Consider the following 57,671-nt stretch of genomic DNA (forward strand, 5'->3'; position numbering starts at 1 on the left):
GATCAGGCGGTCGGCGGCACGCGTCATCGCGACATAGAGCAGGCGGCGGTATTCATCCTCGGTATCGCCGATCATCGCCTCACGGGCCGCGATGACGGCAGGCGGATCCTCGGCCTTCCGGCCGGCCCAGACCACGACACCGGGCGCGTGGGGATCGGCATTGCCCAGCGGCAGGTTAATGAGCTTCAGCCGCTGCGTATCCGAAGGCGAGGTCGTGGTGTCCACCAGAAATACGACGGAAGCCTCAAGCCCCTTGGCGCCGTGTACCGTCATGACGCGGACTTCGTCGCGCGAGATCTCCATGTCGCGCTTCACTTCGAGATCGGCGGTGCGCAGCCACGCCATAAAGCCCTGCAGCGAGGCCGGCGCCTTGCGTTCGTAGCTCAGCGCCAGCTCCAGAAATTCATCCAGCGCATCGTTCGCCTCGTGCCCGAGCCGCCGCAGGATTCGCGCGCGGCCGCCGTCACCGCCGAGCAGCCAGGCATAGAACGCGAATGGCGTCTCGCTGGCAAAACGACGCTCGCATTGTTCGAGCCGCCACAGCGTGTCGCGCAGCCGGCCGTCCGTCGGGGCCCGCTCAGTGAGTGCCGCGCGCAACGATCCCTTGCGTTGCCAGGCGATCTTGAACAGGTCGTCGTCGGAAAGTCCGAACAACGGGCTCTTCAGCGCCACCGCCAGCGCCAGATCGTCCTGCGGCAGCAGCAGCGCGTCGGCGAGGTTCATCAGGTCGATGATCGCAATGTGCTCGGTCAGCTTGAGGCGATCGGCACCGGCGACCGGGATGCCGGCATGCTTCAACGCCTGGATCACGGCGTCGAACGCGTTGCCGCGCCGGCGCACCAAGACCAGCATGTCGCCATAGCGCAGCGGACGGCGGTCGCCCTTGCTGCCGGTCATGGCGCCGCTGCCGACCAACGTCTTGATCTCAGCCTGAATGCGCCTCGCCAGCTTCACCTCGGGGCTGGTTGCGGAGACGCCGTCGAACGGCGCGCGCCAGCCTTCGATGTCCTGCCGGTCATCGGCTTCCGCTAGTTCCCAAAGATCGATCTGGCTTGGCCCAGCGTCGGCAAGCGCGTGATGGATCGGATTGCCGACATCGACCGCATGAATGCTGCGATAGATGTCCTGCTCGCGAAACACCTGGTCGACCGCATGCAGGATCGCCGGCCCCGAGCGGAACGAATAGGTAAACGACACCGGATCGAATTTCAGTCCGGCGCCCTCGAACTTCCGCTGCAAGGCGCGGCGGCGCAGGTCGAATTCGCGCGGGGCCGCGCCCTGGAACGAAAAGATCGATTGTTTCTCGTCGCCGACCGCGAACACTGTTCTCACCACGCCATCGCGCGCGCCGGCGCCCGAGGTGAATTCGGAGATGATATGCGCGACAATGTCCCATTGCCGTGGGCTGGTATCCTGCGCCTCGTCGATCAGCACATGGTCGACGCCGCGGTCGAGCTTGTAATGTACCCAGCCCGAGGAAACGCGGTCGAGCATTTCCAGCGTCTTGTCGATCAGATCGTCATAATCGAGCAGGCCGCGTTCCTGCTTCTCGCGGCGATAGTTCGCCGCCGCAGCGGTTGCGATATGCAGCAGCGCTTCGGTACGGTCGCGCGCCACCAAGGCGCGGCGCCGTTCGATCAGGGGGAGGACGCGACTGGCTTCAGACTCCATCAGCCGGCCAACAGCCGGATTGTTGTCACAGAATTTCTTCGTCACCACCGACTTGCGGGGCGTGCGCTCGGTGTCGGTGAGGAACAGGGTGAGATATTGGTCGACCTGCGCCGCGTCGCTGAACACCAGCGCATCGCGCAGCCGCGCCGCCTGATCCTGATCGGATTTGCTGCCGGTTTCCAGAACCAGCGCAATCTCCGGCCATCGCGAGCGCGGCAGATTTGGTCCATCGATGATATCGCGCTCGACATCTTCGACGCGGTCATTGGGATCAACGCCGAGTGCGGCTGAAATTTGCGCGGCGGCGGCCTGCGCGCTTCCGGCGGCATCCGTCCAGGCCATGAAATGATCGCGGCTGAGACAGGCTTCGCGCACCACATCCTTGAAGGTGACGTCGGCGGCACTGGCCATGGCCGTCATCAGCGCGCGCCCGGTCGCGCTGTCAGGGTTGTGCGACGCTTCGAGGAAAACCGCGAGATTGGCGCGTTCCATCATCTCGTTCTGGTCGCGCTCGTCGAGCACGGAAAACCGCGCCGGCACGTTGGCCTCGAACGGGAATTGCTGCAGCAGCCGCGTGCACAGCGCGTGGATGGTCTGCACCTTCAGTCCGCCCGGCGTCTCCAAGGCGCAGGCAAACAGTTTGCGCGCCGACCTGCGCAGGCGTGCGCTGGGATGGGGAATGCCGGCCTCGCGGATCGCCGCATCCAGCGCGTCGTCGTCGAGCGTCACCCAATGGCCGAGCGTGGTGAACACGCGCTCCGCCATGTTGGCGGCAGCAGCCTTGGTGAAGGTGATGCAGAGAATTTTTTCCGGCGCCACGCCGTCGAGCAAGAGCCGGATCACCCGCTGCACCAGCACATGCGTCTTGCCCGAGCCCGCATTCGCCGAAACGAAAGCAGACGCCGCCGGATCGGAGGCGCGCGCTTGCGTCGCGCGGACAGCGTCGGGAATGATACGCCGGGCCTTCACCATTCCTCGATCCCCAGGCCGCCGGCCGCCGACCATTCCTTGATGCGGGCGAGATCGTCATACGCGCCGTAGCGGTTCGACCACATCGACAGGTTCAGCGAGGTATATGGAGTCTCCTCGATCTCGAACTTGCGGATCAACGCTTCGAGCTGCTCGCGGGCATAGTCGGCCGCTTCGTCCGGCCGCTGCGGCGTGTCGTTGTTCCTGATCTTCAGCTCCAGCGAGCGCTGCTCGCCGGGTGGATTATTGCCGCTGAGCCTGACATAGACGAGCTCACCGACGGATGAACCGGCGTGAATGTTCTCAAAGCCGCCCTCGCGCAGGATCGCGGCCTCCAGCGTCAGTTGCGGCGACAGACCCATCCGCACCTGCTTGCCGGTCGGCGGTTGTCCGGTCTTGTAATCGAGAATCGCAAAACTGCCGTCATGGCGCTGCTCGATCCGGTCGGCGCGCGCGGACAGCGTGAAGGTGCGCTCGTTATCGAGCGGAATCTTGATCTCGCCCCTGATCTCCGCGGTGATTTTCTCGATGTCGTCGCGCCGCGCCTTTTCCCATTCCGCAAACCAAGCGGCGATGCGCTGAAACCGCGGCCACCACAGGGCGCGTGCCTCGGGACGTTCCATCAGCGGCGCGAAATATTTCTCGCCGATGCCGCGCAGCGCCAGCGCGGGCTGTGGGGGAAGAGCGTCGGCGAACCTTTGCGTGAACTCGCCGAGCGCGTCATGGATCGCCGAGCCGCGATCGGCCGCCGACAACGGCATGTCGACGGGATCGAGCGGGTCGAGCCGCAGGATGTATTTTGCGTAGATCGTATAGGGATCGCGCAGCCAGTCCTCGATCGCCGTGACCGACAGCTTTAGCGGTCGCGTCGCGACGGGCGGCTTCGGCGCGGGCTGCTCGATCGGCTTGACCTCGTCGGGCTGGTCCAGTTCGGCGGCGAAGCGGACGTAATTTTCCCCGGCACGTTTCGCCTCTTCCCAACGCGCTTCGCTGGCCACCGCTTCCAGCCGGTGCAGAAAACGCGAGGCGACCGCCGGCGCGCCGCCGACTTTTGCCGAATGGGTGAGAATCACATCTGGCGTGCCCAGCAATTGCGCGAAGTCGTGCGCCGAGAGGCCGATGCGCCGCTCCGGCAGATCGAGGCCGAGTTCATGGCGCATCGGCCGGCTCAGCCACGGATCGACCCGCGGCGCCGGCGGCCATACGCCTTCGACCAGCCCGCCAAGGATGACGCGGTCGGATTCGGTCAGCCGCGCTTCGAGCTGGCCGTAGATCTGCAGTTGCGCGTTGGCGGATTCCGGCCGCCGCACCATGCGGTCGGCATAGGCGGTCTGAAACACGTCAGGATAATCGCCGAGTTGCACCATGAGGCCGCTCGGTTTTTGCTCGGCAAGCAGATCGTCAAACGCCGCCGACAACGCAGCGCCTTGCGCTTCCTCGAAGACGACGGCAACACCGTTTTGATCGGACGACAGCGCGATCAGGATGTCGCGATGGCGCAGCGCCAGCTCGGCAAAATCGTACGGTTTTGATGAGCCCATGACTTCCAGCGGCGACAGCGCCCTCTGCAACGCCGCGATCAGCGCCTGGGCCTGATCGAGCTCGTCATCCCTTAGTTTCGCGCGCGGCTCGGAAGCATGAAGCGAGGAGGTTTCCTTGCGCCGGAGCTTTCCGAGTTCGACGCGGAAGCGATCGAAATCGCGCGCCAGGCCGGCGGTTCCTGCCTGCGGCCGGGTGCCGCGCAGCAGCGCCAGTTCGAGGGTTTCGATGGCATGCTTGAATGCGCCGGATGCGCCACCAAGTCGAAACAGCGGATGCTTTAGCAGCGCGAGCAGCGTCGGCGGCTCCAGCCCCTGGGCGGCGGCTTCTGCGGCGAGGCGGGCAAAGACGCCGCTTGGCGTGTCCATCAGCGCGTCGCCGCCGGAATCGTCGAATTCGAGATTCCAGCGCCTCAGGGCCGCCATCACCCGCCGCGCCAACGCGCGGTCCGGCGTTACCAGCGCGGCTGACTTACCGAGGTGCCGCGCCTCGCGCATCGCGACCGCGATCGCCAGCGCCTCCATCTCCGAGTTGGGCGCTTCGACGACAGCGAGATTTGCCATGCCGGCAGCGATACTGGCAGATACTTCCGGCTGCGCCAGCCGGTCGTGCCATTGCTCGGTCGCCGTCGACGGGCGCATCGTCTCCGATACCAGCACTTCCCGGCCCTGCTGCGCCGGCGTGCCGAGAATTTCGACGTCGCTTCGCTTGACGCCAAAGCGATCCAGCAATCCATGCATCGCGAATTGCGGGTGGTTCGAGGAGGGCTGCGTGGTGAATTTGCCCTGCGCGTCCCTGACGCCGCCAATCGTCTGCCAGGCTTCCTCATCGAGATCGGTGTCGAGCCCGGGCAGCACCACCGCACCGTGCTTCAGGTGGGCCACGGCATTGAGGAATTTTGCGGTTGCCGGCATCGAACCGGTCGAACCTGCCGCAACCACCGGCCCTTCATGATGCGCGGTCAGGCGCGCGGCTTCCGCCTCAATCAGGCGGTCGCGCCGCTCGGCGGGTTCGATTCTTGCGATTTCCTTTAGGTGCTCCGGCCACGCCTTGCGCGCGATGCGCAGGAATTCGAGCGAGTGCTGCCAGTATTTGTCGAATTGGTCGGGCACCAATTTGTCGAGCGCCTCCCAGGCGACGCCGCGCGTCACCATGTCGTCCATCAGCCGCGCCAGGTCGCCGGCCAGCGCCAGCGTCGAGGCTGGGCCGCCGACCACGAGCGGCGCCGATACCGGACTTTTCGCCCAGGCCGCCACCAGATGCGCCAGCGTCAGGCGACGTTCGAGTTCGCCGAGCCGCGGCGGAATGTCGAGCGGCGCCACGCCGCTGAATTGTTCGGAGCCTTCCGCAAACGCCAGTTCGTCCTCGTCGATGTCGCCGAGGGCTACGATGCGCGGCAGAATCGCTGCATCGGTCTTCAGTTCATCGAGAAAGATCTCCCGCGCCAGCCGGCCGGCGCGGCGGGTCGGCAGATAGAGCGTCGCGCGCGCCAGATTCAGCCGATCCTTTCGCGCCTCGAATCCCTCGACCAGCCGGCCGTCGACCAGCGCCGCGATGACGGTGCGCAGGAACGGTGCGGAGATGGGAACGCTGAAAACGCGCATGGGCTTCCTGATTCGGGATCAGGCGCCAATATAGGGAGGTAATACGGGAAGGTCATGCGGGTGGGGGTGGCATCCCCGCTACCCACTGCCAAAGCAGGAGCTGATGTTGGGCCGCGACAGATGGGCCGGCATGGGCGCTAGTCGTAAGCTTCAGCTAACCTGAAGGGTTCGAAATTTCTGTTGGGCATCTGGGGCTTCGAGGAGCCGTAGTGCTCTGGAAACTTCCGCTTTCGGGGCACCGCACACATGGCTTGAGCTGCTGTCGGATCGACCCGGTCGCGATTGACCCCGAGCAGACCTCCTAGTTGGTGGCTTTGCCATAGCTTGGAATAGCTGGCGTCGCTGGTAATCGGACTTCACGTATCGTAAGCCCATTTGAATCGGCGGGACACGAAAGATACGGGCTGAAGCGGATTGGGCTATTGCGATTGCACCTTGGTGGGATGTTGTACGCGGCTCGCGGCTGAACCGCCTCCGCGAAAATGCGCTGCACGTTATCGGGGGCCGATGCCCACGCCTTCGTCGGCCGTTCGCCTCAAGAGGCTACGGTCAGTTTTGATGCCGTTGACCGGATGGAACGAACGTTGGACCAACTAGCATCTGTGAGAACTGCCAGAATTACATTCGCGCGGCCAGAGGCCAGAACTGGTGTTCATCATTTCGATATTATAGTGATCTTTTGGTCAAGGATTCGCGCGGACACCAGCGAGAGTGAAGAGAGGCGAATCTGGCCGGCGCTTAAATGATCCATCCACGGTACCAACGAATGTCATACAACCGCTTTTTCATAGTAACATTTGTACTCTGTTGGACAATCATCGCTTTTGGCCGTTCGTCGTTTGGCGCGCCGGTCCGTTTAGGCATAATGGGCGATAGCAACTCGGATGAATACCGTGCCGACGAAAACAATCGAGGCGGCATATATGCCTCGACAACCCTCAACTGGAGCGAGCAACTGCAGCGCTATCGCGGCATTGAGATAGGCTCATGGGGCAGTTGGAGCGGCACGCGCCGCAGCGGGTACGAATACAATTGGGCGCTTACTGGCGCGACCGCGGAAGATGTTGTCAAAACCGGCCAAGCCGCGGGCCTAGCCCAACAAGTCGCTGCCGGTAAAGTTAATACAGTAGTCCTTTACGTCGGTGCCAACGATTTTGCGATCTGGAACAACACCTACGCCAACATTTACAACGGTGTACTCGCTGGGCAATCCTTGAAGGATTACATCAATAGAATCGTGTCCAGTGTAGCAATCGCGATAGACACAGTACGCACCACCGAAGCGGTCAACATGATCGTTGCTAACCTCCAAGACCGCGGCCAGAGTCTTGGTTTTATTGCCCACTTTCCTGATCCGGCCAAGCGGCAGGCCGTGACCAATGCTATAATTGCTGTCAATGCCGGAATAGACAATGTGGTCCGGGCGCGTCGGAATGTGGCGCTTGTTGATCTCTACAACTACGTAGACTCCCCAAAGTATAAATCGCGCATCAACCTCGCTCGCGGCACTGTTACAGTTGGCCGCGAACAAATTTCATTCGCCACGCCTGGCGACGAGCCGCATCACGCGATGTTATCCGATGATGAGCATAGCGGCGCAGTTGTTCAGTGCTTGTTGGCAAATTACATTTTTATCGGTCCGCTTAATTCGAAGTTTGGTCAACGGATAAGGCCATTTACCGACGAGGAATGCCTCACCAACGCAGGGATTTTGGTTCGCGGCAGATGACAACGTTTTTGATACCCTCGTCTAATTGTAGGGCCTCGGCGATCGTCCCAGCTCCACCGATCATTTAATTACGGGCGAAGAATCGAGCCACGCGGCGGCGGGCGTGTTTTGCCTGTCGTCCATAACCAAACATATCGATTGGAGGCATTGCTATTGGGACGTCATGGTGGCGAGACGCGCGTGCAAGTCGTAGGAAACTTCAAACGCCGCGGTTTTCGCGAAACCGAGGTGAAGAACAATGCCGCCATCGCCGCCAAGACGCGCTACGCAGCGCTGCGCCTCGCTTTGGGTAGGAATCGGGCGTCCGCCGCCATAGTAACCGAGAATCCGCGCCGGCCGCGTGGTGCCATGCCTGGCATCAGCCGCTCTCGAGAAACTCCGGATCGGTGACGTTGTGCACGGAAGCCAACGGGACACGCGCTACCCTTCGCAGCCCGCGACAGCGCCGGTGCGTTAATCTTAATATGCTCTTCCCGCGTATCTCGTGCGCCTGAGAAATCCGACGCGGCCGTCCTGGCATGGTTCTGGCTACGCCCTTGGCGGAGCCCCTGTCTTGTCCCGTTTCGGGCCAAGGGAGACGGCGACAGCCGCGCCGATGAACCAGAACTACACACTGGCGTCGCGGCCGCAGACCAGCCGGGTCCCGCGCGGGTGGGCCGTGCTCTCGCGCTCGGCACCTTCTCCGGCTCGATCTTGCTGACCGATGTGTAGAGGAAGGAAGAATGGAATGTCAACTAGGAGGAGAAAAGCGATCCGCAAGACTGCACCGATTTTTGGTGCGGCCGCCGCTGCGGGGTTGTTCTCCGTGATGGGAACAGCAATGGCGGCGGATACTTCGGCTCAGCCAGTCAGTCACATCGTTCTGTCTGACGAAGCAGAAGTCACTTTTGTCGGTTGGAACAACGGCAACTCCCATTCCTATCCAGCGCGCACCCGTCGGGCCTGGGGTAAGGATGCTGGTGCCGTATGAGTGCCAATCGCACAAGCAAGAACGGGATGAACGGCGGCAACGCCGTTCATCTTTCAAATTTGAAGATCGTCAACGGCTGTCTCGCGTTCGATGTTTGCTCCGGCAAATTTCATCGCATTAACGAAAGCGCAGCATTTGTCATCAGCAAACTCAAACGACAGACACCCTTAGGAGCGCTCATCACCTCCTATTCGCAGCGCTACGAAATAACGCCAGCTATCGCTGCGCGGGACATCGAACTGTTCTTGAATGAAATATCGGTGGTACGATGACCAAGCAACTAAGGATCGCCGTCAGTGGCTTGCACCGTGGCGATAACCCACAACCCGGTCCCGCAGTTATTCGGAGCATTCGTCGCCGGTATCCGTCCGCTCAGATAATCGGTCTGTCATACGATCCGCTTGAGAGCGGAATCTTTAGCAAATCGGATGATGGCGTTGATGCGGCGTTTCTGATGCCGTTTCCAAATAAAGGCCCCAATGCTCTTATCGAACGTTTGGATGAAATCTCCCAAATCTATCCGCTCGACGTAGTCATTCCGTGTTTAGATTCGGAGCTTCCCAACTACCTCGACCTGTCCGACGAGTTCAAATCTCGCGGAATCAAAACGCCCCTGTTGACCAAGAAATCCTTTGATCGGCGTAGCAAAGAAAATCTATTCCAACTTGGAAAAGCAGCCGGCGTTCGTGTGCCACGAACAATTGTCGTCACTGATCTAATGGCTGCCCACAAGGCATGTGAGAAAATCGGATTTCCTCTGTTCCTGAAAGGCAAGCAATACGGCGCAGGACGAGTAACATCGCCTGCTGAAGTCGCCTATGTGTTTCATTCGCTTATGGCTGCGTGGGGTGGACCTGTAATCGCACAGTCCGCAGTCCATGGCAGTGGCGACGAATACGATGTGATCGGTCTGGGTGACGGGCGGGGCGGCCTGCTTGGTTCCTGTGCTATTCGCAAGATCATGTTGACCGGCAACGGCAAAGCGTTCGGTGGAATCGTTGTTGCCGATCCGGCTCTCCAAGAGAGCGTGGAAAAAATCATCAAGAAACTAAAATGGTGGGGCCCCTTCGAGCTTGAATTTGTCAAGGGTAAACAAGGTCACGAGCTAATCGAAATGAACCCACGGTTTCCGGCTTGGACTGACTTTCCGTCCCAGATCGGATGCAACCTCCCAGCCATGCTGGTTGACATGCTTTTTTCCCTCCCGGTAGCACCGGCCTCTCCGTGTGAACCAGGACGAATGTTCATTCGTCATAACCTTGATCTTGTGGGAGACATTTCGCAGTTGGCGGAGTTGTCCAACGGCTCCCTGATCAGAGACGCACGACCGAATCTGTTGCAATCTTTGGAGCCTGTGAACTAATGCGTGCCTCGCAATCAAAAACGTATTCGCCACCGACCATAACGGGGGAGTTGGGTCGCGGTGACGCCGTCGTCGCCCGCAACTCTCACAATCGGAACGTGCTGCCGTTTTGTGATCAAATCGACGGGGTCAAGATTGACGACCTTGTCAACCGCTTCGGCTCGCCTCTTTTCGTCTTCTCCGAACGCACGGTGATTGAGACGGCGCGGCGCGCTAAAAAAGCCTTCAACGACGTGTATCCGAATACGACGTTTGGTTGGTCTTACAAGACCAACTACCTCAAAGCGATCTGCAACATCTTCCACAAAGAGGGGTGGATCGCCGAAATCGTTTCTGATTTTGAGTATCAGAAGGCCGAACACGCTGGCGTTCCGGGTAGGGACATTATCTATAATGGTCCCTGCAAGTCGCGTGAGAGCCTTGAACACGCCCTGCGTCAAGGCTCCCTGGTTCAAATTGACAATTGGGACGAGCTTCGAGCGATCGAAGAAATTGCGTCTACAATGCATCGCCCCGTCGATGTTGGCGTCCGTATTTGGATGGACACCGGTTTGACTCCGGCTTGGTCCAAGTTTGGATTTGCATTGGCCAACGGCGAGGCGGCACGGGCTGTGTTGCGTGTTATCTCAAATCCACATTTGAATCTGCACACTCTGCACAGCCACATCGGTACCTATGTTCTGGAACCGAAAGCCTATGCCGTTGCGGCAGAGCGACTTGTTACCTTGCGAGAGATGGTCTTTCGCAAGACCGGCCATCTTGTGCCTTGCATTAATCTCGGTGGCGGTTTTCCTTCCAGCAGCTTGCTGCACGAAATGCCCGAGAACACTAAGGCGCCTCCGATTGAAGAATATGCTGAGGCGATTGCGGGCGTCCTGAATGCGCTCCCTCGCGTACGACGCCCACAATTGCGACTCGAAACCGGTCGCCACCTTATCGATGACGCAGGCTACTTGATTGCTTCCGTTGTCGCCGTCAAAGGAGCCGAACGCGATAAGGCTAAGCCCAGTTCAGGAAAGCAGACTCGCGGCGGCTATATCGTCGATGCCGGGGTGAACCTTCTCTACACTTCGACGTGGTTTAAAGTCGGCGTGATGCCCACTACGCCGAGTGATCCGCTGCTCACCAACGCCGTCAAACTCTATGGCTGTCTGTGTATGAACATAGATGTAATTCGGCAAGAGGTCGAGCTTCCGCCGCTTGAGGTCAATGACAAGTTGGTGCTCCATCCGGTTGGAGCTTATAACTTAACTCAGTCAATGCAGTTCATTGGCTTGCGACCCGCGGTAGTTCTTATCGGCCTTGATGGTTCCGTTAATGTGATCCGTCGCCGTGAGACGCTAATTGATGTCGAAAGTGGGGAGCAAGTTCCCACGCATCTCCAACTCAAAGCAACGTAGAACTACCGCGAAATCCACACTACTCTCGCCCGACGCCCCTGAAGAAGTATTAGGTTGTACCGATCGTGGCGAGTTACCTGGAAATAATTCTATCTGAGGATAGACCGAATCGACACAGGTCCGCGATATCGATTTCCATACCGTGATATGTCAGCATTTGGCCCATCGCGAAATTTTCCGTCATGCAAAACTCGGTTGCTATCGGGGCATGACGGACATCGAGCAAGCCTCACCCCGTTCAATTTGGCTGAAGCTGCCTACGAGCAGCAGGTGCCCATTCTACTTTGCATGGGGTTGTTTTCGAGATTTTTTGTCTGGGTCCTGCGGACGGACCGCCGAACAGGATCAGGCCACACTCTCCAGAAACGCCTCTTCCGCCGCCTGTACCGCGTCGGGGGTTCCGACATGCATCCAGACGCCGTCGAGCCTGAGGCCGAACAGCCGCTCCTGCTCGTTGGCGCGGTCGAACATTTTGGTCAGCGAAAACTCGCCCTTGGGCGCGTCGGCAAACAGCGACGGTGACATGATCGCCGCGCCCGCATAGACGAACGGCACCACCTGGTGTTCGCGCCGCTTGCGCAATGCGCCGTCCGGCAGCATGGCGTAGTCGCCGCGGCCGGCATAGCCGATGCTGCTCGTGGTCGGTGCCATCAAGAGCAGGATGTCCATGCGATCCGCGTCGAAGGTTTCGGCAAGCCGCTCCAGGTTGGGCCGCACGCCGTCGATCCACATCGTGTCGGCGTTGAGGTGGAAGAACGGCTCCTTGCCGAGCAGCGGCAGTGCTTTTACCACGGCGCCGCCGGTGCCGAGCACCTCGTCGCGCTCGTCGGAAATGACGATGCGCGGGCGCTTGCGGTTCGCGGTGTGCTGGATGATCTGGTCGGGCAGGTAATGCACGTTGACCACGGCCTCGCCGACGCCGGCACCGGCGAGCTTGTCCAGCACGTGATCGAGCAGCGGCTGGCCGGCGACGCTCACCAGCGGCTTCGGCATGTGGTCGGTCAACGGGCGCATGCGCAAACCGAGACCGGCGGCAAGGACCATGGCTTTGGTGGGCGAAACGGACATTTTTGGAGCTTCTCGAACCATCAAATCGCGCCGCGGATCATACCACGGCGATTCGCTTGAACCCAGCAACCATGAGGCCTTAGTAGCCGCACATGACGGCCGTACGACGGCCGCTGACGCAACCAAACGTCAGGCGTCGGCGTCCTCGCCGCGCTTGGCCGCTTTCTTCTTCTTGTCGCTCTGCTTCAGGAAGTTGACGCCGATCTGATCGCCATTGACCCAGGCCAGTTCACAGCGCCGATAGGCCAGTCCCGTCGACGACAGCAGCAGGAAGAATTCCTTCAGATGCAGGCCCTCGACCGAGCCTTCGACGGTCAGCTTGGCGCCGGTTTCGGAGACGTCCTCCATCACGCAATCGCGCCGCCAGGTGCCGTCGATTCCCATCATGTGCGCCGCAAAGCCGCGCTCGAATACGACTCGATCTCCCCTGCGCCGTTCCGCCCCCGCCATGGCCGTCTTCCCGATTCAAAATGCTGGTCCACGCCTGCGCAGCATGGCCGGTTCAGATTAGATGCGGGTTGGCTAACAGGAGGTAAATCAGGGCTGCGGCGGCGGCACGTTGGCGGCATACCATTCGCGAAACGCCGCCAATGCCGGGTGCGCCAGCGAGCGGTTCAAATAGGTCCAGATCCGGGGCTGGTGGCGCAGATATTGCGGCTTGCCGTCGCGCCCGTTGAGCCGGGCGAAGGTGCCGAGCAGGCGCGTATTCCGTTGCGCCGACATGATGGCATAGAGCTCGGCAAAGCTGGCCGGATCGAACTGGTCATCTACCGCGCGGCGTGCCTTGATGTAGCGGGTCAAGAGCGACAACTCGAGTTGTTCGGGGACGTCGATGCGCGCGTCCTGCAGCAGCGACACCAGATCGTAGGCGGCGGGGCCGAGCACGGCATCCTGGAAGTCGATGATCCCGACGCGTAAAATCCCGGTGCGCTCGCCAAGCCAGATGATGTTGGGCGAATGAAAATCGCGCATCACCCAGGTTCGCGGCGCAGCCGCCGGCTTTTCCAGCAGCGTTCGCCACATCGCGACGAATTCGCCGCGCCGTTCCTGGCTCACTTCAGCGCCGCGATCCGGCAGATACCATTCAAGCATCAGCCCGATTTCGACCAGCCATGCATCGATATCGTAGACGGGAATTTGGTATGCGCCCTGGGGCGTCAGCGGCGCCGTTTCGGGCAGGGGTTTGCGATGCAGCTCAGCCAGCATGTCGGTCGCCGCCTCATAGCGCTCGGCGATCGGCCGCGGCGGGTCGCCTTCGACGATGCCGGCGCTGCCGAAATCCTCGGTGATCAGGAATCCGGAATCGAGATCGGCGTGACGGATCGCGGGCGCCGAGAAGCCGTGCGCGCGCAGGCCATTGTCGATAGCGACGAACGGCTTGACGTCCTCGGCGAGATGAACGGCTGCGCTGTAGGATTTTCCGTCATAGATCGCCGGGCCGTCCGGACGGCGCGGCGAATTCATCAGGATGGATGTGCCGTCATCGTCGACCAGACGCGCATAGGAGCGCGTCGAGGCGTCGCCGGGCATGCGCTCGCGCGCTGCATCCAGGAATCCCGCCTCGGTGAGAAATTTGCGCAAGCTGCTTAGTCTCGCCACTTGCGCCGTCGCCTTGCCGTGGCCGGTGATCTCGGCGGCGCGCGCACTCGATCCGAGCGCGGGGCGGTGGCTGAAAGCGATGTCGATGCGGTCTTCGGGCAGCGCGTCGGGTGCGCGCTCCGGCCATTCGACCAGCGCCAGCGTGCCTTCGGGCAACGGTGACAAGCCGATCTCCTCCAGCTCGCTCGAATCGTTGATGCGGTAGAGATCGGCGTGGACAATTGGAAACGGCAGCTCGTAGCTCTGCGCCAGCGTGAATGTCGGGCTCGGCACTTCGAGTGCAGGATCGTCGGCGAGATAGCGGATCATGGCGCGCGCCGCCGCGGTCTTTCCCGCGCCGAGATCGCCCGACAGCGTAATGACGTCGCCAGGGCCGACCAACAGCGCGAGGTCGGCCATCAGATGCGCCGTTGCCGCCTCGTTTGCCAACGCCACTGTAAATGTCGCAGGCGCGGTCATTCGGCGGCGTTACGGTGGGCGTTCTGGTCGATCGGGAAGTCGCAGGTGACGGTCGTGCCTTTGCCGACGACCGAATCGACGCGCACCTTGCCGCCATGCAGTTCGACGAACGAGCGCACCAGCGACAGGCCGAGCCCGGCGCCGCGGTGCCGCGAGCCGTGCGAGTGGCTCTCGAACCAGTCGAATACCTTGTCTTTCACTTCGGCGGGAATGCCGGGGCCGGAATCGGAGACGGTGAAGATCACGCGATGCTCGGTTCGTCGCGCGCTGATCGTGACCGCGGCATCGTGCGGCGAGAACCCGACGGCGTTGGCGAGAAGATTATAGAGCACCTGCACCACGCGCCGCTCGTCACCGGTGAAGTTGCCGATGTCCGGATCGATATCGACCTTGAGCTCGATGCGGTCGGTCGCCAGCCGGTCCTGGATGCCTTCGGCCGCTGCCTGAATGGCTTTTTCGATATTGACCGGGCCGAGCTCGAGCTTCATGGCGCCGGCATCGATGGTGGCGAGATCGAGGATGTTGTTGGTGAGCGCGAGCAGCGCGTTGGTCGACTTGGTGACGTAGTCGAGGTACTCGGCCTGCTTTGGCGTCAGCGGGCCGGTCGAGGGATCGCTGAGGAAATGGGCGAAGCCGATGATGGTGGTCAGCGGTGCGCGCAGCTCGTAGGACACGTGGTGGACGAAATCCACCTTCATCTGGTCGGCGGCTTCCAGCGCCTCGTTGCGCTCGCGCAGCGCGCGCTCGACATTTTCGGTGTCGGTGATGTCCTGGAACGTCAACAACGTTGCGCCGTCGGGCAGCGGCATGGTCATGCAATCCAGCACGCTGCCGTCCTTGCGCTCGAGTTTCAGTGCCACCTGCGCCCGGTTCTCGATCGCGGTGATCGCCTCGCGCAGCGCCCGCCAGGTCAGCGCGTCGTCGAACAGCGGCTTGCACCACGCTTCCACGGTCTCGATGTGGGGCTGTTCTTTGAGCGATTCTGCCGACAGCTTCCACATTTTCAGGAAAGCGGGGTTGAACAGTTCCACGCGGCCATTGCTGCCGAACACCGCGACCGCTTCGGCTAGATTGTCGAGCGTTTCGTGCTGGACCCGGGTCAACCGGTCGTAGCGGCGTGCGAGATCGAGGCTCTCGGTGACATTGTCGAAAAGATAGGTGACGCCGCCTTCGAGGTTGGGCGTGGTGACGACGCTGACGGCGCGGCCGTCGGGCAGAAACCAGGTGTAGTTCTCCGGCTCGACGGCGCGATAGGCTTCGTGGAGCTTGGCCTTCCAGGCGCGGAAGTCGGGCTGTTCCGGCAGTTTGCGGGCTGCGCGCAGACGGTCGAGTACGCTCGAATCGTCGGGATTGGAATCGAGGAAGGCCTGATCGAGGCCCCACAGCCGCCGGTAGGACTCGTTGTAGAAGGCAAGCCGCCGCTGGCCGTCGAATACCGCAACCCCTGACGACAACTGATCGAGGGTGCGGCGATGGGCTTCCGCCATCCGCTCCATGGCGTCGCGCAACTGGGTCGCCTCGCTGGCGTCGATGGCGATGCCGGCGCTGCCGCCGCCCAGCCTGAGCGCCTGAACGTCATAGACGCGCCGCTCGCCGCCGACCACGATCGGCAGCCGCGCGGTATAGGTGGAATTGTCGCTCAGCACCCTGCCCATCTCGGTACGATGGTCGTTCTCCAGAAGTTCGAGGTTGCGGTGGATCGTGTCCGCGACGCTTGCACCTTCGGTGGCCCGCACATAGGCGGTGTTCGCGTAACGCAGATTGCCCTCCGCGCTCTTGGCCCAGATCGGCCAGGGCGCCGCGGCGGCGAAGTCGCGCAGCAGCTCGGTCTCCTCCAACAGCGTCCTGTAGCGGAGATTGGATTCGGCGAGTTCACGGCGCAAGCCACCGAGTTCGCGAATCCGCACAATCGCTTGCCCCCCAATGGCGCGGCCCATCGCTTCGATCGCGCGGCCGTTCGAGGTGGAGAGGTTGAGCAGAAAGCCTTCGCCGGCTTCGCGCAGCGCGTCGACCGCATGGTCCATCTGCAGCGCCGGTTCCGGCGGCAGCCAGGTTCCAAAGGCAAGAATGCGTTGCGGCGAATTCGACAGCGCGTCCTGCGAGATCAGAAGCGAGGCATCGCCGCTGATCTGGGGCCGGTTGTCGCCCGCGGCCCAGGCGATCAGGATCTGGGGCTCGGCGAACAAGAGCGCGCGCAGCCGATCGGCCTGCACCTGCAGCTCGGCGATGTCGGAGCGCAGGCCGAGTTCCAGCCGGGTGGCCCGAATGCGCGTGCGCATCAGCAGGATCGCGGCCACCACGGTAAAGCCGAGCAGCGATAGCGCCGTCGTCAGCGCCGCGAACTCCTGGTGATTGAGGTCGAGCAAGGCATGAAGGGCTTGCGTGATGGTCAAATCGTCAGCCAATGCGGGTTCCGGCAGCGCGGAGAGAGCGGTGGCGAGCACAATCGCGCCGTGGCGCGCCAGTGAGGTGCACGACAGCAGGGTTCGACGCATCGCAGCGACTACGCCCGACATTATTTGCCCCAAGAACGCATGACTGCAGGCACCACCCCCAGCACATAATCCGCCAAAATGTGAGCGGTTTGCGTTGAGATTATGCGCCGACTAAGGATTGAGCGCGCCCGGACACAAAACCGGACCCCACTTTTGCTGGCCGCGCTCTACACGAATCGGGTCGAGAGTATCCCCTTCGGAAGTCGACCGGTAAGAGTCCAGACCGTGAACGCAAAACTGCCTGTGAAAAAATCAAGGCGGCGGAGTTCCAAGCCGTTCAAACTGAAAGGATTCAGCGGCCGGTCGAGCCAAAACCGCCGCTGCCACGGCCGGTTGCCGTCAGCGAGGCGACGGGAACCAGTTCCGCTTGCACCACAGGCGCGATCACCATCTGCGCGATGCGCTCGCCGCGCTTGATTGGAAAGGGCGTATCGCCGTGGTTGATCAGGAGCACGTTGATCTCGCCGCGGTAATCCGCATCCACCGTGCCGGGCGAATTCAACACCGTGACGCCGTGTTTGGCGGCAAGCCCGGAGCGCGGCCGCACCTGCGCCTCATATCCGGATGGCAACGCGATCGTGAGCGCGGTCGGCACCATGGCGAATTTTCCGGGCGGGAGGATCAGCGGCGTATCCGCCGGCACCGCCGCGAGCAGGTCGAGCCCGGCGGCATCGGCGCTCTGATAGGCCGGTAGTGCGAGGCCTTCGCCGTGCGGCAGTTGGCAGACATCGACCTTCACTGTCACGCTCACGAATTCTTCTCCACGGTCTTCGCAATCTTCGCCACCAGTTCGGCTGCCACCTGTTCCTTGGTCATCACCGGCCAAGACTCCACCTTAATGCTATCGACGTTGATTTCCTCGCCGTCACGCGTCAGCAGGTGAACGGTGTTGCGGTCGCCGCCCATCACGCCGGTTGCAGGCGACACGTCGTTGGCGACGATCCAGTCGCAGCCCTTGCGGGCGATCTTGGCTTTTGCGTTGTCGATCAGATGCTCGGTTTCGGCAGCAAAGCCGATCACCAGCGGCGGACGTTTGTCTGTCAGCTTGGAAATCGTCGCCAGAATGTCGGGATTTTCCACCAGTTGCAGTGGCGGCATGCCGGCAGAGGTTTTCTTCAGCTTCTGCTCGCCTTCATTGGCAACGCGCCAGTCGGCAACGGCGGCTGCGAAAATCGCGATGTCGGCCGGCAAGGCGGCTTCCACCCGATGCAGCATGTCACGCGCCGATTCGACCCGGATCACCGTGACGCCGGGGGGATCGCGCAAGTCGACCGGGCCGGAGACCAGCGTGACGTCGGCGCCTGCGGCCTGGGCGGCGGCGGCGATGGCAAAGCCCTGCTTGCCGGAGGAGCGGTTGGCGATATAGCGCACGGGATCGATCGCCTCATGCGTCGGGCCTGCCGTGATCAGCACGCGCTTGCCCGCGAGCGGGCGCGGTCGCGGCGGGCGCAGGATGTCGATGGCGGCAGCCGCGATTTCGACCGCCTCCGACATCCGCCCGATGCCGGCCTCATTGGACTCAGCCATTTCCCCGGCGCTGGGGCCGATCATGTGGATGCCGTCGCGCCGAAGCTGCAGCACGTTACGGCGGGTGGCGGCGTTGTTCCACATCAGGGGGTTCATGGCGGGCGCCAACAGGATCGGGCGGTTGGCCGCCAGCAGGATCGCGCTGGCAAGATCGTCGGCATGGCCGTGCGCCATCTTCGCCATCAGGTCTGCGGTCGCCGGCGCCACGATGATCAAATCGCATTCGCGCGCCAGCCGGATATGGCCAGCATCGAATTCGCTGCCGGGATCGAACAGATCCGTATAGACGCGCTCGTGCGACAGCGCACTGGCCGAAAGCGGCGTGACGAATTGTTGCGCGGCCCTGGTCAACACGCAGCGGACATCGACGTGCCGCTCTTTCAGCCGCCGGATAAGCTCCAGCGACTTGAACGCGGCAATGCCGCCGCCGATGATCAGGGTGACACTCCGTGCGCCGGTAGCGTTGACCGATGGCGCTGCCCGTGCGGGGGCTTCAGAGGACGGGAGTGCGGTGGTGGCGCCGGATAATTCCGGGCGCGCTTGGATTAGTTCTCCCAGGATGACCCGAACTTCCTCTTCGACGGAGCGGCCGTTTCCGGCCGATCGGAGTCGCAGATAGGCTTTGACGGCTTCGTCGAGTTTTCGGATGGTTAGGCTGGCCATGGGCGGCCTCCGGTAAAGGTGTGCCGTCAATGCTAGCACAATGTGCTAGCATTGCAATCAAAGCTGCCGGATTGCAACCAGAATTCCGATGAAGGTCGCCGCGATGATCCAGAGCGCCACCGTACGCCAGCGGCTCTTGCGGCCTTCGGCCCGGCCGAGCGCTGCAATGGTCTCAGGCGACAGCGTCAGCCCCTCCCGCGTCATCTTTTCCATGTTCTCGATCACGGCAGCCGCCCGCGAAGCGATCGCCGGCAGGCCGGTCATCACGCGCCCGAGTTCGCCGGCGCCGGTCATGGCCCCCTGAACCCGCCCGAGCGGACCGAGATTGCGCTCGATCCATTCGCGCACCACGGGATCGGCGACCTTCCAAATATCGAGCTTCGGGTCGAAGCCGCGCGCGACGCCTTCGACCACAACCATGGTCTTCTGCAGCAGGATCAGTTCGGGCCGGGTCTGCATGTCGAACAGGCCGGTGACCTCGAGCAGCAGGGTCAACAGCTTCGCCATCGAGATTTCTTCGGCGGTGCGGTTGTGGATCGGCTCGCCGATGGCGCGGATGGCTTGCGCGAAATTCTCCACCGAATGATGCCCCGGCACGTAGCCGGCCTCGAAATGGACTTCCGCAACGCGGCGGTAGTCGCGCGTGATGAAGCCCAAAAGAATCTCGGCGAGGAAGCGCCGCTCCTTCACGCCGAGCCGGCCCATGATGCCGAAATCGACCGCCACCAGCCGGCCGGCTTCGTCGAGAAACAGATTGCCGGGATGCATGTCGGCATGGAAGAAGCCGTCACGCAGCGCGTGACGCAGGAAGCTCTGGATCACCTTGCGCCCGAGGTCGGGCAGATCGACCTGCGCTGCTTCGAGGCGCGCATGGTCGTTCAGCGCGATGCCGTCGATCCACTCCATCGTCAGCACGTTATGCGTGGTGCGGTCCCAGTCGACCACCGGCACGCGGAAATCCGGATCGTCGCGGGTATTCTCTGCCATCTCGGACAGGGCGGCAGCCTCGAGCCGCAGGTCCATCTCCATCGCGACCGAGCGCGACATCGTGTTGATGACCTCGATCAGCCGCAGCCGCCGCGCTTCGGCCGAATGCGCTTCCGCGTTGTGCGCGACAAAGAAGAAGTCCGAGAGGTCGCGGCGAAAGCGCGTGGCGACATTGGGCCGCAGCACCTTTACGGCGACCGGCTGGCGTACGCCATCGCGCTCGATCTCGCCGCGATGCACCTGCGCGATCGACGCGGCGGCGACCGCCGGGCCGAGGCTGACAAAGGCCTTAGCCACAGAGCGTTCCAGCGACAGTGCGATCACCGCTTCCGCTTCGCTTTGCGAAAACGGCGGCAGCCGGTCCTGCAGGCTTTCCAGGTCGCGCGCCATCGCAACCCCGACCACGTCGGGACGGGTCGCCAGAAACTGTCCGAGCTTGAGGTAGGCCGGTCCCAGCCGCGTCAGCGCGCGTGACAGCCGCGGGCCGGATTTGGCACCGGGCCGCTCGATCAATCGCGCCAGCCGCAGCGCGAGCTGCCCGGGCGCCGGCACCAGGCTCGGATCGACGACGCCGAACACGCCCTCGCGCGCGAACACGTAAGCGGCGCGGACGAGCCGCGCGATGTGGGTCGCCGCAGAAATCACAAGCGCCAGCCCGAATGCAGTGCCACGATCCCGCCGGAAAGGCTCTCCCATTTCACCCGCGAAAAGCCGGCGGCGCGGATCATCTCGGCAAATACATTGGGCCGGGGGAATTTCCGGATCGATTCGACGAGGTACTGATAGGATTCCGCATCGCCGGTCACGGCGCGGCCGAGCGGCGGGATTACCCTGAACGAGAACTGGTCGTACAACCAGTCCAGTCCGGGAACGTCGACGGTGGAGAATTCCAGGCACAGGAATCGGCTGCCCGGCCGCAGCACGCGATAGGCCTCGCGCAGCGCGGCATCGATCCGCGGCACGTTGCGAATGCCGAAGGCGATGGTGTAGGCGTCGAAAGAGCGATCCGGAAAAGTCAGCGCCTCGGCGTTGCCCTCGACGAAAGACACCTGATGGTCGAGATGCTGCGCCAGCGCGCGGTTGTGGCCGACCTCGAGCATATCTATATTGATGTCGCAGACGGTAGCGCGGAAGCCAAAGCCTGCGGCCTTGGCCGCGCGGAAGGCGATGTCGCCGGTGCCGCCGGCGATGTCGAGCAGCGCAAACGGCGCGTCGCCCCTCGGCGGATTGAGCGCCGTGATCATGATGTCTTTCCAGACCCGGTGCAGGCCCGCCGACATCAGGTCGTTCATCAGGTCATAGCGCCGGGCCACGCTGTGAAACACGTCGTTCACCAGCGTCTGCTTGTCGCCCAGGGGCACGTCCCTGAAGCCAAAATGGGTGGTTTGATCCGGCCGATCCATTAGATGTACTCCACTACCGGACCATAGCGCGCCCGTCGCAATGGCGCTATCACGTCACCTCCATAAGGTGAATGCCTGCATGCCTGAATTGCCCGAAGTCGAGACCGTCCGACGCGGCCTGCAACCCGCCATGGAGGGGGCGAAAATCCTCAAAGCGGAAGCCCGGCGCAAGGATTTGCGCTTTCCCTTTCAAAAAGACTTTATCGCGCGGCTGGAGGGCCAGACCGTGACTGGGCTAGGCCGGCGCGCCAAATACCTGATGGCGGATCTTACCTCCGGCGACGTGCTGTTGATGCATCTGGGCATGTCCGGCTCGTTCCGGGTGCTCGATGGCGGCGCTAACGACACGCCGGGGCAATTCCACCATCCGCGCAGCGAGGACCGCGCTCATGATCACGTGGTGTTTCACATGTCGTCGGGCAGATCCGTCGTGTTCAATGATCCGCGCCGCTTCGGTTACATGAAGATTATTGCCCGCAACGTGCTGGAGCACGAGCCGCTGTTGAAGGGCCTCGGGCCCGAGCCGCTCGGCAACGAATTCGACGCCGCGATGCTGGCGCAGTCCTGCTTCAACAAGAAGACCAGCCTGAAGGCCGCGCTGCTCGACCAGCGGGTGGTCGCCGGCCTCGGCAATATTTATGTCTGTGAGGCGCTGTACCGGTCGCATCTCTCGCCGCGGCGGCTGGCGGCGACACTGGCAACGAAAAAGGGCGAGCCGACCGACCATGCCGGGCGGCTGGTGAATGCGATTCATTCGGTGCTGAATCAGGCGATCAAGGCCGGCGGCTCCTCGATCAGCGATCATCGGCTGACCTCGGGCGAGCTCGGCTATTTCCAGCACTCGTTCCAGGTCTATGACCGCGAGGGCGAAAAGTGCCAAACTAAGGGCTGCGGCGGTGTCGTGCGGCGCTTCGCCCAAAACGGCCGTTCGACCTTCTGGTGTCCGAAATGTCAGAAATGACCATCACGCCGACGCTCGAAACGAAGCGACTGATCTTGCGGCCGCTGGCGCTGTCCGATGCGCCGGCGATCCAACGCCATTTCAACAACTGGAACATCATCCAGCATCTCGCGCAGGTCGTTCCCTGGCCGTATCCGGAAGACGGCGCGGAGACCTTCATCAAGCAGGAATTGGAAAGGGTCGCTGCGGGGGAAGTTATCTATAATTGGATGCTGGTGCTGCGCGGCGGTGACGGGGAGGCGATCGGGAATATTCGCTTTCGTCCCTGGACAGACAGCGCGAAGGGCAACAGGGGCTTCTGGCTCGCGGAGCGCTATTGGAATCAGGGCTTGATGAGCGAAGCCGTCTCGGCGGTGAACGATTTCATATTCCGCGAACTGGGTGTTGAGGTCTTCTACGCCTGCAACGCAGTGACCAATGAGGCATCGCGCCGGGTCAAGCAAAAGACCGGTGCCGAACTCGTTGGCTACACCGAGCTTGCCCATCACAACGGTCAGACGCTGGCGGAACGATGGCGTGTGACGCGGGAAAAGTGGCTGCGCCGGAACAGGTAGCGGAGCGAAGCAATCCGGCGGGGCCGGTGAGCCGGATTGCTTCCGCCTTCGCCCGCCGGGCTTCGGCGGACAAGCCCCCGCGTTGCCCCTCGCAGTGAGGTTGCGGAGCGCGGGGTGTCAGCTTCGAGCTGGCGCTCTCAGGAAGAGGGCGCTGTCGTTTTCGATGGGCGCGAGCGCAGCCATTGCCGGAAGAATCTCCGGGGTTTCCGCGAACGCCTCGGCGAACTCCTCGTCGGCGGCCGTCGCATCGTTCAACCTGGCCGCGATCCATTGCCAGAGGCCACGGATTTCCTCGGCGGATTTGCCGTTTGGCGCATATTCGCTGACCGCAAGGCCGGCGCTCAAGGCGTCCTGGTGATCGTTGCGCATCACGATGAAAGGACTGGCAACAATATCGATGATGTCGAGCGCGGCCTCATCGCTCAGCGCATTTTCCGCGCCGGCGAGGCGCGCCGCGGCCCGGATCGGGGTCTGGTTCAGGACGTAGGCGAAAGGCTTTTGCCAGGCCCTGACGACGCGCAGCGTCGCGGCGGTCGCCTCGATGTCGGCGATGCTCGGACGTGTCGGAATCAGGCAGAAGTCGGCATAACGAATGGCTGAATTGGTCGCTGCGCTGACCCCGCCGGCGGTATCGACGATCGCTACCGTCACGCCCTCGCGGTCGAGCGATTGCAGGCGTTGTTCAAGCTCCCTGGCGGCGTAGACCGGCTCAACGATCGGCTGGGCATATCGGCGCCGGCGCCGCCAGTTTGAAACGGTGCCCTGCGAGTCCGCCTCGATCAGACGGACAGCGTGGCCGGCCCGGATGGCGGCAAGTGCAAGGCTGATGGCGAGCGTGCTTTTCCCCGAGCCGCCCTTCTGGGTGGCCAATACGATCGTCTGCATTTCAAGTCCTTTGGATGGCTTTCAGGTATTTGGGTTACGGCACACGAGCTGCGCCGCATTCTGCGACGCCGAGTTACGCGCTCGCTCAGACGTGCCCAGCCCGATCCAAAGGTCAGGGGATCGCGGTAGTCCGAATCAGTCAGCTTGCAATGATGCCCCATTATGGAAATGGGGTCATCCGGGCAAATACTGCCGTGCGGCGCATTTTGCCAATGAAAACGGCAGCAGAAGCAGACGCAGCGCCCCCTCGGCGATGCGTAGCATCTTCCGCGACACGAACTCTACTTCCTGACGCAGATCACGCGGACCACCGACGCCTTGGCATCGGTCGATCCGCCGGCTGCATTGATGCCGTTGGCTTTGAGGAAGTCGCGCACGGTATCGGCTGTCACCAGCACGGCCTGCGCCGCCGGTATGCCATTGGTGGGTCCCGCCACCTGAACCGGCTTCAGCAGCGCGATGCCGGCGAACTTGCCGTCGCCGTCCTGCGCGGGCGCGCCGGAAAAGCCAAGCGCCGGCGCGGCTGTCAGCGCGATGTCGCTGCCGCCGCCAAGCTGGGACACCGAAGCCTTGACGCTGGTCACCGCCCTGCCGCCGCCCTGGTTCTGCGGATCGGCAATGCCGGTGACGTCGAGCGCCATCTTGGTGGCGGCGTTGGCGAGATTGAGCGCCTTCAGCCCGCGTGCGCCATAGATGCGCAAAAGCGCAAGATCGTGCTCCTTGTCCGCGGCGACGCGATCGGCATTGCCGAAGCCTGCAATTGCGACCGCGAGGCAGCCATCGGTGATCTGGCGGTCGGCCAGAATCGCGCCGTCGTCACCGACGACGACACCGGTGCCGTATTCCACGCTCTTGCGCGGGGGAGGCCCCGCCGTCTGCGCTGCCACCGGAAATGCGTTGAACGCGCTCGACATCGCGATCACGACCGGCTCGACGATGTTCTCGGTCGCCTGGTCGTACATGATGGTGAGGATGCGGACCTCGTCGCCCTTGAAGGTGCCGCGCATATAAAACTTCTTCAGGCCCTGCCGGCCGGACAGCACGAAGAATTCCGGCTTGACCACGGTATAGTCGATGTTGCGGCCCGGCTCCTTCTTCTCGCGCTCTGCGAGTTTTGCCGTGGTCGGATTGGCTTCCTTGCGCCGTGCCAGTTGAATCTGGATCGTGCCGGTCGGCGAGGTCCATTTGGTGCCGTTGGCGTCGCTGGCCTGCTGCGGCACCAGCTTGGTCGGAATCCCCAGCCGCACGCCGGTGCCGGGATCGATGGCGACCTTCCAGCCGACGCTCTCCTGCTTTTTCCTGGCAGTATCGGTGAGGAGGCCGCGCTCCTGCGGATTGAGCACGCCGGTTGGCTTAGCCCCGCGCGACTTCTGGAATTCCTTGATGGCATTGACCATGCGTTCGCTGACGTCGCCGGTGATCGCGCCGTTATATTGCCCCACCCAGGCGAGGTCCGACTGCAGCGCGAGCCGCTCGGCCTGGCTCATAGCCTTCGCCGTGTCCTCCGGCTTCTGCAGCGCGGGACGGATTGGCACCGTCGTGACTTGTTTAGGCTTGGTACCCGCCGTGGAAGGTGGCGTCATCTGCGCCTGCGCGGCGGCCTCGGAGATCACAAAAACCGAGGCTGCGATCGTCAATGTTGCTGAAAGCACCAATCTCATGACAAATCCCGGCAGAATAAGGAGGGTGCGATCATTGACGCCCGGCCAATTAAGCACATCTGCTTAGTCGGCAACAACCGCGCCCCGGTTCAGGGGGATCCCCTCACGATGAGGGTTTGCCAGCGAAGGAAGGACAGCGCACGACCATGCTGAGCGCCGACGAACTCGAACGCTACGCCCGCCATATCGTGCTGCGTGAAGTCGGCGGTCCCGGGCAGGCTGCGCTGAAGCAGGCATCGGTGCTGGCGATCGGCGCCGGCGGCCTCGGCGCACCGGTTTTGATGTACCTTGCGGCGGCGGGTGTCGGCAGGCTCGGCGCTGTCGATGACGACGTCGTCTCGCTGTCCAATCTGCAGCGGCAGATCATCCACACCACGCCGGATATCGGACGGCGCAAGGTCGACAGCGCCGCGGAGACGGTTCACGCGCTCAATCCCCATGTTCAGTTCCAGGCGCACGCGGTGCGCCTGGACGCAAAAAATGCGATGTCGCTGATCGACGGCTACGATCTCGTGCTCGACGGCTCCGACAATTTCGAAACCCGCTATCTGGTTTCCGATGCCTGCTTCTTCGCCGGCAAGCCGCTGATCACGGCGGCACTCGGGATGTTCGACGGATCGCTGACCACGATCCGGGCGCATGAGCGCGGCGCCGACGGGCAGTTCAATCCGACCTATCGCTGCCTGTTTCCCGAACCGCCGCCGCCCGGCACCATACCGGCCTGCGCCGAGGCCGGCGTCATGGGCGCGCTGGCGGGCATGTTGGGCTCGATGATGGCGCTGGAAGCGATCCGGGAAATCGTCGGCTTCGGCGAGAGCCTGGTCGGGCGGCTGGTGATGGTGGATGCGCGCGCGATGCGGTTCGAAACCCTGCGCTACGCGCGCGATCCGCAAAACCCGCTCAATGGCGATACGCCTGTCATCATCGATTTGAGCGGGCACGCGGCGTAGAGTCCCGCGGTCAGAATCCCCGAGTGGCTGCCCCCGCCCCGACTCTCTCCCGCGTGCGGGGGAGGGCGGGGTGGGGGTGCCGCCGCATGCACCAGCCTTAGGTATGTCCCGCTCACGCTCCGGCGCGCTTCTCGCTGTCCATGTGCGCGAGCTGCGCCTCCGGATACCGCGCGCCAGCCGCGGCGCCAGGCGGAAACGCCTTCGCAAGCGCGGTGAGATGCTTTTCTGTCAGCTTCACTTCGAGCGCGCCGAGCGCTTCAGTGAGGCGGTCACGGCGGCGGGCGCCGACCAGTGGAACGATATCTTTGCCTTGCGCCGCGACCCATGCAATCGCGACCTGTGCGGGCGAAGCGCCAACACCATCCGCAATCGCACGCAGCGAATCCACCAGCGCGAGATTGGCGTCGAGATTGCTTCCCTGAAACCGCGGGCTCATGGCACGAAAATCCTTGGTCCCGCGGTCGGCGTTCCAGTGCCCGCTGATCAGTCCGCGCGACAGCACGCCATAGGCCGTGATGCCGATGCCGAGTTCGCGGCAGGTCGGCAGGATGTCGTCCTCGATGCCGCGCGAGATCAGCGAATATTCGATCTGCAGATCGCTGATCGGGTGCACCGCATGGGCGCGGCGGATGGTTTCCGCACCGACTTCCGACAGGCCGATATGCCTGATCCAGCCGGCCTTCACCATGTCGGCCATCGCACCAACCGTCTCTTCGATCGGCACGTCCGGATCGAGCCGCGCCGGCCGATAGAGGTCGATGGTCTCGACGCGCAGCCGCTGCAGCGAATAAGCGAGGAAATTCTTGATTGCTGCCGGGCGGCTGTCATAGCCGGACCAGTTCTTTGCGGGATCGCGCAGCGCGCCGAACTTGACGCTGATCCGGACATTGTCGCGGCCGCGCGCGGCGAGCGCCTCGCCGATCAACATTTCATTGTGGCCCATGCCGTAGAAATCGCCGGTGTCGAGCAGGGTGATCCCGGCATCGAGCGCGGCATGAACGGTAGCGATGCTCTCGCTGCGGTCAGCCGGACCGTAGAAGTCCGACATGCCCATGCAGCCGAGGCCGATGGCGGAAACGGTTGGGCCCGTCGTGCCGAGTTTGCGTTTTTCCATGATGTTCTCCTCGAAATCGCCGGCGAACGTCTCGCGCCGCGCTGACGAGGCAGATATGAACCCTCGCGACTGGGCCGATAAGCTGGACAATTCGAAATAGCTTGTTCACAATATCGAACAATGAAGGATTTCGACCTCCGCGATCTCGATGCTTTCGTTGCCGTGGCGCGCACCCGGAATTTCCGCCGTGCGGCGATAGAGCAGGGCGTCTCTGTCTCGAGCCTCAGCCAGCGGCTGCGCGACATGGAGGAGCGGCTCGGCGTGCGCCTGATGAATCGCACCACGCGCAGCGTAGCCCTCACCGAAGCCGGCGAGTTGCTGCTGGGGCGCGTCGGCCCGGCGATGTCGGATGTCGGCGCGGCGCTCGATCAGGTGCGCGGCCTGCGGGCCGTGCCGTCGGGGCGTCTGCGCATCAACGCGCCACCGCCGGCGATCGATCTGGTGCTGGCGCCGATGGTCGCGCCGTTTCTCGAGAAGCATCCCAAAATCGAGCTGGAGATCGTCGGCGAGAGTTCGTTTGTCGATATCGTCGCCGCCGGTTTCGACGCCGGCGTGCGCTACGGCGAACATCTGGCGCAGGACATGATCGCGGTCTCTCTGGGGGCGCCGCAGCGTTACGCGGTGGTGGCGTCAAAAGAATACGTCGCGCGGCACGGCAGGCCGAACGCGCCGAAGGATTTGCTCGATCACGCCTGCATCCGCACCCGCTTCGGCAGCGGCGCGATGCTGGACTGGGAGTTCGAGAAAGCAGGGCGCGTCGTGAAGGTCTCGCCGCCGGCCAAGTTGATCGCAACCTATCTGGGACTGGCGTTGCGCGCCGTCCATGACGGGGTAGGCTTCTGGCTGACGTTCGAAGGTTACGTACGCTATGGCATCAAGTCGGGCGCGCTGGTCAGCGTGCTCGACGATTGGTGCCCGCCGTTTCCGGGACCGTTTCTGTACTACCCGAGCCGTCGCCAGCCGCCGCCGGCGCTTGCAGCGTTCGTGGCCTTCGTCGCGGAGTGGCGCAAGCGGGAGAGGCGGCGGAGCAAGACGCCGTAGCTGTTACCCTCCAGGAGAGGGTAAGCGCAGGGCCAATCCGACCGCTCACAGCATGCTGGGCAGCACGCGGTCCGGCGGCTTGTGGTTGTCGAGGAAGGTCCGGATGTTGATGATCACCTTCTCGCCCATCTCGACGCGGCCCTCGATGGTGGCCGAGCCCATATGCGGCAGCAGCGTCACCTTGCCGGCTTTCGCCAGCCGCACCAGTTTCGGATTGACCGCGGGCTCGTGCTCGTAGACGTCGAGGCCGGCGCCGCCGACATCGCCGGCTTCGAGCAACTTGATCAGCGTGTCCTCGTCGATCACGCCGCCGCGCGCGGTGTTGACGATGTAGGCGTCTTTGCGGATCAGCTTCAGCCGCCGCGCCGACAACAGGTGATAGGTCGCAGGCGTATGCGGACAGTTCACCGAGATGATGTCCATCCGCGCCAGCATCTGGTCGAGGCTTTCCCAGTAGGTAGCGCCGAGTTCTTCGGCGATGATAGGCGCTACGGGACGGCGGTTGTGATAGTGGATCTGCAGGCCGAAGGCGCGCGCGCGGCGGGCGACGGCCTGGCCGATGCGGCCCATGCCGATGATGCCGAGGCGCTTGCCGCCGATGCGATGGCCGAGCATCCAGGTCGGCGACCAGCCAGCCCAGTTCTTGCCTTCGGTGAGAATCGAGGCGCCTTCGATCAGCCGCCGCGGCACGGCGAGGATCAGCGCCATGGTCATGTCGGCGGTGTCTTCGGTCAGTACCTTCGGCGTATTGGTCACCGTGATGCCGCGCGCATGCGCCGCCGCGACGTCGATATTGTCGACGCCGTTGCCGAAATTGGCGATCATGCGCAGCTTGCAGTCGGAGTCCTTGAGGATCCCTTCGCTGATCACGTCGGTGACAGTCGGCACCAGCACGTCGGCGGCGCGGACCGCATCCGCGATCTGTTCCGGCGTCATCGGCGTATCGTCGAGATTCAACCTCGCGTCGAACAGTTCGCGCATCCGGGTCTCGATCGAGTCCGGCAGTTTGCGAGTGACGACGACGAGAGGTTTTTTCTTAACCGACATGTCCTGCTCTCATGAGGGAGGGTGCGCGGAGGCGCGCCGTTCAGACCTCATTAACCCGGTTGTTCGACACTGCGATGGCCACGCGGTCCCGGTATCCGGCTGTTTGCTGAGGTAAGTCCCTTGGGTTCCCAATACTTGCCTCGGATTTTCGGCAGAAAATCCGGGCGTTCTGGTTCTAGGCGTTCCGTCCTCTCTATCAGAAGGCCGGGCCAAGACAAGAACCCCTCGGCCGTCGCAGGCCGGGTGCGGCCAAAGCGGGGCACGGGGTCTGGGGTTTTTCGGGGCGTTGGCAGGCGGTTTCAACTCGGAGAATTCGAGTTGGGATTGGCTCGACAGGAGACGGGTTGATGGCGTTGGGGCGTTTCTGTTCGGTGTTGGTGCTGGCGGCGTGCTGGCTTCTCGCATCGGTCAGCACAGGATTTTCGGCCAAGGATTCGGCCACCACCACAAGCGGCCTGCCGGTGCCGCGATATGTCAGCCTCAAATCCGATCATGTGAATGTGCGGGCCGGTCCGACCAAGGACAACGACGTCGCCTGGGTCTATACCCGCTCGGGCCTGCCGGTCGAAATCACCGCCGAGTTCGAGAACTGGCGGCGCGTGCGCGATTCCGAAGGCGCCGAAGGCTGGGTCTATCATTCGCTGCTGTCCGGCCGCCGCACCGCCGTCGTCACCATGAAGAGCAAGGACGAGTTGGCGTCGCTTTACGATCGCCCAGATCCGACCAGCGCGGTTGCGGCCCGCCTGCAGGCCGGCGTCGTCGCGCAAGTCAAGAAATGCGCCGCCGGCTGGTGCCGCGTGATCGGCAACGGCTTTGATGGCTGGATCGAGCAGCAGCGCCTGTGGGGCGTGTATGCGGATGAGAGGGTGGATTGAGATTCTCGGTCGTCCCTGCGAACGCAGGGACCTATACGCCGCGGCTTCTCAAAAGGGCGCGCGGGTAGACGCCCTTCCTCACAACATAGATGTGTGGTTATGGTCCCTGCGTTCCGCAGGGACGACGAAAGCGTTCAGCGCTTCTTGCGCAGCCGCACGACCATGTCGACGCGGGAAATCTCGTAGCCCTCGGGCACGTCGGGCATCTTCGACAGCACCAGATGCGGATCGGGAATGTCGACCAGCTCGTGGTTGTTCTCGAGATAGAAGTGGTGGTGCGCGGTGACGTTGGTATCGAAGTAGGTCTTGGTGCCGTCGACCGAGACCTGGCGCAACAGGCCGGCATCGGTGAGCTGGTTGAGCGTGTTGTAGACGGTCGCAAGCGACACCGGAACCTTGGCGAGCGTCGCCTCCTCGTACAGCATTTCCGCGGTCAGATGGCGGGCGCCCTTGCCGAACAGGAGCCAGCCCAGAGCCATGCGCTGGCGCGTGGGCCTGAGGCCTGCGGCCTGCAGCATTTCATTGACGTCGTGCCACGGACAGCCGGTCAACGCCGGCTGATGTCCGGCCGCGCGGGCAGCCGGATCGATACCGTCGTCGTTATGGGGCGAGGCTTGGTCGTTCATGTCCACTTCGGGTACCACACGCGCTAACTTGGCAATATTCTTGCCCAATATAAAAGGAAATCAGGTAGATGCAAGTTTTTCGCAACTAGAACCGGCCCAAGGTTAAGAGGAACCAGCGCAACTACGCGGCGTTTTAGCCCGTTCCAGTGCTTTGCCGGGCCGCAATGCCTATGTTACAGAGCGCGCGGACCACATATGCGATTTCGGCAGAGGCTAACGCCGATAGCACCCTAAGTAGCGCCAAATTGCGGGAAACAAGCGTTCTCCCGTAGGGAAACGGGTCCGGTTCGCTCAAAAGCGCTCCATCGGGACATCTAAGGTGAGGCTGAATACGATGCTGGATCGGCGCAGCGGTTATGAATATGAGGATTTGCTCGCCTGCGGCCGCGGCGAGATGTTCGGCCCCGGCAATGCGCAATTGCCGCTGCCGCCGATGTTGATGTTCGACCGCATCACCGAGATCACCGACAAGGGCGGGGAGTTCGGCAAGGGCCTGATCCGCGCCGAACTCGATGTGAAGCCGGACCTGTGGTTTTTCGGCTGCCATTTCAAGAACGACCCGGTCATGCCGGGCTGCCTCGGCCTGGACGCGATGTGGCAGATGGTCGGATTCTACCTCGGCTGGATTGGCGGCGAGGGGCGCGGCCGGGCGCTGGGATTGAGCGAACTGAAGTTCTCCGGCCAGGTGCTGCCGAACGCCCGCAAGGTTGTGTACAACATCGACATGAAACGCGTGATGCGTTCAAAGCTGGTGCTTGGCGTTGGCGACGGCTGGCTTTCCATGGATGGCGAGATTATCTATCGCGCCAAGGATCTGAAGGTCGGGTTGTTCAAGCAGGGCTCCGCGCCGGGCGGCTGAACCGCGCGACTGCACAGCAAGATGGTCTTCACACAAGAACGGAAACGGTAGGCGAGGCGAACATGAGGCGGGTTGTCATCACGGGGATGGGGATTGTCTCATCCATCGGAAACAACACCCAGGAAGTGCTGTCGAGCCTTTACGAGGCGAAGTCCGGCATCACGCGCGCCGAGAAGCATGCGGAGCTCGGCTTCCGCTCGCAGGTCCAGGGTGCGCCCACGCTCAATCCTGCCGAAGTAATCGATCGCCGCGCGATGCGTTTCCTCGCCGAAGGCGCGGCATGGAATCACGTCGCAATGGAGCAGGCGATCCGCGACTCCGCGCTCGAACCCGATCAGGTCTCGAACGTCCGTACCGGCATCATTATGGGATCGGGCGGTCCGTCGACCCGGACGCTGGTGGAGGCTGCCGACATCGCGCGCAGCAAGGGCCCGAAGCGGGTCGGTCCGTTCGCCGTGCCCAAGGGCATGTCGTCGACTGCGTCGGCAACGCTTGCGACCTGGTTCAAGATCAAGGGCGTGAATTATTCGATTTCCTCGGCCTGCGCGACCTCGAACCATTGCATCGGCAATGCTTATGAGACGATCCAGATCGGCAAGCAGGATGTCATCTTCGCCGGCGGCTGCGAAGAACTCGACTGGACGCTGTCGGTGCTGTTCGACGCCATGGGCGCGATGTCCTCGAGATACAACGATACGCCGGCGACCGCCTCGCGGCCCTACGACATCAGCCGCGACGGCTTCGTCATAGCCGGTGGTGCCGGCGTGCTGGTGCTGGAAGAACTCGATCATGCACGGGCGCGCGGTGCCCGCATCTACGCCGAAGTTGTGGGCTACGGCGCGACCTCGGACGGCTACGACATGGTCGCGCCCTCGGGCGAAGGCGCGGAGCGCTGCATGCGCATGGCGCTGTCGACGGTGAAGGGCCCGATCGACTACATCAATCCGCACGCGACCTCGACGCCGGCCGGCGATCCCCCGGAGATCGAAGCGATCCGCAAGGTGTTCGGTACCGGCGACAAGTGCCCGCCGATTTCCGCGACCAAGGCGCTGACCGGCCATTCGCTCGGAGCCACCGGCGTGCAGGAAGCGATCTATTCGTTGTTGATGCTCAACAACGGCTTCGTCTGCGAGAGCGCACACATCACGGAGCTGGATCCTGTGTTCGCCGACATGCCGATCGTGCGCAAGCGTATCGACAACGCCAAGCTCAACACCGTGCTATCGAACTCCTTCGGCTTCGGCGGCACCAACGCCACGCTGGTCTTCCAGCGGCTGGATGCGTGATTTGCGATCCGAAACGGAGTAGGTATGATTATTGAACCGCGCGTGCGAGGTTTCATCTGCACGACGGCACATCCTGTCGGCTGCGCCGGCAATGTCCGCGACCAGATCGCTTATGTTCTGCGCCAGGGGCCCGCTCCGGGGTGCCCCAAGCGCGTCGCCGTGCTGGGATGTTCGACGGGTTACGGCCTCGCGAGCCGCATCGTTGCGACTTTCGCCGGCGGAGCGGAAACCATCGGCGTGTCGTTGGAGCGCGAGCCTTCGGCAAGCAGGACGGGCAGCGCTGGCTGGTACAACAACCGCGCATTTGAGAGCGAGGCTCAGAGGATCGGACGATCGCCCCTCACGCTTGAGGGCGACGCCTTCTCCGACGAGTTGAAGAAAACTTTCATCGACCGTGTCCGCGAAAAGTTTGGACAACTGGACATGCTGGTCTACAGCATGGCCGCTCCGGTCCGCACGGATCCAGTCACGGGCAAGACTTATCGCTCGGCGATCAAGCCGCTAGGCGCCCCCGTCGAAATCAAGACCTTGAACACTGAAACGGGCGAGGTCTTCGAGACGACTCTTGCGCCGGCAAGTGAGGATGAAGGCGCCGCCACGGTAGCGGTGATGGGGGGCGATGACTGGAAGCGCTGGATCGACCAACTCGCGGACGCCGGTGTTCTGGCGCCAGGCTTCCGGACGCTCAACTACACCTACATCGGCAGCGAACTGACGTGGCCCATCTACTGGAAAGGCACCCTTGGCCGCGCCAAGGTCGATCTCGACCGCAAGGCGGAAGAGATCCGGGGCCGGATCGGCCAGGACGCGGCCCGCGTGGTGGCGTTGAAGGCTGTGGTCACCCAGGCGAGTTCGGCCATTCCCGTGGTGCCGCTCTATGGGACGGTGCTGTTCAAGGTAATGAAGCAACTCGGGCTCCACGAAGGATGCATCGAACAGATCGATCGCCTGTTCCGGACTCGCCTTGGCCCGGGTGTCGAAGTTGACGAGGCGCGGCGCATCAGGCTCGACGACTGGGAGCTTTCTCACGAAGTTCAGGCGGAGGTGTTGCGACGATGGCCCCTCCTCTCCACCGAAACGCTCGGCGAATTGGCCGACCTTCCAGAATACAGGAGCCAATTCCTTCGCCTGTTCGGCTTTGGCATCGACGGCATCGACTACTCACAGGACGTGGACCCCCGCGTCGTGCCGGGTTAAGCCACTCGGGAAGGTCCATCCCGGCTGCGTTCGATTGCGTCTCACCCCGCTGCGATCTTCTCCGCGCGCTGAAACGCCGCGCGCGCCGCGCAGCGGTCGATATAGGCATCGAATGATGGCCGCGGCGGCACCATCTTGAACAGCCGCACCGCAAAATTCAGCCCCGAGCCGAGCATGATGTCGGCGGCCGAAAACTTCTCGCCGAGAATCCAGGGGCTCTCCTGCAAGGCGGCATCGAGCACATCGAACGTCTGCGCCGCACTTCCCCATGCCGCCGTGCTCGCCGGCACCTCCAGCTTGGTAAAGAGCTGGATCAGCGCCGGTTCGATGCAGCTCGGCGAAAAGAACAACCACTGCAGGTACCTTGCGCGCAGCGGATCGGTCGCGGCCGGTGCGAGATTGGTTTCCGGATAGCGGTCGGCGATATAAGCACAGATCGCGGCGGCTTCCCCGAGCGCGGCGTCGCCGTCCTTCAGCCCAGGCACCTTGCCCATCGGATTGACCGCGAGATATTCCGGCGCCTTCTGCGCGCCCGTAGTGATGTCGGTGAGCACGCGCTCATAAGGCAGCCCGGCTTCTTCCAGCAGCCAGATCGCGGAGAAGGAGCGGGAGCGCGGCGACCAGTAGAGTTGGATCATGGGATGAACCTTTCTTCGGCGTGGACGAACGGCGCTTGTTCATTGCGCGTCTACCGCGAATTGGCAATGCACTACGCCTGGAACTAACGAGCCGTGCTCCAACGACATGTTGGTCAACTTTATTTCGCACGCCGGATCGGTTGACGATTTCCGGAGTCCCGACCCACCGTGGTCTCGCTATGCAGGGGTGCTTAGTCGTTTCGCCAGCGATAATATTTCATGAAGCGGCCGATCGCCGGTTCGACCTCCTCCTTCTCGAACACAAAGCCTTCGCGCTCGTACCAGTGCCAAGCCTTTTCGTTCTCTCGCACGCAGCGCAGCCAGATTTCGTCCGGCAGATGTTTGCGCGTAAAAGCGAGTAGCTGGCGTCCGATGCTGTTGCCCTGATATTCCGGCGCGACGAACAATTGATCGAGATAGCGATCGGGAAGATGCAACGCGAGCATCGCCGCCAATTTCCCGTTATCGTCGGCGACGTAGAGGCTCCAGCCCTTCTCCACCTCCATCGGGACGCGCGCACGGAGTTTTGCCAGCAGGGCATCGCTGGCATCCTCCAATCCGGTCGAGGCCCAGCTCTCCATCCAGATGCGGGCGACCTCATCGTACTCGTCGGCGCGGGCGAGGCGGATGATCGGTTGTGACATGGTCGATATCTCCCGAGGCGCCCGGCCGGTCAGGTCCGTGATTTCCGTGATGACGATCCCGTCTTGCGCTGTTCGCGCAATGCGTCGGCCGCGAGGCAAACCACTTCGGAGATTTGCTGGAGCTGTCCGGCGAGCGGGCTCGTCCTGCGCCAGACCATGCCGATGGTTCGCGACGGCTGCGGATTCCTGAAGCGGGCGACGGAGACCTGTGCCGAGCGCGTTTCTACAGCGACCGCCATTTCAGGGATCAGGGTGACGCCGATGCCGGCGCCGACCATTTGCACGAGCGTCGACAGTGAGCTCGCATCCAGGACTTCCCGCGGCGGCGAGGATTGCATGTTGCAGAACGACAGCGCCTGATCGCGGAAACAATGACCCTCCTCGAGCAGCAAGAGTCGCATTTCACGCAGCATTTCATGGCTCGGCACCGGCGTGTCCTCATCCTCGCCCGGCCGCACAAGGAGGAAATTTTCCGAAAAGCAGGCGACCTCGGTCAGCGAAGGTTCTGATACGGGCAGGGCAACGATTGCGGTATCGAGCCGGCCCTCCGTGACCTCCTTGATCAGCTTCGGCGTCAAAGTTTCGCGCACATGAATATCGAGCTCGGGATGCAAGCGCGCGAGATGCTCGATCACCTTGGGCAAGAGATAGGGCGCGATCGTCGGGATCATGCCGATGCGTAAGCGCCCCGCGAGCCGGTCGCGTGCGGCACGCGCAAAATCTCCGAGTTCATCGACCGAGCGCAGGATGTCGCGGACGCGCTGGACGATCTCTTCGCCGAATTTCGTCAGCGTCACCTGTCGTGCGCTTCGCTCCAGCAGCACGCCGCCGAGGATTTCTTCCATTTCCTTGATCTGCATCGACAGCGCCGGCTGCGAGATCGAACACTCGTCCGCCGCGCGTCCGAAATGGCCGTGACGCGCCAGCGCATCGAAGTAGCGGAGCTGTCGGAGCGTGACCTGTATCATCAGAATATCTTATCGTATCGATCATTAAAATCAACTTCACCTGATGGAAGGCTCTGCTTAGAGTGTTTCCAATCCGAACAGGAAGCCACCTCAGGAGAAAATCATGGACGACAAGACCAAATGCCCGTTCTCGGGCGGCAATCGCGCGCGCACGAACCGCGACTGGTGGCCGGACGCCCTGGACGTTTCGGTTCTTCACCGCAATTCCACACTCTCCGATCCGATGGGCGGGGCGTTCGACTACGCCAAGGAATTCAAGACGCTTGATCTCGATGCCGTGATCAAGGACCTGCACGCGTTGATGACGGACTCGCAGGAATGGTGGCCGGCCGACTTCGGTCACTATGGCGGCCTGATGATCCGCATGGCGTGGCACAGTGCAGGCACCTACCGCATCACGGATGGCCGCGGCGGGGCCGGCGCCGGTCAGCAGCGTTTTGCGCCGCTGAATAGCTGGCCTGACAACGCCAACCTCGACAAGGCGCGCCGGCTCCTGTGGCCGATCAAGCAGAAATACGGCCGGAAAATCTCGTGGGCCGACCTGATGATTCTCGCCGGCAACGTCGCGCTGGAATCGATGGGCTTCAAGACGTTCGGCTTCGCCGGCGGCCGCCCCGACGTCTGGGAGCCGGAGGAGCTGTTCTGGGGGCCTGAGGGCACCTGGCTCGGCGACGAACGCTATAGCGGCGAGCGCCAGCTCTCGGAGCCGCTCGGCGCCGTGCAGATGGGTCTCATCTACGTCAATCCGGAAGGGCCAAACGGCAATCCTGACCCGATCGCGGCGGCCAAGGACATCCGCGAGACGTTCTTCCGCATGGCGATGAACGACGAGGAAACCGTCGCCCTGATTGCCGGGGGCCACTCCTTCGGCAAGACTCACGGCGCCGGCGATCCGTCGCTGGTCGGACCGGACCCGGAAAGCGGCGCGCTGGAGGATCAGGGCCTCGGCTGGAAGAGCAAGCATGGCACCGGCATCGGCGCCGACGCCATCACCGGCGGCCCGGAAGTCACCTGGACCCAGACGCCGACCAAGTGGAGCAATCTGTTCTTCAAGAACCTGTTCGAAAACGAATGGGAGCTGACGCAGAGCCCGGCCGGCGCGAAGCAGTGGAAGGCAAAAGGGACGGAGGCCACCATCCCGGACGCCTACGACAAGTCGAAGAAGCATGTGCCGACCATGCTGACCACCGACCTCTCGCTGCGCCTCGATCCGGCCTACGAGAAGATCTCGCGGCGCTTCTACGAGCATCCGGACCAGTTCGCCGACGCATTCGCGCGTGCCTGGTTCAAGCTCACCCACCGCGACATGGGCCCGATCGCGCGCTACCTCGGCCCGCTGGTGCCGAAGGAAACGCTGATCTGGCAGGACCCGGTCCCGGCGGTGGATCATCCGCTGATCGGCGAGCAGGACATCGCCGCGCTGAAGGCGAAGATCCTCGCCTCCGGCCTGTCGGTCTCACAGCTCGTCTCGACCGCATGGGCGTCGGCATCGACGTTCCGCGGCTCCGACAAGCGCGGTGGCGCCAATGGCGCGCGGATTCGTCTCAGCCCGCAGAAGGACTGGGAGGTCAACCAGCCGGCCGAGCTCAAGACGGTGCTGCAGAAGCTCGAAGCGATCCAGAAGGAGTTCGGCAAGAAAGTTTCGCTCGCCGACCTGATCGTTCTCGGCGGCTGCGCAGCGGTCGAAAAAGCCGCCAAGGACGCTGGCGTCGACGTGAAGGTGCCGTTCACGCCGGGGCGCATGGACGCGTCGCAGGACCAGACCGACGTCGAGTCATTTGCTCCGCTGGAGCCGCGTGCCGACGGCTTCCGCAACTTCGTCAGCAGCAAGAAGCATCAGTTCATGGCGCCTGAGGAGGCATTGGTGGACCGGGCGCAACTGCTGCGGCTGACGGGGCCCGAGATGACGGTTCTGGTCGGCGGCCTGCGCGTCCTCGGTGCGAATTTCGGCGGGTCGAAACACGGCGTATTCACTCAAAAGCCGGGCACGCTGACGAACGATTTCTTCGTCAACCTGCTCGACATGGGCACGCAATGGCAGCCTGCCGGCTCCGACGGCGTGTACGAGAGCCGGGACCGGAAGACGAATGCGTTGAAGTGGACCGGCACCCGCGTCGACCTGATCTTCGGTTCGCACTCGCAGCTCCGCGCCTTCGCGGAGGTCTATGCGTGCACGGACTCGAAGGAGAAGTTTGCGAAGGATTTCGTGGCGGCATGGACCAAGGTGATGAACCTCGATCGGTTCGAGCTCGCCTGATCCCCACGAGAGCCATCTGCAAAAACAAAAAGGGCGGCCGAGAGGCCGCCCTTTTCACATCGAATGCGATCACACGCCGAGCGTACCGGCCTTCGCCGCAGCATAACGCTCCGCGATCTTGGCCCAGTTCACCGTATTCCACCACGCCTTCAGATAATCCGCGCGGCGGTTCTGGTAGTTCAGGTAATAGGCGTGCTCCCAGACGTCGTTACCCATCAGCGCGCGCCTGCCGTCCATCATCGGGTTGTCCTGGTTCGGGCGGGTCTCGATCGCAAGCTTGCCGTCCTTGCTGACGGTGACGAACACCCAGCCCGAGCCGAACTGACGACCGCCGGCGGCATTAAAATCATTCTGGAATTTTTCCATGCCGCCGAGGTCACGGTCGATCGCCGCCAGCACCTCGCCCTCCGGCTTGCCGCCGTTCGGGCCCATGATCTCCCAGAACATGGTGTGGTTGGCATGGCCGCCGAGATTGTTGCGGACGGTGAACTTGATGCTGTCGTCGAGCGCATTCAGGTTGCCGAGCACGTCCTCGATCTTCGCCGTGCCCAATTGCGAATGGGACTTGGCGACGTTGTTGAGGTTGGCGACATAGGCTGCATGATGCTTGCCGTGGTGGATTTCCATCGTCTTGGCGTCGATGTGGGGCTCGAACGCATTGGTCGGATAGGTCAGCGGCGGCAGCGTGAACGGCCCAGTTGGGGCGGCGGCCGGGGCGGGAGCAGCGGCCTGCGCGAAGACGAGACGTGGGGCTGCAGCCACGGCCGCGATACCGGTTGCAGCAAACATCAAATGGCGCCGGGATATGGATGACATCGACTTCTCCTTAACTGTAGGTGAGCTTGGTGACTGTGTGCGCCGTAGGCCGCTGCGCGCGGCAAGTTACGGGTGAGGAGCGGGATCGGGTTTCGTTTTCTTTCCTTATACTCCTGCGACGGAATCGCACAGGTGCCGCGGTCCTGGCAGTGTAACTCGGGCAGCCAACAAAAAAGGGCGGCCGTTCGGCCGCCCTCTTGTTCACATTTTAGCGATGTCTTACTCGCCGGCCGCTTCGCGCGGTGCCTGGCCTTCCGCCTTCTGCTTGGCCTCGAGGTCCTCGCCGGTGGTCTGGTCCACGACCTTCATCGACAGCCGGGTCTTGCCGCGGTCGTCGAAGCCGAGCAGCTTGACCTTGACCTTGTCGCCTTCCTTGACGACGTCGGAGGTCTTCTGCACGCGGCTGGCGGCGAGCTGGCTGATATGGACGAGGCCGTCCTTGGCGCCGAAGAAGTTCACGAAGGCGCCGAACTCCATCACCTTGACCACGGTGCCGTCGTAGATCTGGCCGATCTCCGGATCGGAGGCGATCGACTTGATCCACTTGATCGCGGCCTTCATCGCCTCGCCGTCGTTGGAGGCGACCTTGACGGTGCCGTCGTCCTCGATGTTGACCTTGGCGCCGGTCTTCTCGACGATCTCGCGGATCACCTTGCCGCCGGTGCCGATCACTTCACGGATCTTGTCGGTTGCGATCTTGAAGGTTTCGATGCGCGGCGCGTATTCGCCGAGCTCGGCGCGAGCGTTGGTCAGCGCCTTGGCCATCTCGCCGAGAATGTGGACGCGCCCCTCCCTGGCCTGGCCGAGTGCGACCTTCATGATCTCCTCGGTGATGCCCTCGATCTTGATGTCCATCTGCAGCGAGGTGATGCCCTGGTCGGTGCCGGCCACCTTGAAGTCCATGTCGCCGAGATGATCCTCGTCGCCGAGGATGTCGGACAGGACTGCAAAGCGGGAGCCTTCCAGGATCAGGCCCATCGCGATGCCCGCGGTCGGCCGCTTCAAGGGAACGCCTGCATCCATCAGCGCCAGCGAGGCGCCGCATACCGAGGCCATCGACGACGAGCCGTTGGATTCGGTGATCTCGGAGACCACGCGCACCGTGTAGGGGAATTCGTGGTGCGGCGGCAGAACCGGATGGATCGCGCGCCAGGCGAGCTTGCCGTGACCGACCTCGCGGCGCTTGGTGCCGCCGAGACGTCCGGTTTCACCGACCGAGTAGGGCGGGAAGTTGTAGTGCAGCAGGAACGTCTCCTTATACGTTCCCGACAGCGCGTCGATATACTGCTCGTCCTCGCCGGTGCCCAGCGTGGTCACGACCATCGCCTGGGTCTCGCCGCGGGTGAACAACGCCGAGCCGTGGGCGCGCGGCAACACGCCGACTTCGGCGATGATGTTGCGCACGGTCTTGTTGTCGCGGCCGTCGATGCGCTTGCCGGTGTCGAGGATGTTCCAGCGAACGATCTTGGCTTCGAGCTCCTTGAACACGCCGGCGATGCGCAGTTTGTCGTATTTCGGCTCCTGGCCTTCCGGGAAATAGTGCGCGATCACCTTTTCCTTGGCCTTGCCGACCGCCGCATAGCGCTCCTGCTTGATCGGAATCGCGTAAGCCGAGCGCAGGTCCTGCTCTACCAGGCCGAGCATTTCCTTCTCGATCTCGCTGTTGTCGATGGTGGTGACTTCGCGCGGGTCCTTGGCGGCCTTCTCGGCCAGCTCGATGATCGCCTTGATCACCGGCTGGAAGTGGCGATGACCGAACATGACCGCGCCGAGCATGATCTCTTCCGAAAGCTCCTTGGCTTCGGATTCGACCATCAGCACCGCGTCCGACGTCCCGGCGACGACCAGGTCGAGCTGCGTGTCGGTCATCTCGTCGAGCGTGGGATTGAGGATGTATTCGTCGTTGCTGAAGGCGACGCGCGCGGCGCCGATCGGTCCCTTGAACGGCGCACCCGACAGCGTCAGCGCGGCCGAGGCCGCGACCATCGACAGCACGTCGGGATCGTTCTCCATGTCGTGCGAGAGCACGGTGACGATGACCTGGGTTTCATTGCGCCAGCCGTCGGCGAACAGCGGACGGATCGGGCGATCGATGAGGCGGGAGACCAGCGTCTCCTTTTCGGTCGGACGTCCCTCGCGCTTGAAGTAGCCGCCGGGAATGCGGCCCGCGGCGTAGGTCTTTTCCTGGTAGTCGACGGTCAGCGGCAGGAAGTCGACGCCCTCGCGCGGCGCTTTGGCGGCAACGACGGTGGCGAGCACGACGGTTTCGCCATAGGTCGCCATCACGGCGCCGTCGGCCTGACGGGCGATCTTGCCGGTTTCCAGCTTGAGGGGACGTCCACCCCAGTCGATCTCGACGGAATGCGTATTAAACATAGTGGTCTTCTTTCATGGGTTCATGAGCGAACGGAGCCCAAAAACACAAAGACCATGCGCAAGATGGCGGGACGTTGATCGCAACATGAGATCAGCATCCGGCGATCCTGCCATGGTCCTTGTCTTTCGGATGGCGTCCATCCTCTCGGCAGTCATGGGCACCTTGCCCTGTCCAGCGGCCGGATTGCTGCTGGACGTTTGTCGAGCACGATCCTTGTCGGATGATGCTCCTTGCGCATGATCGTCTCCAAAAACTGGAGTCCGGTTTCCTCGGAAAATCATGCGAAAACGCGCGCAAACTGCGCGCGCACACTCAAATCAACGACGAATGTTATGCTTTTCGAGCAACGCCTTGTAACGCGCCTCGTCCTTCTTCTTGATGTAGTCGAGAAGGGAGCGGCGCGTCGACACGAGCTTCAGGAGACCGCGGCGTGAATGATTGTCCTTCACGTGGGTCTTGAAGTGGCCCGTGAGGTTGTTGATGCGTTCCGACAGGATCGCAACCTGGACCTCGGGCGAGCCGGTGTCGCCGGCTTTGGTGGCATTCGTCTTGATGACTTCCGCTTTGCGTTCGGCGGTAATCGACATCGTCAAACTCTCTCATTGCTGCGACCGGGACTGGCAGTCAGCCCGGTCAGGTTGAACACGCGCTTGGGGATGAGTTCGCCATTGCCAATTTCGGCAAGCGCCAAAAGGCGGCCTGCCACCGTGACATAGACTGTGCCGCTACTATTGGGCGCATCCCGTCCGCGCAACAAAACGGCCTGGCCCCGGTGGAGCCTTGCCGCATCAGCCCGTGTGACGGCCAGTGCCGGGATGTCGTCCAGCGCGGTCTCAACGGGCAAAAGCGCGTCGGCGAGGCTTCCCTCGCCAGACGCGGCTCTATTGCACAAAGCCTCCAACTCTTCCAGCGGAATCATGTCCGTCTCGCGGAACGGGCCGACCAGGGTCCGCCGCAACGCGCAGATATGGCCGAAACAGCCCAGAATCCGGCCGATATCGCGGGCCAGCGCCCGGACATAGGTGCCCTTACCGCACTCCGCCTCGAACACGGACTGGCCGTTATCTCCATGTTCTACAAGGGTTAATTCGTGAATCTCGACCGGCCGGGGCTTCAATTCGACGGTTTCGCCGTCCCGCGCCAGGTCATAGGCCCGCTCGCCCTGAACCTTGATCGCCGAATACTGCGGCGGGATCTGCTCAATCAGGCCGGTGAACTGGGGCAGCAGGGCCCGGATGGCATCCGCCGACGGGCGGAGCTCGCTGGTCTGGGTCACCCGCCCCTCGGTATCGTCGGTGTCGCGCTCCTCGCCCCAGGCGACCGTGAAACGGTAGCGCTTGCGGCCGTCCATCACGAACGGAACCGTCTTGGTGGCCTCGCCGAGTGCGATCGGCAGGCCGCCGGACGCCAGCGGATCGAGCGTACCGGCATGGCCGGCGCGCTTGGCCTGGAACAGGCGTTTGAGCACCGCAACCGCATGCGTCGAAGTCATGCCGATCGGCTTGTCGAGAATCACCCAGCCATGAACGTCGCGCTTGTCGCGTCGCGGCTGGTTGTTCTGGCGCGGCTGCTTGTTGTGACGCGGGTCGTTGTTGGTGCGGCGTTTGCCGTCGTCGACGTGGCGTTCACCATCGTTGCGCGAATCGGAAAAAATATTTTTCTCAGCGTCGTGCGAATCGGCAGTTTGCTGCTCGACCACGCGGTTGGCGGTGGGCATCGTCATCACTTGTCGTCCGAATCGGGTGCGAGGTCTCTCTGCACCGCAGGTGTTCTCAGTAATTTCTCGATCCGTTCCGCTTCATCGAATCGTTCGTCGACGCGAAAGCGAAGGTCGGGAGCAAATTTTAAGTTAACGCGATGCGCGATCTCGCCGCGCAGGAACTTCTTGTTGCGCTCGAGCGCCGCAATCACGACGTCGGTGTCGCGCCCACCGAGCGGCATCACGTAAATCGTCGCGAGTTTCAGGTCCGGCGACATTCGCACCTCGGGAACGGTGATGATGTGGCCTTCGAGGTCGGGGTCGTGCACGTTACCGTGCGATAGAATATCGGCGAGCGCATGGCGTACGGTCTCGCCAACGCGCAATTGGCGTTGCGAGCCGCCGGGAGCGGAACTCTTGTTGTGGTGGCGGGGCATTGCTGTCTCTCAAAGCCGTCATGCCCGCGCTAGTCGCGGGCATCCACGTCTTGCTTGTTTAATCAGGATCAGGACGTGGATGGCCGGAACGAGTCCGGCCATGACGTCACACTTTCAGTCAATAAAATCCCAGGCTCTTCGCAAGATTTGGACTTACAGAGAGCGCTGGATCGTCTCCACGCGGTAACACTCGATCACGTCGCCGACACGCATGTCGCCGTAATTCTCGAACGCCATGCCGCATTCCTGGCCGGACTGCACTTCCTTCACTTCATCCTTGAAGCGTTTCAGCGTCGAGAGCTTGCCTTCGTGCACCACGACGTTGTCGCGGATCAGGCGAACGTTGGCGCCACGCTCCACGGTGCCGTCGGTAACGCGGCAGCCGGCGACCTTGCCGACCTTGGAAATGTTGAACACTTCCAGGATCTGGGCATTGCCCAGCATGGTTTCGCGCAGCGTCGGCGCGAGCAGGCCGGACATCGCCTTTTTGATGTCGTCCACGAGATCGTAGATGATGTTGTAGTAGCGGATCTCGATGCCGTTGCGCTTGGCGGCCGCGGCGGCTTCCTTGTTGGCGCGCACCGAGAAGCCGATGATCGCGGCATTGAAACCCTCTGCCAGCGTGACGTCGGATTCGGAGATGCCGCCGACACCCGCATGCAGGATGCGCGCGGCCACTTCCTCGGTGCCGAGTTTTTCCAGCGAACCCAAAATGGCTTCGAGCGAGCCCTGCACGTCGGCTTTGACGATCAGCGGGAATTCCTTGCGGCCCGCGGTCTTGAGCTGCGACATCATCTGTTCGAGCGAGCCGCGCATGCCGGAAATCGAGGCGGCGGCATTCTCGCGCTTCTGGTGGGCGCGATAGCTCGTCACCTGCCGGGCGCGGGCTTCGTTCTCGACCACCGCGAGGCGGTCGCCCGCTTCCGGCGGGCCGTTGAAGCCGAGCACCTCGACCGGTACCGAAGGTCCGGCCTCGTCGATGTTCTCGCCCTGGTCGGAGATCAGCGCGCGGACGCGGCCCATTTCGGCGCCGGCCACGATGATGTCGCCGACACGAAGCGTGCCGCGCTGGACCAGCACGGTCGCGACCGGACCGCGGCCGCGATCGAGCTTGGCTTCGATCACGGTGCCTTCGGCAGGCCGTTCGGAGTTGGTCTTGAGGTCGAGCAGTTCGGCCTGCAACGCGATCATTTCCAAGAGCTTGTCGAGATTGGTCTTGTTCTTGGCGGAGACCTCGACGTCGACGACTTCACCGCCGAACGATTCGACCTGAACCTCGTGCTGCAAGAGTTCGGTACGCACGCGTTCCGGCTTGGCGTCGGGCTTGTCGATCTTGTTGATCGCCACGATCATCGGCACCTTCGCCGCCTTGGCGTGGTTGATCGCTTCTACCGTCTGCGGCATGACGCCGTCATCGGCCGCCACCACCAGGATCACGATGTCGGTGACCTTGGCGCCGCGCGCACGCATCGCGGTGAACGCGGCGTGGCCGGGCGTATCGATGAAGGTGATCTTCTTGCCGCTCTCCGGCGAGGTCACCTGGTAGGCGCCGATATGCTGGGTGATGCCGCCGGCTTCGCCCGACACCACGTTGGCGTGGCGCAGCGCGTCGAGCAGCGAGGTCTTGCCGTGGTCGACATGGCCCATCACGGTGACGACCGGCGAGCGCGGCTCGGTATCGGTGGAATCGTCGACGACGTCGAACAGGCCTTCTTCAACGTCGGACGCGGCGACGCGCTTGACGGTGTGGCCCAGTTCCTCGGCGATCAGCTGCGCGGTATCGGCATCGATCACGTCGGTGATCTTGTGCATCGCGCCCTGCTTCATCAGCATGCGGATGACGTCGACCGCGCGCTCCGACATGCGGTTGGCGAGTTCCTGGATGGTGATCGCTTCCGGGATCGTGACCTCGCGGACCAGCTTTTCCTTCGGCTCGTTGGAGGCATGGCCCTTCAGGCGCTGGGTGCGGCGGCGGAACGAGGCAATCGAACGCTCGCGCACGTCATCATTGAGCGCGGTGACCACAGTCAGGCGGCCGCGCTCCTTTTGCGGGCCGGGCTTGTGGGTGGTCTTGGGAGCGGCTACGGGGCGCATCGCGCCGCCGGGGCCACGCCGAACCTGACGCGGACCTTCGTCTTCATCGGAACCGTCGGCGGCAACGCCCGGGGCGCGCGCGGGCGGCACAACCGCTGGCCGGGCGCCGGACGGGCGGGCAGCAGCGGGGCGCGCCGCGGCGGGTGCCGGCGTCGTTGCGGCGGGCTTGGCCTCGGCCTCGCCAAATCGCTTCTTGGCCTCGACTTCGGCCTTGCGCTTGGCTTCCTCTTCCTGGCGGTGCCGTTCTTCCTCCGCCTTGCGGCGGGCTTCAGCGGCCTCGCGTTCGGCCTGCTCGATGCCTTCGCGGCTGGCGCGGCGCTTGGCCTCTTCCTCGGCCAGCCGGCGTTCTTCGATTTCACGCACCTTGGCGTCGGCCAGCGCGCTGGCACGGGCGGAACGCTCGTCTTCCGTCAGCGTTCTCAAAACCACGCCCGAACCGCCGCGCGGTGCGGCACCCGGCGTTGCCGCAGGGCGGGAGAGGGGGGGCTTTGCAGCCGGCGCCGCCTTGGCGGCGGCCGGCTCGGGCGCATGGGTCTCAGCGGCGGGCGCATCGCCGCCGACGCGGCGCTTGCCGCGCTTTTCGACCACGACCTGCTTGGTCCGGCCATGGCTGAAGCTCTGGCGCACGGTGCCCGTCTCGACCCGCGGCTTCAGCGTCAAGGTCTTGGTCGGGACACTCAAAGTCTTGTCGCCAGGCGTTTTGGTATCAACCATTCAGCAAGTCCTAATCTCGTTAGCGTTGTGCGTTTTCCGCACCGTCATTGAAGCAGGTCTTCGGAACCGATCTTCGTCAGAATTTCTGGCCGCCATCCCCGGTCTTGTCGTCATCGTCCGTCCGGTATCGAACCAGGATCTGGCAGCGCGACAGGAACGTTTTGCTCGCCGGGCCCGCGAGCAGCGCAGCATGTATCACATTTGACCGGCCCAGTGCCAAATCCAATTGTGTCGAGGTTAAAGCGGTGACGATCGGCAAATCCCGCGATTCACCGATATTTCGGCCCCTTTGCCCGGCGATCGCGTCCAATTTGCGGATTCCGTCGGTTGCGCCGTCGGAAGCGTGGATCAGGACTTCGGCCCTGCCCTGCTCGAGCAGGCCCTCGACCTTGGCAAAGCCGGAAATCACCTGACCGGCCTTGGCCGCCACGGCCAGTGCCTCGGTGCAGCTTCGTTCCAGCAGGGCCTCGGTATCGGCGGGAAGGGTCGCCGCGACCCGGACGTCGCGCTTGAACCCTCTGCTAAATTGGTGACGCCGCACCGCTTCCGCAACCGTCCGGCGCGAGCCCGATACCCAGAGGCCGCGGCCGGGCAGCTTGCGCTTCAAATCGGGGATTACCTCGCCCGAGGGGGCGACAACGAACCGGATCAGCTCGTCGATCGGGCGCACCTCGCGACTGACCGCGCACATCCGCATGGTCGCGGACTTGTCGGTCCGCGGCCCATGGTCGAGATCGGGGTCAGCCAAAGCGAGCATGCCTGTTTGATGGCTCCAGTCATCTGCGCACGGTCTGCGCGCAGAAAAGAGTTTCGGATTTGCGGAACTCCCGCATTACGCCGTCTGGTCTTCGGTGGCTTCAGCCGCCTCGGATTGCTTGGCGAGTTCGGCCTCGGTGATCCAGCCGGCAATGACGCGTGCCTGCATGATCATGGCTTCCGCATCTTCGCGCGAGATCTCGTTGGCATCGAGAATGCCGGGATGCTTGGTCGGCTCGCTGCCTTCCTTGCGCTCGGTCCAGCCGACCAGATCGTCGGTGGCGCAGCCCGCCAGATCCTCGACCGTCTTGATGTCGTTCTCGCCGAACTTCACCAGCATCTTCGAGGTCACGCCGGGGACCTTTTTCATTGCATCTTCCACGCCGAGTTCCTTGCGCTTGTTTTCCAGCTCGGTTTCGAGCTGCTCCAGATATTCTTTCGCCCGGCTCTGCAGCTCATTGGCGGTTTCCTCGTCGAAACCCTCGATGCCGGCCAGTTCCTTGACATCGACCAGCGCCAGTTCCTCCACCGACGTGAAGCCTTCCGACGCCAGCAACTGGCCGACCACTTCGTCGACGTTCAGCGCCTCCATGAACACCCGCGTCGAATTCTCGAAATCGGCCTGACGGCGCTCGGATTCTTCCTGCTCGGTCAGGATGTCGATATCCCAGCCGGTCAGTTGCGAGGCGAGGCGCACGTTCTGGCCGCGGCGGCCGATCGCCAGCGAGAGCTGGTTGTTGGTATCGGGAACTACGACCTCGATCCGCTCGCGGTCCTCGTCGATCACGACCTTGGCCACCTCAGCAGGCGCCAGCGCGTTGACGACGAAGGTTGCGATGTCGGGCGACCACGGAATGATGTCGATCTTCTCGCCCTGCAGTTCGTTTACCACCGCCTGCACGCGCGAGCCGCGCATGCCGACGCAGGCGCCGACCGGATCCACCGAGGAATCCCGGGAAATCACGCCGATTTTCGCGCGCGAGCCGGGATCGCGGGCCACCGCCTTGATCTCGACGATGCCGTCATAGATTTCCGGCACTTCCTGCGCGAACAGCTTGGCCATGAACTGCGGATGGGTGCGGGAGAGGAAAATCTGCGGTCCGCGGGTTTCGCGGCGGACGTCGAAGATATAGGCGCGGACGCGGTCGCCGTTGCGGAACACCTCGCGCGGCAGCATTTCATCGCGGCGGATGATCGCTTCACCGCGGCCGAGATCGACGATGACGCTGCCATATTCGACACGCTTGACGACGCCGTTGACGATGTCGCCGATGCGGTCCTTGAATTCCTGATATTGCCGGTCGCGTTCGGCCTCGCGCACCTTCTGCACGATCACCTGCTTGGCGGATTGCGCGGCGATGCGGCCATATTCCAGCGGCGGCAGGGTGTCGGCGATGGTGTCGCCGACCTGGGCGCCCGGATTGGCGCGCTGCGCGTCCGCCAGCGAAATCTGGTTCGCCGAGTTCTCGACGTGATCGACCACCAGCATGTGGCGGGACAGCCGCAGCTCGCCCTTCTTGGCGTCGATCTCGGCGTGAACGTCGGTCTCGCTGCCGTAACGGGCGCGGGCCGCCTTGGCGATGGCGTCTTCCATCGCGGCGATCACGATGCCGCGGTCGATCGACTTTTCGCGGGCGACCGCGTCTGCGATCTGCAGCAGTTCGAGTTTGTTGGCACTGACTGCCATGACCTAGTCTCCTTCGGTAGGATCGATCTCGCCCCTGCGCAGTCTGTCTGCGGCGAGGCGGTGTTTCTTGGTATTCACGGGCTCCGGCTTCTTGCCGGTCTTCGGTTTCTTGCCCGTCGCCGGATCGCTTTTCTTTGCGTGCGGCGGAGGCGGCGGCACCAGCCCGAGGTTCTGCTTCAATTCGCGCTCGGCCTGCTTGCCGCGCCGCATCGATTCCGCAATCAACTCGTCGGTCAGGACCAGGCGTGCGTCGGAGATATCTTCCATCACCAGGAGCACGTCCGCATCTTCCTCGGCGCGTGTGTCATCCCGATGTAGCCGCACGGCATCGCCTTCGACGCCAGCCAACGTACCACGGAAACGCTTGCGGCCCTGATGGGCGACCGCCATTTCGATCTTCACGAGATGACCGGCGCAGCGTTCGAAATCGGAGCGGCGCACCAGCGGGCGGTCGATGCCGGGCGATGATATCTCCAGACGGTAGGCGCGGTCGATCGGATCGGCAACGTCGAGCACCGGCGACAGCGCCCGCGAGATCGCCTCGCAATCCTCGATCTGCATCGAGCCGTCGGGCCGCTCCGCCATGATCTGGACGGTGCAGCCGGCCTCGCCGGAAATCTTGATCCGAACCAGCCGGTAGCCCATTCCCTGCAACACCGGTCCGGCCACCGCCGCCACCCGCGCCGCCACGCCTGGCTCGACGACGAGACGGGGCTCGGCCAGCAGGTCGGCATCCTCGGAAACAGCAGTTGGATCGGTCATGTCCAGGGTCAAAAGCGTCTTACTTGCATGGGCTTAGGCCGGGCCTAACCAGAGGTCCGGCCGGTTCCCCGAACCGCCCTTGGGGCCCCGTTCTGGGCAGGGCAGGTTCAGGTAATAAAAAAGAGCGGGTCCCGGGGGGCCCACTCTCAATACGCGATCGTATGAGAACCATAAGTTGCCGCGGATATAGCGGTTTTTCCGCAATCCGACAAGGCCCGCAATCCCGTTAAGACCGATTTTGCCAAGGTTTGAGAGCGGGGTAAAGTCTAACCCTTCATTCATGAACGCTGCCTAGATTTCCCGAAAAACCAGCCAAATTCGGCTGGTTTGGGTGGGCTTATGATCATTTCACCAGCGCTGATCCCGGAACTCGACGACATCGTCAGTCGTGGCGACCCCAAGCGCCGCGCCGATGCCGCGCGCCGTGTCAGCGAGCTCTTTCTACAGGGCGCGGCGAGCTTCCGCCCCGATCACGTCGATCTGTTCGACGGGGTCCTGACCAGCCTCGTTCCGCATGCCGAGATCGAGGCGCGCGCCGAGTTGGCCGAGCGCTTGTCGACGCTGGCGAATGCGCCGCGCGGTCTGGTCGGCCAGCTCGCCCATGAAGATGAAATCGCCATTGCAGGCCCGTTGCTGCGCCGCTCGCCGGTCATCGATGAAAAAATGCTACTCGAAATTGCGTCCATGAAGGGCCAGGGTCATCTGCTGGCGATGGCGGAGCGGCCTACGCTTTCGGCCGATCTCACCGACGTCATGATCGCCCGCGGCGACCGCGCGGTGGTCAGGCGCGCCGCCGGCAATGCGGGCGCGGCCTTCTCGTCGAACGGCTATTCGTCGCTGATCAAGCGCGCCGGCCAGGACGGCGTGCTGACGATCAGGCTCGGCCAGCGCGACGATCTGTCACCTGCGCAACTGAAGGAGCTGCTCTCCGGCTCGATCGACGTCATCCGTCGCCGCCTGTTCCAAGTCGCCAAGCCCGAGCGGCAGGCCGACATCAAGCAGGCGATGACCGCCATCATCGGCCCGTCCGAGCGCGAGGAGCGGCGCGACTTCGTGCCGGCACAGCGCACGGTGCTGAAACTTCATCGCGAGGGCGCGCTCGGCGAAGGCGCATTGCTCAACTTTGCCAGGGCCTTCAAATACGAGGAGTCGATCGCCGCGCTGTCGGCGATGACCGGCGTCAAGATCGAAACCCTCGACCGTCTGATCAGTGGTGAGCGCTACGATCCGATCCTGATCGCCGGCAAAGCCATCGATCTCGAATGGGCGACGGTGCGCGCGCTGATCCTGGTTCGGCTCGGTCCGAACCGGACGGCGTCCCCCGCCGACATCGAAAGCGCGCGTGTGAACTACGTGCGCCTGATGCCCATGACTGCCCAGCGCGTCGTCGAGTTCTGGAAGACGCGGTAATCCGGCCCTAGGCCTTTCCCCGTCATTGCTGACAGCTCAACTTATTTTGCGAAACCTCAAATACGCCGCCACTCTTCCCTCGCGCTCGGCTTTGCGGCCGTAGCGCGTCATGGTGTAGCCCTCCCATGGCTTTTGCCAGTCGGCGGCGCGCTCGGCGGTCCAGACAAAATCGGAGCTGTGCATCAGGTGCGCCAGCGTCCAGGCGCAGTAATCGTCGATGTCGCTGACGAAGCGGAATTCGCCGCCACCCTTGAGGATGCGCGCCATGGCCGCAACCGTCGCATCCTGCACGAAGCGCCGCTTCCAGTGCCGCCGTTTCGGCCAGGGATCGGGATGGATCAGGTCGATCCGCGCCAGCGTCCGCGGCGGCAGCCAGGCCAGCAACTCTGCAGCGTCGCCGGCATAGAGCCTGATATTGCGGAGATTATGCGCCTCGATCTGGCTCAGGATTTTCGCCATGCCGTTCACATACGGCTCGCAGCCGATGAAACCGATGTTCGGAAACGCCTGCGCCTCCGCGATCAGATGTTCGCCGCCGCCGAAGCCGATTTCGAGCCTGACATCCTCAGGTCCGCCATCGAAGAGATCGGCAAGCCGCTCTGGCGCCGGCGCTCCGATGTCGAGCGCCAGATGCGGCAGCAGATTGTCGATCAGGTCGGCCTGGTGGATGCGGAGCTTGTGGCCCTTGCGGCGGCCGAAGAACGAGCCGCGCGCATGCGCAGATGTGCCGTCATCCGGCGGCGCGTCGCGGTGGCCGATGTCGCGCGGTGAGACCATCATCGCAGTGTCTGGTACAGCCGGTACAACAGCCGCGCCCTCGGCTCGATCGAAGAGATGTACATCTGCTCGTAATGGGTATGCGCGCCGCGGCCGTCGACGCCGAGCCCGTCGAGGGTTGCGGTATGCGGCGCGGTGAAATTGCCGTCGGAGCCGCCGCCGGTCGAGGTGTCGACCAGGTCGAAGCCGATCTCCGCCGCTATTGTCCTGGCATGCTCGTAGAGCGCCGCGCCGGCATTGCTCTTTTCGTATGGCGGACGGTTCAGCTCGCCGATCACCTTGACGGTGACGCCTTCGGTGCGTGATTTCACATTGAGGATTTTTGATGCGAGCTCGTCGGCATCAGACATCGTCGGCACGCGCAAATCGACCTCGGCATAGGCGTCTTCCGCAATCACGTTCGGCCTGGTGCCGCCTCTGACGACGCCGACATTGACGGTGATGCCGCGCGTCAGGTCGTTCATCGCCTCCAGTGTTTGAATGACGTGGCCGAGTTCGCGAATGGCGCTGCGGCCGTCCTCCGGCCGGGTGCCGGCATGCGAAGGCACGCCCTTGATGAACACCTCGAAGCGGCCGACGCCCTTGCGTCCGGTAACGATCTTGCCACCGTCGCGCGCCGGTTCGGTGACCAGCACGTATTTCGCCGTGCGGCCCTCGGCCTCGATCAGCGCGCGCGAAGTCGGGCTGCCGATCTCTTCGTCGGAGACATAGAGCTGCGTGATGCCGAGCGGCGGGCGTGCACTATCGGCGCAGACTTGCCGAAATGCATGATAGGCGAGATAGGCGCCGCCCTTCATGTCGTAGATGCCCGGGCCGAACGCGCTGTCGCCCTCGATCCGGAATGGGAGGCGCTCGATGAAGCCAAGCGGATGCACCGTATCGAGATGGCTCAGCACCAGGATTCCCGGTTCACCCTGCCCCCATGCCGAGCGCGCCACCAGGTGATCGCCGCAGCCGGAGTGCCCGGCGATCCGCTCCACCGTCGCGGGCAGATCGCGATAGCTTTCAGCGACGAGGTCAGCGAGCTTGTTGACCTGCTCGGGCGCTTCGGTCGGGCTCTCGATTTCGACCCAGCGGCGAATGCCCTCGAGGATAGGTGCAGAATCGAAGGGATTGGTTGTCGTCATGTCTCTCGTATCCGATACGGCGTCATGCCCCGATGCGCAACACATCTTGGGCCCACGCCAATGCGGGCGCGAAATCACGGCATATTCCAGAATACGAAATTCTCAAACCGGTGCGGTATGAAAATCAGCGCGGGTCGGGGCCGTCGCGCGACGCAATCTGCTCGACCAACTCGACGATGGAGCGGCGCATTTTGGAATCGGTGATGCGCGTGAACGCGCGCGTCAGCGCCAGGCCCTCCGACGTCGCGAGGAAATCGGACACGTAGGCTGGAGAGGCGCCGTCGCCAAACCCGTCCGCATTCGCCACGCCGCTCGGCCCGCCATCGAACAGAAACGACACCGGCACCTGCAAAATCTCGGAAATCTGCTGCAAGCGGCTGGCGCCGACCCGGTTGGTGCCTTTTTCGTATTTCTGAACCTGCTGGAACGTGAGGCCGAGCGCTTCGCCCAGCTTTTCCTGGCTCATGCCCAGCATGATGCGGCGCATCCGGACGCGGCTGCCGACATATTTGTCGACCGGATTGGGCGCTTTGGTGGACATCTACATCACTCCTAGGATTGCGCGCCGGGGGTGAGGCAGTGGAAGTTCTATGCCTCAGGCGCGCCGGTACCGTCATATCCTGCTCGGAGGATCGGGTAGAATTGCGGACGATCTGAGCAACGGAAGTGACTGGTTGTTGTTTTTGGCTTGCAACCGCAGAAAGCGAATCACAGCCGCGATGTCAACAGGTGGAACCGCGCGCGCCGCGTTTTTAGTAAACGCGTGGCAGCTTGGTCGTGTGCAAATGTCAGGCAGCGTGCTTCGCAACGCGGCGTCTGACGACAACCACCAAGGCAACGGCCACAATGACAGCCGCCGGGATATCTCCAAGGCGAGCATAAACCGTCGGCGGCAGCGCGGATGGCAGGCTGGCATCCAGCACGCCTTCGATGCCGAGGCCGAGCCGTGCCACAATTCGTCCTGAGGGATCGATCACTGCCGAGATGCCGGTGTTGGCGGCGCGCACCATCGGCAGACCTTCCTCGATCGCACGCAGCCGCGCCTGCTGCAGGTGCTGGTAGGGACCTGTCGAATTTCCAAACCAGCCGTCGTTGGTCAGGTTGACGATCCAGCCGGGACGATCGTCACGCGCCGCCACATTTCCGGGAAAAATCGCTTCATAACAAATCAGCGGTAGCGCGCGTGGCGCATTCGGGATCTCCATCGCACGGCGCCGCGTGCCCGGAATGAAGCCGCCGTGGACCTTCGTCAGTTGCACGAAGCCGAGCTTTTCCATCCATTCCTGAAATGGCAGGTACTCGCCGAACGGCACCAGATGCAGCTTGTCGTAGACCGACAGCACGCCGCCGTCATGGTCGATCACATATATCGAATTGTAGGCGCGGGAGACGCGGGCGCCGGGCGTGCCGTCGGGGGCGCGCACCGAGCCGGTCATCAGCACCGTGCCCTTGGGCAGGAGCTCGGCGATCTGTGCCATCGCGTCGGCTTCGCGCGTCAGGAAAAACGGGAAAGCCGATTCCGGCCAGATCAGGATCGGCACGTCGCGCACGCCGGTGGAGTGCGGGCCTGAAGCGCGATCGGACAGGGCAAGGTATTTCTGCATCACCTCCGCTTTGGCGCCATAGTTGAATTTGACGTCCTGCTGCAGGTTCGGCTGCATGATGCGTAGCTTGACCTTGGTCAGAGCCGTCGGCTGCAGCGATAGCCGCACGGCGCCGTAAATTCCCATCGCCGCGAGCAGCGCGAGCGCCGCCACCGGCGCAATCCAGGGCCTGCGGCCGCGCGAAGACCCGTCGATCAGCGCCGCCGGGCTGGCAAAGATGGCGACGCTGAGGAAAGTCATGCCCCACAGCCCGATCAGCGATGCGGCCTGCGCCAGCGCCAAGGGCTCCGACAGCGCGTAGCCGAAGGCATTCCACGGGAAGCCCGATAGCACATAGCCGCGCAGCCATTCGCTGACCGTGAGCCCGATCGCAAGCGCCAGGACCCGCGACGCATCCCGCGTCCAGATCAGCCGCGCCAGCGCGAAGCCGAGCGCCGGAAACAAGGCGAGATAGGCCGGCAGGCCGAGCACCGCGAACGGCATCAGCCAGGCGAAGGTCGGCGCATCCACCAGGAAAGCGTTGCCGATCCAGTACAGCCCGGGCACGAAATAGCCGAGCCCGAACCAGAAGCCTGCCATCGCCGCCGCCGGCATGCCGCGCCATTTTCCGGCCGCAGCTCCGTCAATAAGCCAGACCACGACCGGAAACGTCACAAACAGCACCGGCCAGGCGTTGAACGGCGCCATCGACAGTGCCGACATCGCGCCGGCGACGAGCGCGATCGCTGCGCGCTTCCAGCCCCAGGCCAGGATGATCGAAAGTCCCGCCATGCGGAATTTGCTGGTTGGGATCACTGCGAGCCGGCTCCATCGCCGGGGGGCGGCGTATTATCGTTGGTCGGCGGCGCGCTGGTATCGGGCGCGGCCTCGCGGCGGCTTCGCTCGCGCGTCGCGCGTGCCGCGGGACGTTCTTTGCGAATCCCGATCCGCAGCCGCTTCACCCGCCGCGGGTCGGCATCGAGCACCTCGATCTCGAAATTGCCCGGGCCCGCAATCACCTCGCCGCGCACCGGCAGGCGGCCGACCTGCGCGACCAGATAGCCGCCAAGCGTCTCGACCTCCTCGCCGGCCTCGCCGGGGACGAATTCCTCGCCGATCATCTTGCGCGCGTCCTCGAGGCTGGCGCGGGCATCGGCAATGAAGGCGTTGTCGCCCTGCCGAACGATCGCCGGCGGCTCGTCGCTGTCGTGCTCGTCGTCGATTTCGCCGACGATCTGCTCGACGATGTCCTCGATCGACACCAGCCCGTCGGTGCCGCCATATTCGTCTACCACCAGCGCCAGATGGATGCGCGACGCCTGCATCTGCGCCAAGAGGTCGATCGCCCGCATCGACGGCGGCACGTAGAGAAGCTTGCGGATGATGTTGGCCTCCGCCAGCGGCATTGCGAGGTCGACCGCACGCAGGTCGAGGCCAGCAGGGAATGGCTTCTTGCGCTTGGGCTTGGTGGTATCGCCGACCCGCCCCTTCGCGGTCATGAATGCCAGGAGATCGCGGATGTGAACGATGCCTTCGGGATCGTCGAGCGTTTCGTCGTAGACTACGAGCCGCGAGTGCGCCGCGCTTTCGAACAGGCTCATCAGTTCGCCAAGCGGAATATCGCGCTTGACCGCGACGATATCGGCGCGATGCACCATCACGTCGGCGATGCGCCGCTCGTTGAGGCCGAGGATGTTGCGCAGCATGGTGCGCTCGATGGCGGAAAAGCCGGCATCGTCAGGGGTGGAAGTGTCGAGCACCACCTGAAGATCGGCGCGCACCGATCCCGCGCTCCAGCCGAACAGCGTGCGGATCGCCCGTATCAGCCAGCTCTCGGCGGTCGGACGCAGAACCTCGCCTTCCTGCACCACTACCGGCAGGTTGCGCGTGTCGCGCGGATTGTCCTGTATCGGGTCGGAGTCCGGCATTTCAGTCCATCCGCTCCCGGTCCGCATAAGGGTCGGGAATGCCGAGCTGCGCGAGAATCTCACGCTCGAGACCTTCCATGGCTTCGGCGGCGTCGTCCTTGTCGTGGTCGTACCCGATCAAATGCAGGAACCCGTGGACCGCAAGATGGCTGAGGTGATGATCGAACGGTTTTTCTTCGTCATCGGCCTCTTTCCGGGTGGTCTCATAGGCGATGGCGATATCGCCGAGCATACGTGGCGCGTCCGAAGGCGCGCCCGCGGCCGGCTGCAGCGCCGGAAACGACAGCACGTTGGTAGGTTTATCGATGCCGCGCCAGTTGCTGTTCAGCGTGCGGATGCCGGCATCGTCGGTCAGCATGACCGCAAGTTCCGTGTCGCCGACATCGGCGTCGGCGATTTCGGCCGCCGCATTGATGGCGCGATGGATCACCGCCTCGGCCTCCGGCTCGGTCTGCCAGCAATCGGCGACGACGAGAACTTCGGTGAGGGGAAGGA

General features: G+C 63.2%; 47 protein-coding genes (2 of these 47 running past the window's edge). 14 read left to right on the forward strand and 33 right to left on the reverse strand.

Features of this window, described 5'->3' with window-relative positions; genetic code table 11:
- Positions 1-2,643, reverse strand: the 5' portion of a protein-coding gene (addA, locus tag LMTR13_RS00600; protein WP_065726228.1) for a double-strand break repair helicase AddA. It extends 855 nt beyond the left edge of the window; 2,643 of the gene's 3,498 nt are visible here — the first part of the coding sequence; it begins with the start codon at positions 2,641-2,643; the stop codon falls past the left edge of the window.
- Positions 2,637-5,783: a double-strand break repair protein AddB gene (gene addB / locus LMTR13_RS00605; RefSeq protein WP_065726229.1), complete on the reverse strand. Its 3,147-nt coding sequence runs from the start codon at positions 5,781-5,783 to the stop codon at positions 2,637-2,639. Before addB ends, addA begins: the two co-directional genes overlap by 7 nt.
- 766 nt (positions 5,784-6,549) lie before the next feature.
- Here addB and LMTR13_RS00610 point away from each other — a divergent pair.
- From LMTR13_RS00610 to LMTR13_RS00630, 4 genes are all read left to right on the forward strand, one after another.
- The gene (locus LMTR13_RS00610) at positions 6,550-7,512 is read left to right on the forward strand and encodes an SGNH/GDSL hydrolase family protein (RefSeq protein ID WP_156795375.1); all 963 of its coding nucleotides are present in this window, start codon (positions 6,550-6,552) and stop codon (positions 7,510-7,512) included.
- A gap of 966 nt (positions 7,513-8,478) precedes the next feature.
- Complete coding sequence (locus LMTR13_RS00620) at positions 8,479-8,754, forward strand: PqqD family protein (RefSeq protein WP_083218573.1); 276 nt, start codon at positions 8,479-8,481, stop codon at positions 8,752-8,754.
- A complete protein-coding gene (locus tag LMTR13_RS00625) occupies positions 8,751-9,845 on the forward strand; it encodes an ATP-grasp domain-containing protein (protein WP_065726233.1) in 1,095 nt (364 codons plus the stop codon). The genes LMTR13_RS00620 and LMTR13_RS00625 overlap by 4 nt, the downstream gene beginning before the upstream one ends.
- Positions 9,845-11,245: a type III PLP-dependent enzyme domain-containing protein gene (locus LMTR13_RS00630; protein WP_065726234.1), complete on the forward strand. Its 1,401-nt coding sequence runs from the start codon at positions 9,845-9,847 to the stop codon at positions 11,243-11,245. The genes LMTR13_RS00625 and LMTR13_RS00630 overlap by 1 nt, the downstream gene beginning before the upstream one ends.
- Before the next feature lie 345 nt (positions 11,246-11,590).
- Here LMTR13_RS00630 and LMTR13_RS00635 read toward each other — a convergent pair whose 3' ends face one another.
- The 8 genes from LMTR13_RS00635 to ubiE all read right to left on the reverse strand — a co-directional run bounded on the left by LMTR13_RS00635 (position 11,591) and on the right by ubiE (position 21,446).
- Positions 11,591-12,313 (reverse strand): nucleotidyltransferase family protein, encoded by a 723-nt coding sequence (locus LMTR13_RS00635; RefSeq protein ID WP_065726235.1) that lies wholly within the window; start codon positions 12,311-12,313, stop codon positions 11,591-11,593.
- A 129-nt stretch (positions 12,314-12,442) separates the two neighbouring features.
- On the reverse strand, positions 12,443-12,763 hold the full coding sequence (locus LMTR13_RS00640; protein ID WP_065726236.1) for a PilZ domain-containing protein: 321 nt from the start codon (positions 12,761-12,763) through the stop codon (positions 12,443-12,445).
- Positions 12,764-12,850: 87 nt separating this feature from the next.
- Complete coding sequence (tsaE, locus tag LMTR13_RS00645) at positions 12,851-14,371, reverse strand: tRNA (adenosine(37)-N6)-threonylcarbamoyltransferase complex ATPase subunit type 1 TsaE (RefSeq protein ID WP_065726237.1); 1,521 nt, start codon at positions 14,369-14,371, stop codon at positions 12,851-12,853.
- Positions 14,368-16,887: a PAS domain-containing sensor histidine kinase gene (locus tag LMTR13_RS00650; RefSeq protein WP_065726238.1), complete on the reverse strand. Its 2,520-nt coding sequence runs from the start codon at positions 16,885-16,887 to the stop codon at positions 14,368-14,370. Before LMTR13_RS00650 ends, tsaE begins: the two co-directional genes overlap by 4 nt.
- A gap of 271 nt (positions 16,888-17,158) precedes the next feature.
- Positions 17,159-17,617 carry a dUTP diphosphatase gene (dut, locus tag LMTR13_RS00655; RefSeq protein WP_065726239.1) on the reverse strand — a complete coding sequence of 153 codons (459 nt, stop codon included), beginning with the start codon at positions 17,615-17,617 and terminating at the stop codon, positions 17,159-17,161.
- Entirely contained in the window at positions 17,614-19,056 is a 1,443-nt protein-coding gene (coaBC, locus tag LMTR13_RS00660; RefSeq protein ID WP_065726240.1) for a bifunctional phosphopantothenoylcysteine decarboxylase/phosphopantothenate--cysteine ligase CoaBC, read from the reverse strand. Before coaBC ends, dut begins: the two co-directional genes overlap by 4 nt.
- A gap of 57 nt (positions 19,057-19,113) precedes the next feature.
- Positions 19,114-20,688 carry a 2-polyprenylphenol 6-hydroxylase gene (ubiB, locus tag LMTR13_RS00665; RefSeq protein WP_065726241.1) on the reverse strand — a complete coding sequence of 525 codons (1,575 nt, stop codon included), beginning with the start codon at positions 20,686-20,688 and terminating at the stop codon, positions 19,114-19,116.
- Positions 20,685-21,446, reverse strand: coding sequence for a bifunctional demethylmenaquinone methyltransferase/2-methoxy-6-polyprenyl-1,4-benzoquinol methylase UbiE (gene ubiE, locus LMTR13_RS00670; RefSeq protein ID WP_065726242.1), 762 nt, complete (start codon positions 21,444-21,446; stop codon positions 20,685-20,687). Before ubiE ends, ubiB begins: the two co-directional genes overlap by 4 nt.
- A 79-nt stretch (positions 21,447-21,525) precedes the next feature.
- Here ubiE and mutM point away from each other — a divergent pair, with 79 nt between their 5' ends.
- Both mutM and LMTR13_RS00680 read left to right on the forward strand, forming a co-directional pair.
- A complete protein-coding gene (mutM, locus tag LMTR13_RS00675) occupies positions 21,526-22,407 on the forward strand; it encodes a bifunctional DNA-formamidopyrimidine glycosylase/DNA-(apurinic or apyrimidinic site) lyase (RefSeq protein ID WP_065726243.1) in 882 nt (293 codons plus the stop codon).
- The gene (locus LMTR13_RS00680; protein WP_065726244.1) at positions 22,404-22,961 is read left to right on the forward strand and encodes a GNAT family N-acetyltransferase; all 558 of its coding nucleotides are present in this window, start codon (positions 22,404-22,406) and stop codon (positions 22,959-22,961) included. Before mutM ends, LMTR13_RS00680 begins: the two co-directional genes overlap by 4 nt.
- 117 nt (positions 22,962-23,078) lie before the next feature.
- Here the strand turns inward: LMTR13_RS00680 and LMTR13_RS00685 are convergent, their stop codons facing one another.
- Together LMTR13_RS00685 and LMTR13_RS00690 are read right to left on the reverse strand one after the other, a co-directional pair.
- Positions 23,079-23,846, reverse strand: a complete 768-nt coding sequence (locus LMTR13_RS00685; protein ID WP_065726245.1) for a ParA family protein — start codon at positions 23,844-23,846, stop codon at positions 23,079-23,081.
- 281 nt (positions 23,847-24,127) lie between these two features.
- A complete protein-coding gene (locus tag LMTR13_RS00690; RefSeq protein WP_065726246.1) occupies positions 24,128-25,507 on the reverse strand; it encodes a serine protease in 1,380 nt (459 codons plus the stop codon).
- Positions 25,508-25,653: 146 nt separating this feature from the next.
- Between LMTR13_RS00690 and LMTR13_RS00695 the strand changes: the two genes are divergently transcribed.
- Complete coding sequence (locus LMTR13_RS00695) at positions 25,654-26,457, forward strand: HesA/MoeB/ThiF family protein (RefSeq protein ID WP_065726247.1); 804 nt, start codon at positions 25,654-25,656, stop codon at positions 26,455-26,457.
- 112 nt (positions 26,458-26,569) lie between these two features.
- Here the strand turns inward: LMTR13_RS00695 and LMTR13_RS00700 are convergent, their stop codons facing one another.
- Positions 26,570-27,571, reverse strand: a complete 1,002-nt coding sequence (locus tag LMTR13_RS00700) for an aldo/keto reductase (protein ID WP_065726248.1) — start codon at positions 27,569-27,571, stop codon at positions 26,570-26,572.
- Between the two features lie 120 nt (positions 27,572-27,691).
- On the opposite strand from LMTR13_RS00700, the gene LMTR13_RS00705 reads away from it, so the two are divergent.
- Entirely contained in the window at positions 27,692-28,612 is a 921-nt protein-coding gene (locus LMTR13_RS00705) for a LysR family transcriptional regulator (protein WP_065726249.1), read from the forward strand.
- A gap of 45 nt (positions 28,613-28,657) precedes the next feature.
- On the opposite strand, the gene LMTR13_RS00710 is transcribed toward LMTR13_RS00705, so the two are convergent.
- Entirely contained in the window at positions 28,658-29,659 is a 1,002-nt protein-coding gene (locus LMTR13_RS00710) for a 2-hydroxyacid dehydrogenase (RefSeq protein WP_065726250.1), read from the reverse strand.
- Positions 29,660-30,006: 347 nt separating this feature from the next.
- On the opposite strand from LMTR13_RS00710, the gene LMTR13_RS00715 reads away from it, so the two are divergent.
- Positions 30,007-30,534: an SH3 domain-containing protein gene (locus LMTR13_RS00715; protein ID WP_065726251.1), complete on the forward strand. Its 528-nt coding sequence runs from the start codon at positions 30,007-30,009 to the stop codon at positions 30,532-30,534.
- A 134-nt stretch (positions 30,535-30,668) separates the two neighbouring features.
- On the opposite strand, the gene irrA is transcribed toward LMTR13_RS00715, so the two are convergent.
- Positions 30,669-31,160: an iron response transcriptional regulator IrrA gene (gene irrA, locus LMTR13_RS00720; protein WP_065732306.1), complete on the reverse strand. Its 492-nt coding sequence runs from the start codon at positions 31,158-31,160 to the stop codon at positions 30,669-30,671.
- A gap of 334 nt (positions 31,161-31,494) precedes the next feature.
- Here irrA and fabA point away from each other — a divergent pair, with 334 nt between their 5' ends.
- The 3 genes from fabA (at position 31,495) to fabV (ending at position 34,502) form a co-directional block, all read left to right on the forward strand.
- Positions 31,495-32,019: a 3-hydroxyacyl-[acyl-carrier-protein] dehydratase FabA gene (fabA, locus tag LMTR13_RS00725; RefSeq protein WP_065726252.1), complete on the forward strand. Its 525-nt coding sequence runs from the start codon at positions 31,495-31,497 to the stop codon at positions 32,017-32,019.
- A gap of 62 nt (positions 32,020-32,081) precedes the next feature.
- Positions 32,082-33,305: a beta-ketoacyl-ACP synthase I gene (fabB, locus tag LMTR13_RS00730; protein WP_065726253.1), complete on the forward strand. Its 1,224-nt coding sequence runs from the start codon at positions 32,082-32,084 to the stop codon at positions 33,303-33,305.
- 24 nt (positions 33,306-33,329) lie between these two features.
- Entirely contained in the window at positions 33,330-34,502 is a 1,173-nt protein-coding gene (gene fabV / locus LMTR13_RS00735) for an enoyl-ACP reductase FabV (protein WP_065726254.1), read from the forward strand.
- 41 nt (positions 34,503-34,543) lie between these two features.
- On the opposite strand, the gene LMTR13_RS00740 is transcribed toward fabV, so the two are convergent.
- The 3 genes from LMTR13_RS00740 to LMTR13_RS00750 form a co-directional block, all read right to left on the reverse strand.
- Entirely contained in the window at positions 34,544-35,140 is a 597-nt protein-coding gene (locus LMTR13_RS00740; RefSeq protein WP_065726255.1) for a glutathione S-transferase family protein, read from the reverse strand.
- A 191-nt stretch (positions 35,141-35,331) separates the two neighbouring features.
- On the reverse strand, positions 35,332-35,784 hold the full coding sequence (locus tag LMTR13_RS00745) for a GNAT family N-acetyltransferase (RefSeq protein WP_065726256.1): 453 nt from the start codon (positions 35,782-35,784) through the stop codon (positions 35,332-35,334).
- 29 nt (positions 35,785-35,813) lie between these two features.
- Entirely contained in the window at positions 35,814-36,752 is a 939-nt protein-coding gene (locus LMTR13_RS00750) for a LysR substrate-binding domain-containing protein (RefSeq protein WP_065726257.1), read from the reverse strand.
- A gap of 103 nt (positions 36,753-36,855) precedes the next feature.
- On the opposite strand from LMTR13_RS00750, the gene katG reads away from it, so the two are divergent.
- The gene (katG, locus tag LMTR13_RS00755) at positions 36,856-39,009 is read left to right on the forward strand and encodes a catalase/peroxidase HPI (RefSeq protein ID WP_065726258.1); all 2,154 of its coding nucleotides are present in this window, start codon (positions 36,856-36,858) and stop codon (positions 39,007-39,009) included.
- Positions 39,010-39,078: 69 nt separating this feature from the next.
- Here the strand turns inward: katG and LMTR13_RS00760 are convergent, their stop codons facing one another.
- The 9 genes from LMTR13_RS00760 to rimP all read right to left on the reverse strand — a co-directional run bounded on the left by LMTR13_RS00760 (position 39,079) and on the right by rimP (position 50,351).
- Positions 39,079-39,825, reverse strand: coding sequence for a superoxide dismutase (locus tag LMTR13_RS00760; RefSeq protein WP_065726259.1), 747 nt, complete (start codon positions 39,823-39,825; stop codon positions 39,079-39,081).
- 219 nt (positions 39,826-40,044) lie between these two features.
- On the reverse strand, positions 40,045-42,201 hold the full coding sequence (gene pnp, locus LMTR13_RS00765) for a polyribonucleotide nucleotidyltransferase (RefSeq protein WP_065726260.1): 2,157 nt from the start codon (positions 42,199-42,201) through the stop codon (positions 40,045-40,047).
- Positions 42,202-42,519: 318 nt separating this feature from the next.
- A complete protein-coding gene (gene rpsO / locus LMTR13_RS00770; protein ID WP_028347859.1) occupies positions 42,520-42,789 on the reverse strand; it encodes a 30S ribosomal protein S15 in 270 nt (89 codons plus the stop codon).
- Between the two features lie 2 nt (positions 42,790-42,791).
- On the reverse strand, positions 42,792-43,925 hold the full coding sequence (truB, locus tag LMTR13_RS00775; protein WP_065726261.1) for a tRNA pseudouridine(55) synthase TruB: 1,134 nt from the start codon (positions 43,923-43,925) through the stop codon (positions 42,792-42,794).
- On the reverse strand, positions 43,925-44,338 hold the full coding sequence (rbfA, locus tag LMTR13_RS00780) for a 30S ribosome-binding factor RbfA (protein ID WP_065726262.1): 414 nt from the start codon (positions 44,336-44,338) through the stop codon (positions 43,925-43,927). Before rbfA ends, truB begins: the two co-directional genes overlap by 1 nt.
- Positions 44,339-44,491: 153 nt before the next feature.
- Positions 44,492-47,146 (reverse strand): translation initiation factor IF-2, encoded by a 2,655-nt coding sequence (infB, locus tag LMTR13_RS00785; RefSeq protein WP_065726263.1) that lies wholly within the window; start codon positions 47,144-47,146, stop codon positions 44,492-44,494.
- A 76-nt stretch (positions 47,147-47,222) separates the two neighbouring features.
- Positions 47,223-47,903, reverse strand: coding sequence for an RNA-binding protein (locus LMTR13_RS00790; protein ID WP_065726264.1), 681 nt, complete (start codon positions 47,901-47,903; stop codon positions 47,223-47,225).
- Positions 47,904-47,978: 75 nt separating this feature from the next.
- On the reverse strand, positions 47,979-49,589 hold the full coding sequence (gene nusA / locus LMTR13_RS00795) for a transcription termination factor NusA (protein ID WP_065726265.1): 1,611 nt from the start codon (positions 49,587-49,589) through the stop codon (positions 47,979-47,981).
- A 3-nt stretch (positions 49,590-49,592) separates the two neighbouring features.
- Positions 49,593-50,351, reverse strand: a complete 759-nt coding sequence (rimP, locus tag LMTR13_RS00800; protein WP_065726266.1) for a ribosome maturation factor RimP — start codon at positions 50,349-50,351, stop codon at positions 49,593-49,595.
- Positions 50,352-50,690: 339 nt separating this feature from the next.
- Between rimP and LMTR13_RS00805 the strand changes: the two genes are divergently transcribed.
- Complete coding sequence (locus tag LMTR13_RS00805) at positions 50,691-51,761, forward strand: DUF2336 domain-containing protein (RefSeq protein WP_065726267.1); 1,071 nt, start codon at positions 50,691-50,693, stop codon at positions 51,759-51,761.
- A 36-nt stretch (positions 51,762-51,797) separates the two neighbouring features.
- Here the strand turns inward: LMTR13_RS00805 and trmB are convergent, their stop codons facing one another.
- From trmB to ybeY, 6 genes are all read right to left on the reverse strand, one after another.
- Positions 51,798-52,538, reverse strand: a complete 741-nt coding sequence (gene trmB, locus LMTR13_RS00810; RefSeq protein ID WP_418219825.1) for a tRNA (guanosine(46)-N7)-methyltransferase TrmB — start codon at positions 52,536-52,538, stop codon at positions 51,798-51,800.
- Positions 52,538-53,665: a M20 family metallopeptidase gene (locus LMTR13_RS00815; RefSeq protein WP_065726269.1), complete on the reverse strand. Its 1,128-nt coding sequence runs from the start codon at positions 53,663-53,665 to the stop codon at positions 52,538-52,540. Before LMTR13_RS00815 ends, trmB begins: the two co-directional genes overlap by 1 nt.
- A gap of 124 nt (positions 53,666-53,789) precedes the next feature.
- Positions 53,790-54,206 (reverse strand): helix-turn-helix domain-containing protein, encoded by a 417-nt coding sequence (locus LMTR13_RS00820; protein WP_065726270.1) that lies wholly within the window; start codon positions 54,204-54,206, stop codon positions 53,790-53,792.
- 247 nt (positions 54,207-54,453) lie between these two features.
- Positions 54,454-56,040 carry an apolipoprotein N-acyltransferase gene (gene lnt / locus LMTR13_RS00825; protein WP_156795948.1) on the reverse strand — a complete coding sequence of 529 codons (1,587 nt, stop codon included), beginning with the start codon at positions 56,038-56,040 and terminating at the stop codon, positions 54,454-54,456.
- A gap of 20 nt (positions 56,041-56,060) precedes the next feature.
- Entirely contained in the window at positions 56,061-57,176 is a 1,116-nt protein-coding gene (locus LMTR13_RS00830) for a hemolysin family protein (RefSeq protein WP_065732307.1), read from the reverse strand.
- 1 nt (position 57,177) lies between these two features.
- Positions 57,178-57,671, reverse strand: the 3' portion of a protein-coding gene (ybeY, locus tag LMTR13_RS00835; protein WP_065726272.1) for an rRNA maturation RNase YbeY. 31 nt of this gene lie beyond the right edge of the window; the window shows 494 of its 525 coding nt (coding positions 32-525); its start codon lies beyond the right edge, outside the window; its stop codon occupies positions 57,178-57,180.

This window comes from Bradyrhizobium icense (assembly GCF_001693385.1).
Classification (GTDB): Bacteria; Pseudomonadota; Alphaproteobacteria; order Rhizobiales; family Xanthobacteraceae; genus Bradyrhizobium; species Bradyrhizobium icense.

Bases quoted from the DNA above. Each gene is read 5' to 3' on its own strand.
- LMTR13_RS00805 (WP_065726267.1), top strand. From the start codon at position 50,691: ATGATCATTTCACCAGCGCTGATCCCGGAACTCGACGACATCGTCAGT.
- fabB (WP_065726253.1), top strand. From the start codon at position 32,082: ATGAGGCGGGTTGTCATCACGGGGATGGGGATTGTCTCATCCATCGGA.
- LMTR13_RS00635 (WP_065726235.1), bottom strand. From the start codon at position 12,313: ATGTCCGTTTCGCCCACCAAAGCCATGGTCCTTGCCGCCGGTCTCGGT.
- coaBC (WP_065726240.1), bottom strand. From the start codon at position 19,056: ATGGCCAGCCTAACCATCCGAAAACTCGACGAAGCCGTCAAAGCCTAT.
- LMTR13_RS00620 (WP_083218573.1), top strand. From the start codon at position 8,479: ATGAGTGCCAATCGCACAAGCAAGAACGGGATGAACGGCGGCAACGCC.
- LMTR13_RS00650 (WP_065726238.1), bottom strand. From the start codon at position 16,887: ATGTCGGGCGTAGTCGCTGCGATGCGTCGAACCCTGCTGTCGTGCACC.
- LMTR13_RS00705 (WP_065726249.1), top strand. From the start codon at position 27,692: ATGAAGGATTTCGACCTCCGCGATCTCGATGCTTTCGTTGCCGTGGCG.
- LMTR13_RS00750 (WP_065726257.1), bottom strand. From the start codon at position 36,752: ATGATACAGGTCACGCTCCGACAGCTCCGCTACTTCGATGCGCTGGCG.
- mutM (WP_065726243.1), top strand. From the start codon at position 21,526: ATGCCTGAATTGCCCGAAGTCGAGACCGTCCGACGCGGCCTGCAACCC.
- LMTR13_RS00630 (WP_065726234.1), top strand. From the start codon at position 9,845: ATGCGTGCCTCGCAATCAAAAACGTATTCGCCACCGACCATAACGGGG.
- LMTR13_RS00625 (WP_065726233.1), top strand. From the start codon at position 8,751: ATGACCAAGCAACTAAGGATCGCCGTCAGTGGCTTGCACCGTGGCGAT.
- LMTR13_RS00830 (WP_065732307.1), bottom strand. From the start codon at position 57,176: ATGCCGGACTCCGACCCGATACAGGACAATCCGCGCGACACGCGCAAC.
- infB (WP_065726263.1), bottom strand. From the start codon at position 47,146: ATGGTTGATACCAAAACGCCTGGCGACAAGACTTTGAGTGTCCCGACC.
- LMTR13_RS00745 (WP_065726256.1), bottom strand. From the start codon at position 35,784: ATGTCACAACCGATCATCCGCCTCGCCCGCGCCGACGAGTACGATGAG.
- LMTR13_RS00690 (WP_065726246.1), bottom strand. From the start codon at position 25,507: ATGAGATTGGTGCTTTCAGCAACATTGACGATCGCAGCCTCGGTTTTT.
- rpsO (WP_028347859.1), bottom strand. From the start codon at position 42,789: ATGTCGATTACCGCCGAACGCAAAGCGGAAGTCATCAAGACGAATGCC.
- LMTR13_RS00700 (WP_065726248.1), bottom strand. From the start codon at position 27,571: ATGGAAAAACGCAAACTCGGCACGACGGGCCCAACCGTTTCCGCCATC.
- ubiE (WP_065726242.1), bottom strand. From the start codon at position 21,446: ATGGATCGGCCGGATCAAACCACCCATTTTGGCTTCAGGGACGTGCCC.
- LMTR13_RS00790 (WP_065726264.1), bottom strand. From the start codon at position 47,903: ATGCTCGCTTTGGCTGACCCCGATCTCGACCATGGGCCGCGGACCGAC.
- trmB (WP_418219825.1), bottom strand. From the start codon at position 52,538: ATGGTCTCACCGCGCGACATCGGCCACCGCGACGCGCCGCCGGATGAC.
- fabV (WP_065726254.1), top strand. From the start codon at position 33,330: ATGATTATTGAACCGCGCGTGCGAGGTTTCATCTGCACGACGGCACAT.
- LMTR13_RS00820 (WP_065726270.1), bottom strand. From the start codon at position 54,206: ATGTCCACCAAAGCGCCCAATCCGGTCGACAAATATGTCGGCAGCCGC.
- fabA (WP_065726252.1), top strand. From the start codon at position 31,495: ATGCTGGATCGGCGCAGCGGTTATGAATATGAGGATTTGCTCGCCTGC.
- pnp (WP_065726260.1), bottom strand. From the start codon at position 42,201: ATGTTTAATACGCATTCCGTCGAGATCGACTGGGGTGGACGTCCCCTC.
- LMTR13_RS00815 (WP_065726269.1), bottom strand. From the start codon at position 53,665: ATGACGACAACCAATCCCTTCGATTCTGCACCTATCCTCGAGGGCATT.
- LMTR13_RS00680 (WP_065726244.1), top strand. From the start codon at position 22,404: ATGACCATCACGCCGACGCTCGAAACGAAGCGACTGATCTTGCGGCCG.
- rbfA (WP_065726262.1), bottom strand. From the start codon at position 44,338: ATGCCCCGCCACCACAACAAGAGTTCCGCTCCCGGCGGCTCGCAACGC.
- nusA (WP_065726265.1), bottom strand. From the start codon at position 49,589: ATGGCAGTCAGTGCCAACAAACTCGAACTGCTGCAGATCGCAGACGCG.
- tsaE (WP_065726237.1), bottom strand. From the start codon at position 14,371: ATGACCGCGCCTGCGACATTTACAGTGGCGTTGGCAAACGAGGCGGCA.
- irrA (WP_065732306.1), bottom strand. From the start codon at position 31,160: ATGAACGACCAAGCCTCGCCCCATAACGACGACGGTATCGATCCGGCT.
- rimP (WP_065726266.1), bottom strand. From the start codon at position 50,351: ATGACCGATCCAACTGCTGTTTCCGAGGATGCCGACCTGCTGGCCGAG.
- LMTR13_RS00740 (WP_065726255.1), bottom strand. From the start codon at position 35,140: ATGATCCAACTCTACTGGTCGCCGCGCTCCCGCTCCTTCTCCGCGATC.
- LMTR13_RS00695 (WP_065726247.1), top strand. From the start codon at position 25,654: ATGCTGAGCGCCGACGAACTCGAACGCTACGCCCGCCATATCGTGCTG.
- LMTR13_RS00760 (WP_065726259.1), bottom strand. From the start codon at position 39,825: ATGTCATCCATATCCCGGCGCCATTTGATGTTTGCTGCAACCGGTATC.
- LMTR13_RS00610 (WP_156795375.1), top strand. From the start codon at position 6,550: ATGTCATACAACCGCTTTTTCATAGTAACATTTGTACTCTGTTGGACA.
- LMTR13_RS00685 (WP_065726245.1), bottom strand. From the start codon at position 23,846: ATGCAGACGATCGTATTGGCCACCCAGAAGGGCGGCTCGGGGAAAAGC.
- katG (WP_065726258.1), top strand. From the start codon at position 36,856: ATGGACGACAAGACCAAATGCCCGTTCTCGGGCGGCAATCGCGCGCGC.
- LMTR13_RS00640 (WP_065726236.1), bottom strand. From the start codon at position 12,763: ATGGCGGGGGCGGAACGGCGCAGGGGAGATCGAGTCGTATTCGAGCGC.
- lnt (WP_156795948.1), bottom strand. From the start codon at position 56,040: ATGGCGGGACTTTCGATCATCCTGGCCTGGGGCTGGAAGCGCGCAGCG.
- addB (WP_065726229.1), bottom strand. From the start codon at position 5,783: ATGCGCGTTTTCAGCGTTCCCATCTCCGCACCGTTCCTGCGCACCGTC.
- truB (WP_065726261.1), bottom strand. From the start codon at position 43,925: ATGACGATGCCCACCGCCAACCGCGTGGTCGAGCAGCAAACTGCCGAT.
- LMTR13_RS00710 (WP_065726250.1), bottom strand. From the start codon at position 29,659: ATGTCGGTTAAGAAAAAACCTCTCGTCGTCGTCACTCGCAAACTGCCG.
- LMTR13_RS00715 (WP_065726251.1), top strand. From the start codon at position 30,007: ATGGCGTTGGGGCGTTTCTGTTCGGTGTTGGTGCTGGCGGCGTGCTGG.